This window comes from Oryzihumus sp. JJN4-3R, from assembly GCF_057747915.1.
Genome location: NZ_CM173229.1, coordinates 1,700,964 through 1,755,661 on the forward strand (window position 1 = coordinate 1,700,964; position 54,698 = coordinate 1,755,661).

Genomic DNA, 54,698 nt, shown 5'->3' on the forward strand with positions numbered 1-54,698 from the left:
CACGGCCTCCTGGAGCATCCGCTTCTCGTTGTTGACGATGATCTCCGGCGCACCGAGGTCGAGCAGACGCTTGAGCCGGTTGTTGCGGTTGATCACGCGGCGGTAGAGGTCGTTCAGGTCGGAGGTGGCGAAGCGGCCACCGTCGAGCTGGACCATCGGGCGCAGGTCCGGCGGGATGACCGGGACGCAGTCCAGCACCATGCCCATGGGCTTGTTGCTGGTGGTCTGGAACGCCGTGACGACCTTGAGGCGCTTGAGGGCGCGGGTCTTCTTCTGGCCCTTGCCGGTCGCGATGATCTCGCGCAGCAGCTCGGCCTCGGCCTCGAGGTCGAAGGTCTCCAGACGCTTCTGGATGGCCGCGGCACCCATGCCGCCCTCGAAGTACAGGCCGAAGCGGTCACGCATCTCGCGGTAGAGGACCTCATCGCCCTCGAGGTCCTGGACCTTGAGGTTCTTGAAGCGGTCCCAGACCTGCTCGAGGCGCTCGATCTGCTGGTCCGCGCGCTTGCGGATCTGCGTCATCTCGCGCTCGGCGCTCTCGCGCACCTTGCGGCGCACGTCGGCCTTGGCACCCTCGGCCTCGAGCTCGGCCAGGTCGGTCTCGAGCTTCTTGGCGCGGGCGTCGATGTCGGCGTCGCGACGGTTGACGTGCTCCTTCTTCTCGACCTCGATCTGCGCCTCGAGCGAGGGCAGGTCGCGGTGACGCGCCTCGGTGTCGACCGAGGTGATCATGTAGGCCGCGAAGTAGATGACCTTCTCGAGGTCCTTCGGGGCCAGGTCGAGCAGGTAGCCCAGGCGGCTGGGCACGCCCTTGAAGTACCAGATGTGGGTGACCGGGGCGGCGAGCTCGATGTGGCCCATCCGCTCACGGCGCACCTTGGCGCGGGTCACCTCGACGCCGCAGCGCTCACAGATGATGCCCTTGAAGCGGACCCGCTTGTACTTGCCGCAGTAGCACTCCCAGTCCCGGGTGGGACCGAAGATCTTCTCGCAGAAGAGACCGTCCTTCTCCGGCTTGAGCGTCCGGTAGTTGATGGTCTCGGGCTTCTTCACCTCGCCATGGCTCCACTGGCGGATGTCCTCCGCCGTGGCCAGGCCAATGCGCAACTCGTCGAAGAAGTTGACGTCGAGCACGTGTGTCCTTCTCTCGCTCTGAAACTTAAGCGGTCTGATCGGTTCTGATCGGAAAGTGATCTGGCTGGTGGCCGGCCGGTATGCCGCGTGCCTGCCTCCCGGGGGATGCCCCCGGGAGGCGACGACACGGCATACCGGTCAAACCGTCAGACCTCTTCGACGCTGCTCGGCTCGCGCCGGCTCAGGTCGATGCCGAGCTCCTCCGCCGCGCGGAAGACGTCCTCGTCGGCGTCCTTCATCTCGATCGAGGTGCCGTCGCTGCTGAGGACCTCGACGTTGAGGCACAGCGACTGCATCTCCTTGATGAGGACCTTGAAGGACTCGGGGATGCCGGGCTCGGGGATGTTCTCGCCCTTGACGATCGCCTCGTAGACCTTGACGCGACCGAGCACGTCGTCGGACTTGATCGTCAGGAGCTCCTGCAGGGCGTAGGCGGCGCCGTAGGCCTCGAGGGCCCACACCTCCATCTCACCGAAGCGCTGGCCACCGAACTGGGCCTTACCGCCGAGCGGCTGCTGGGTGATCATCGAGTACGGGCCGGTGGAGCGGGCGTGGATCTTGTCGTCCACCAGGTGGTGGAGCTTCAGGATGTACATGTAGCCCACGGACACCGGGTCCGGGAACGGCTCGCCGGAGCGGCCGTCGAACAGCCGCGCCTTGCCGGAGCCGCCGATGAGGCGCTGGCCGTCGCGCGTCGTGGAGGTCGAGTCGAGCAGACCCGTGATCTCCTCCTCGCGCGCACCGTCGAACACCGGGGAGGCGACGCGGGTGCCGGGCTCGGCCGACCGCGCGTCCTCGGGGATCATGCTGGCCCAGTCGGGCTGGCCCTCGATGTTCCAGCCGCGGGAGGCGGCCCAGCCGAGGTGGATCTCCAGGATCTGGCCGACGTTCATGCGGCCCGGGACACCGAGCGGGTTGAGCACGATGTCCACCGGCGTGCCGTCCTCGAGGAACGGCATGTCCTCGATCGGCAGGATCTTGGAGATGACGCCCTTGTTGCCGTGGCGGCCGGCAAGCTTGTCACCGTCGGTGATCTTGCGCTTGTTGGCCACGTAGACGCGGACGAGCTGGTTGACACCCGGGGGAAGGTCGTCGCCCTCCTCCTTGTCGAAGACCTTCACGCCGATGACCGTGCCGGTCTCGCCGTGGGGGACCTTCAGGGAGGTGTCGCGGACCTCGCGGGCCTTCTCGCCGAAGATGGCGCGCAGCAGGCGCTCCTCCGGGGTCAGCTCGGTCTCACCCTTGGGCGTGACCTTGCCGACCAGCAGGTCGCCGTCGCGGACCTCGGCACCGATGCGGATGATGCCGCGCTCGTCGAGGTCGGCGAGGACCTCCTCGGAGACGTTCGGGATGTCCCGGGTGATCTCCTCCGGGCCCAGCTTGGTGTCGCGGGCGTCGACCTCGTGCTCCTCGATGTGGATCGAGGAGAGGACGTCGTCCTGCACCAGACGCTGGGAGAGGATGATCGCGTCCTCGTAGTTGTGGCCCTCCCACGGCATGAACGCCACGAGGAGGTTCTTGCCCAGCGCCATCTCGCCACCGTCGGTCGCGGGACCGTCGGCGATGACGCCACCGGCCTCGAGGCGCGCACCCTCGTCGACCACGACACGCTGGTTGTAGCTCGTGCCCTGGTTGGAGCGGGTGAACTTGGCGACCCGGTAGGTCTGGTAGGTGCCGTCGTCGTTGGCCACGGTGACCGTGTCGGCGGAGACCTCCTGGACGACACCGGCCTTCTCGGCGCGGACGACGTCACCGGAGTCCAGCGCGGCGCGGAACTCCATGCCGGTGCCGACGAGCGGCGCCTCGGAGCGGACCAGCGGCACGGCCTGACGCATCATGTTGGAGCCCATGAGCGCGCGGTTGGCGTCGTCGTGCTCGAGGAACGGGATCAGCGCGGTCGCAGCCGACACCATCTGGCGGGCCGAGACGTCCATGTAGTCGACCTCGTCGCCGGGGACGAACTCGACCTCACCACCCTTGGTGCGGACCAGGACGCGGTCCTCGGAGAAGTGGCCGTCCGCCGTGATCGGCGCGTTGGCCTGGGCGATGACGTGCTCGTCCTCCTCGTCGGCGGTCAGGTAGTCGACGTCGTCGGTGACCTGGCCCTTGATGACCTTGCGGTAGGGGGTCTCGACGAAGCCGAACGCGTTGATCCGCCCGTAGGTGCCGAGCGAGCCGATCAGACCGATGTTCGGGCCTTCAGGGGTCTCGATCGGGCACATGCGGCCGTAGTGCGAGGAGTGGACGTCGCGGACCTCGAAGCCGGCGCGGTCACGGGACAGACCACCGGGGCCCAGCGCCGACAGGCGGCGCTTGTGGGTCAGGCCCGCGAGCGGGTTGTTCTGGTCCATGAACTGCGACAGCTGGCTGGTGCCGAAGAACTCCTTGATGGAGGCGACGACCGGCCGGATGTTGATCAGGGTCTGCGGCGTGATGGCCTCGACGTCCTGCGTGGTCATGCGCTCGCGGACGACGCGCTCCATGCGGGACAGGCCGGTGCGGACCTGGTTCTGGATGAGCTCGCCGACGTTGCGCAGGCGGCGGTTGCCGAAGTGGTCGATGTCGTCGACCTCGACGCGCAGGTCGACCTCCTTGCCGTCGCGGTGACCCTTCATGGTCGCGTTGCCGGCGTGGAGGGTGACGAGGAACTTGATCGTCGCGACGATGTCCTCGATGGACAGCACCGAGGCGTCGAGCGGCTCCTCGAGACCGAGCTTCTTGTTGATCTTGTAGCGACCGACCTTGGCCAGGTCGTAGCGCTTGGGGTTGAAGTAGAGGTTGTCCAGAAGCGTCTGGGCAGCCTCACGCGTCGGGGGCTCACCCGGGCGCAGCTTGCGGTAGATGTCGAGCAGCGCGTCGTCCTGGCCGGCCGTGTGGTCCTTCTCCAGGGTCTGGCGCATCGACTCGAAGTCGCCGAACTCCTCGAGGATCTGGGCCTCGGTCCAGCCAAGGGCCTTGAGCAGCACGGTCACGGACTGCTTGCGCTTGCGGTCGACGCGCACGCCCACCATGTCGCGCTTGTCGATCTCGAACTCCAGCCACGCACCCCGGCTGGGGATGACCTTGGCGGTGTAGACGTCCTTGTCGGAGGTCTTGTCGGGGGTGCGCTCGAAGTAGACGCCCGGGCTGCGGACCAGCTGGGAGACGACGACGCGCTCGGTGCCGTTGATGACGAACGTGCCGCGCTCGGTCATGAGCGGGAAGTCACCCATGAAGACCGTCTGGCTCTTGATCTCGCCAGTGGTGGTGTTCATGAACTCCGCGGTCACGAAGAGCGGCGCGGAGTAGGTCATGTCCCGCTCCTTGCACTCCTCGATGGAGTACTTCTGCTCCTCGAAGCGGTGGTCGCGGAAGCTCAACGACATGGAGCCGGAGAAGTCTTCGATGGGCGAGATCTCCTCGAAGATCTCTTCGAGCCCGGACTTGTCCGGGACGTCTCCCCTGCTGGAAGCCTTGGCCTGCGCCACCCGAGCCTGCCAGCGCTCGTTGCCGAGCAGCCAGTCGAAGCTCTCCGTCTGGAGGGCGAGTAGGTCAGGAACTTCCAGGGGTTCGCGGATCTTCGCGAAAGAGAGACGGCCGGAAGCCGTACGAGCAGTGGACACAGTCTGGGTCGCGTTGCGCGAGGCAGCCAAGGATGGTCCTTCCACGGGCCTTCTGATGTGAAGTCAGCGCACACCCTTGGCCCCGGATCCACTCAGCCGGTGTCACAGCGCAAGCTGCGGCGGAGGAGACGGGTCGAGACACAAGGCAGCGCAAAGCGACAGCATACCTGCAAGAAGGCGCAATGACCAACCCGCCACCGGAGCCCGACTCAACAGCGGCATGGCGTGCACCGAGAATGGCGGTCGGCGACCCCGGCGTCAAGATGAATGGGCGGGAATCTGCTCCCCTGCCCTCAGAAGGCCTCGACCTTGGAGACGAGCCAGCGGCCCTCCACCTTGGTCATCGTGAGGATCACGCGGTTCTGGTCGACCTGCGGCCGGTCCAGCTTGGCCGAGGTGGTCGACTGGTTGACGAAGGCCAGCACGCGCACCGTGTTGTCGCTCGCGCTCATCACGCCGACCTCGCCGGCCCGCGCCTGGACGACCGCCTGGTTCTGGACCGCGAGGGGCTTGACGCTCTCGGTGGTGCCCTTGTCGAACTCGGCCCGGAAGGAGCCGGTGAGCAGCGCGTCGACCGCCTTGGTGTGCTCGTCGAAGGTCTTGTAGTCGTAGCTGAGCATCGACTCGACCGCGGTGCGGGCGGCCGAGGTGGCCGCGCGGGTGCCGTTGCTGCGGTCGGCGGCGCGCCCGGCCTCCACCCACAGCAGCAGGGAGACGACCAGGGCGACGAGGGCCAGAGCCAGGGCACCCCAGGCGGCAGGACGGGCCCAGCCCGGCGCCGGCCGACGGTCCGTCTCCTTGACCGGGGCTGCGTCCCGGGGCGGGATCACCCGGGCGCGAGCCGGCGACGGGTCGGGGGCCGGCGTGGACGGCGAGGCGGCAGCGACGGGTGTGTCCGAGGAGGTCGTGGGGGTCGCGGCGGAGGTGGCAGGACTGGCCGGGGTGGCCGCCGTGCGCGCGGGAGCACCGGCCGGAAGGACGACCTCCTCGCGGGTGGGGGCGGTGCTGCGCTGCCGGCCCCGCTCGCCGGCGACCTTGCGCCGGGTCGGTCGGTTAGCCGACGAAGTCAAGGTTGATCACCTTCCAGGAGGAGCCGCTGCGCTCGAGGTCGAGCCGCAACCGGTAGGTCTTGTCCACGGGCTGGGGTGTCGAGGCGTTGCTCGTGGGGGCGACGACGCCGACGATGACCCGGGCCGAGTCCGAGTCGGCCGACACCACGGCGGCCTCGGCCTGCCGCACCGAGGAGACGGTCTTGTTGTCCACGACGACCTTGCGCAGGTCGTTCAGCCGGGCGGAGTAGTCGGACCGGAAGGAGCCCCCGGCCCCGGAGAGCACCTGCTTGCCGTAGTCGTCGAAGTGCCGGTAGTCCATCGTCACGAAGTTCACCGCGAGCTGCCGTCCCGCGGCAAGTGCCGCGGCGGAGGAGTCCTCCTGGGCCTGCTCGGTGAAGTAGCCCCGGCCCTCGAACCAGCCGACGGCCCCGGCGAGCAGCAGGATGACCGCCGCCACCGCCGCGAGCACGCGGGGCGACGCCGAGGAGACCCGCGCCACCCGGGCGCGGCCGGGAAGCGAGGGGGTCATCGCGCTGCGCTCTGCATCATCCACAGCCACGTGTCTACCCCACCGGCACCGGCCGGCGGCAAGGGGGAGGCCACGTTGGGAAGGTCACTCTGCTTCATCATCGAGGCGTTGCCGAGCGGCACCGGGAGCCCGTCGTAGGCCATCGGGTAGGAGGACCCGGAGGCGCTCGAGGGCGACGGTGCGTTCTGCGCGCCGCGGACCAGGGAGGCCGAGCCCCGCGGCAGGGTGCACCGTGCGCCGGTGTTCAGCGGGGGCAGGTTGGTCGTCTGGTCCGGGCCGATCCGGTGGGTGCCGCCATAGCCCTGGGTGCACCCCGGGGGGTTGTCCGCGTTGAGGACGAGGCCGAAGTGCGCGGTGCCGTCACCGGGGACGACGGTGTAGCCGCCGGCGACCACGTCCGGGTAGGTGACCAGCATCTGCTGGATGCCGTCGATCCGGGACGTCGTGACCTGGCCGATCGTGACGAAGTTGGACAGCAGCGTCGCCAGGGGCGTCTGGTTGTCCTTGATCAGGCCGTCGAGCTCCCTGGAGGCGACGACGCCGCGGTCCAGGACGAGGCGCAGGTCCGGGTCGCTGGTGCGCAGCGTGTCGGACAGGTCGGCGAAGTTGCCGATGAAGTCCTTGATGTCCCCGGAGCTGGCCTTCTGGGTGTCCAGCACGATCCGGCCGTCGTCGATCAGCTTCTTGGTCTCGGGCAGCGCGCGGGTGGCTGAGCGGGTGAGCGCGTCACCGGAGTCGAGCAGCCGCTGCAGGTCGGCCCCGCTGCCGCCGAACGCCGTGCCGAGCTCGTCGACGACGGTGGCGAGCTGCTTGCGGTCCACCGACTTCACCGTGTTGTCCAGGTGGAGCAGCAGGTTGTCGACCCGCAGCGGCGTGCGCGTGTCGGTGCGCGGGACCACGGCGCCGGCGTCGAGGTAGGGCCCACCGGTGTGGCGCGGCTGGAGGTCGAGGTACTGCTCACCGACGGCGGAGCGGTTCTCGACCACGGCCAGGGTGTCCTTGGGGACCTCCGTGCCACGGTCGAGGCGCATGTCGACCAGCACCCCGTCCTTGGTCAGGCGCAGCTTCTCGACCTTGCCGACGGTGACCCCGCGGTAGGTGACCTCCGCTCCGGTGAAGATGCCACCGGAGTCGGCGAAGTCGGCCGAGACGAGGTAGCTGCCGCCCATCAGCTTGTCGGTGAGCCCGACGAAGCGGGCCGACAGGATGGACACGGTCACCAGCGTGATGGCGGCGAAGACCGCCAGCTGGATCTTGGTCGAGCGCCGGATCACGCCGCACCTCCGGTCTGGAACAGCGTCAGCCACGAGGGCTCGTCCGAGGCCGTCGCGCCCTGGCCGGCCCCCAGGCAGAGCAGGAGCGAGCAGGACGAGGAGCTCGAGCTGGGCGACGGCGTCCCCGGGCTGGAGCCGGGCAACGGCAGGGACAGCGACGGGACCGGGACCTTCGGCACCGACGGCAGCGGCAGCTTCGGCACCGAGGGGCCTCCACCGGGCAGTGGCACCTTCGGCAGCCCGAGGTTGCCCGAGATGCCCTTGAGGTTGAGGTCAGCCGTCGCGTAGAGATTGGTGTAGTCGCCGCGCATGGTGTTGACCGCCTCGTCCGGGAACGGGTAGGTCAGCAGCAGCTGGAGCGACTTGGGCAGGTCGTCACCGGCCTTGTTGAGCTGGGACAGCACGGGGCTGAGCGCCTTGAGGTTGGCGACGGTGTCGTCCTGCGAGGCGTTGATGACCCTGGTGCCCACCGCGCCGAGGCGGCTCAGGGACTCCAGCATCGTGGTCAGCTGCTTGCGCTGGTCGGCCAGGACCTTCAGGCCCCGGGGCAGGGTCTCGACGGCCCTGGCGAGGTCGTCCTTGCGGGCCGCCAGCCGCGCCGAGAGCCGGTCGATCCCCTCGATCGCCCGGATGATCTCGGACTTCTGCTTGTCCAGGCCGCTGACGAAGGTGTCGAGCTGGGTGACGACGTCGCGGATCTGCCCCTCGTTGCCGTTCATCGCCTTGTTCAGCTCGGTCTCGATGATCTTCAGCTGGGCCACGCCGCCGCCGTTGAGCAGGAGGGACATGGCGCTGAGGACCTCCTCGACCTCGGGGTTGCGCCCCGTGCGGCCGAGGGGGATGTTGTCGCCGTCCGAGAGCGAACCCACCGGGGTGGTGTCCGACGGCGGGGCCAGCGAGACGTACTTCTCGCCCAGCAGCGAGGTCTGGTGCAGCTCGGCCACGGCGTTGTCGGGCAGCTTGACCGACCTCGGCAGGCGCAGCGTCACACGGGCGGTCCACCCGTTGAGCTCGACCTTCTCGACCGCGCCGACCGTCACCTCGTTGACCTTGACCGCGGACTGCGGGACCAGGTCGAGGACGTCGGCGAACTCGGCCGTGACGTGGTAGACGTCGCCGCCGCGGGCGGCGCCACCGGGCAGCGGCAGGTCGTAGGCGCCCTGACAGGCGGCCAGCGAGCCGACCGCGAGCAGGGCCACCCCGGTGCGGGCCAGGCGCGCAGCCGCGCGCCACGGCATACGGTCTCCTGCCCTGCCCACCAGACGGGTATCGCGCGTCATCGCGTGCCTCCCAGAAGTCCCCCGAGCGTCGGGTCGGCACCGCGGACGTCCGCCGCGGGCTGGCTCGCACCCCCGGCACCGGCTGCCCCACCGGAGGTGAGGGCCGGGTCGGTGGGCACCGCCGAGAGCAGGTTGAGCGGCAGCCCGGCACCACCGGGCAGGGACGGCACCTTGAGCAGCTTCTGGATCGTGCTGCACAGGTTCGTGTTGCCCGTCCCGGTCGGACCGGTCACCAAGGCGCACAGCAGGAGCGCCGGGTCCTTCAGCTGCTCGGCGTTGTTGCGCGTGTCCAGCGTGCCGGAGGCCGGGTTGTAGGCGTTCTGCAGGTTGCTGATCGCCACCGGGGCGTTGTCCAGTGTCTCGGCCAGGGCGTTGCGCTGCCTGGCCACCGTGCTCGACACCGAGGTGAGCTGGCCGACGTCCGCCTTGAGGATCGCCCGGTTGTCGTGGACGAAGGACGAGGTCTCGGACAGGGCCACCGCGAGGTTCTTCAGGGCTGCTGCCAGGTCACCCCGCTCCCCCGCCAGCTGGTCGGACACGTTGGCCAGGTCCGTGTTGAGCCGCCGGACCTGGGTGTCGTTGGTGGCCAGCATGCTGGTGAAGGACTGGAGGTTCTTCACCGTCGAGAACAGGTCGTCCCGGCCGCCGGAGAGGGAAGCCACCGCCAGGGACAGGTCGTGGTTGGTGTCGTGGATCTTGCCGCCCTCGCCCTTGAGGTTGCGGGCGCCGGTGTCGAGCAGGTTGGACAGCGCGCCGTTCTTGTTGGCCCCCTGCGGGCCGAGGGCCACCAGCAGGTCGTCCATGCTCTGCGAGATCCGGTCGAGCTCCACAGGGACGGCAGTGTGGTCAAGGCCGATCGTGGCGCCGCTCTTCATCACGGGGCCACCGGTGTAGGCCGGCAACAGCTGGACGTAGCGGTCGCTGACCAGCGACGGTGCCACGACGGCGGCCTTCGCGTCGGCCGGCACCTTGTACTTGGCGTCGTAGTCGAAGGTGACCTTGACGTGGTCGCCCTCGGGCTGGACCGAGCGCACGGTGCCGACGCGGACGCCGAGGATGCGCACGTCCGAGCCCGGGTAGAGGCCGACCGCGCGGGTGAAGTCACCGGTCACGGAGATGGTGTCGGCCTTGGGCCAGAGCACGATGGTGGCGGCGACGAGGGCCAGGACGGCGGCCACGGCGATGACCTTCGCGCCGCGACCGACCACGGGGGCCTGACGCCGAGGGCGCCGCGGTCGGGGTGCGGACGCTGCCGCCGCCTCCGGTGCGGGCTCGCTGGTGGAGCCGAAGACCCGCTCGTCGAGGTCGGGCATCACCTCGGTCTGCTCCGCGGCCTCGGTGCCCACCGCGGACTCGGGGCGCGTGGCTGCCCCGGGGTGGATGCCGGACCCGGCCGGCTCGAGGGGCTCGGGGTGGCCGGGGTGACCGGTGCGGATCGGGTCGCTCACGGCTTGACCACCCCCACCGGGACGGTCAGGTTGGCGACGTAGGTGTCGAACCACCGGCCGGTGCCCAGGGTGTTGGCGAACACCCGCGTGAACGGCGCCATCAGCTTGATGGTCCGGTCCAGGTCCTTCTCATGCTTCTGCAGCACGGCGAGGACCTGGTTGAGCTGGTCCAGGGCGGGCTTGAGCTGGGCCCGGTTCTCGCGGACGAGCAGCGTCAGCTGCTGGGCCAGGGACGAGGTGTTCGTGAACAGGGTGTGGATCGCCTCGCGGCGCGCGTTGAGCTCTGCCATCAGCAGGTCGGCGTCCTTGATCAGCTTGGCGGTGGACTGGTTTCGGGCCGCGACCGTGCCGCTGACCGAGTTGGCGTGCGCCAGCAGGGTCTTCAGCTCGGTGTCCCGCGAGGCCACGGTCCGCGAGAGCCGGCCGAGGCCGTCGAGCGCAGCCTTGACGCTCTCCGGGCTGTCCTTGAACGTGTCGGCCATGACGTTCAGCGACCGCGCGAGCTGGCCGGTGTCGATGCGCTCCGACGTCGTGGCCAGGTCGGTGAAGGCGTCGACCACGTCGTAGGAGGAGACAGTCCGGTCCAGCGGGATCTCCGAGTCGGCCTTCATCTGGCCCGGGCCCTTGGGGTCCAGGGCGAGGTACTTCTGGCCGAGCACGGTCTTCATCCGCACCGACGCCCCGGTCTGGGGGCCGAACGCGGCCGGCTCGGTGATCTTGAAGTCGACCCGGACGTGCGCCCCCTCGAGGTCCACACCGGTGACCTTGCCGACCTTCACGCCGGCGATCCGGACGTCGTCGTCCTTCTTGATGCCACCCGCCTCGGTGAAGGCGGCGTGGTAGGTGTCGCCCCCGCCGATGATCGGGAGGTTCTGGGCGTTGAAGGCGAGGACCAGCAGCACCGCGAAGAACGCGAGGCCGGCTGCGCCGATCGGGACGGGGTTGCGCTCCCGGAAGGGGATGCTCATGAGCACCTCGCGGCGGTGACGGCGTAGGACGGGCTGATGACGGCGCCGGTCGGCAACGCCACCTTGCCGTTGAACCGGCACAGGTAGAAGTTGAACCAGGATCCGTAGGTCGCGGTCCGGGTGATCGTCTCGAGCTTGCCTGGCGTCGTGGTCATGAACTTCTCGAAGGTGGCGGTGTTCGCGGGCTTGTTGAGCGTGGCCGCGAGCGAGTTGAGGTTCGCGATGTCGGAGCGGATCGGCTGACGGGCCACCTTCAGCAGGCCCGCGGTGGAGCCCGCCAGGTCGTTGATGTTCGTCAGCGACGCCCCGATGGCCGTGCGGTCGGCGGCGAGGCCGGAGACGAACCGCTGCAGCTGGTCGAGCAGCTCCCCGAGGGCCTTGTCGTGCTCGTCGACGGTGGACAGCACCGTGTTGAGGTTGGTGATCGTCCGGCCGATGACCTGGTCGCGGTCGGCGAGGGAGGAGGTCAGCGACGCGGTGTGCGCGAGCAGGGAGTTGATGCTGCCGCCCTCGCCCTGGAGGACCGAGATGATCTCGCCGGAGAGCTCGTTGACGTCCTTGGGCGAGAGCGCCGCGAACAACGGCTTGAACCCGTTGAACAGGACGGTCAGGTCCAGGGCCGACTGGGTGCGGCTGAGCGGGATCAGGTCACCGTCGGCCAGCGGGCTGGCTCCGCCAACGCCCTGGGTGAGGGCGAGGTAGCGCTCGCCCACCAGGTTGCGGTACTTGATCGTGGCCCGGGTGCCCTGGGTCAGGACGCTGGTCTTGTCGACCGTGAAGCTGACCAGGGCCGTGGTCCGGTTGCTGTTGACCTTGACGTCCTTGATCTCGCCGACGCGGACGCCGGCGATGCGCACGTCCTGCCCCGGCACGACCCCGGTCACGTCCTGGAAGACGGCCCGGTAGGTGGAGGTGCCGCCGAGCTGGAAGTTGGCGATCGTCGCGGCGAGGGTGCCGAAGGCGAGCAGCGTCACCGTGGCGAAGATGATGAGCTTCACCAGGCTCGAGGTGGTCTTCACTGCTGGCTCACCACCGTTCCACGCAGCAGGGGCCCCGCGAGCAGCGCGGTGATCGCCGACGGGCGACCCTGGTCCAGGGGCGTCAGCAGCCCCGCGATGACCTGCTGCTCCGCGGCCGTGCCGGCCAGGCCGGAGTCGGCGTTGGTGATGCCGACCCCGGAGGACCCGTCGAAGTAGGACGGCAGGGCGTCGGCGGCAGCGCCGGGGAAGGCGCTCTGGGCCGAGTTGCCCGGACCCGCGGTGCCGTCGTCGAACTTCGTCCCGGGCCGGGGGTTGGCCTGCGACTGGTGCGGGTCGGGCAGGCCGAGGCAGCCCGGTCCGCGGTTGTCCCGCCACGCCGGTTCCTCACCGGGTTGGTAGGCGTTGCGTGGCTTCACGACCTCGAGGGTGATGTGGAAGGAGTGGTTGCTGAATGCCTGGTTGATGTTGGGGACCCAGTGGGACAGGCCCTGCGCGAAGCAGGGGTAGATGGGCGAGTACCGGGCGAACGTGGCCAGGGTCGGGCGCTGGACGGTGCCGACCTGGATGATCCGGTCGCCGTTGGTCTCCAGGAAGCGGGTCGTCGTGTTGGCGAACCCTGCGGTCCCGGCCAGGAAGCCGGCGAGGGAGTCCTTCTTCTGCACGATCGTGGTGTTGGTCGTGATCAGGGACTTCAGCATGCGCAACAGGTCCGGCGCCGCGTCCGCGTAGGTCGAGGCCAGGTCGGCCAGCCCGCTGATGTCGGCCTGGATGGTCGGCATCTTGGGGTTGATCTGCTTGAAGTAGCTGTCGACCATGACGAGGTTCTCCCCGAGCCGCTGGCCACGGCCGTCGAGGGCCGTCGCGAGGGCGTTGAGCGTCGCCGACAGCTTCTCGGGCTTGACCGTGCGCAGCAGCGGCAGCAGGTTGTCGAAGACCTGCTCGAGCTCGATGGCCACCTTGGTCTTGTCCTGGCCGATCGTGTCGCCCGCCTGGATGTGCGAGGCGGACGCCTGCTCCGGCGGCACGAGGTCGACGTAGCGCTCGCCGAAGAGCGTCTTGGGCAGGAGCCGGGCGCCGACGTTGGCCGGGATCTGGTCCACCTGGTCCGGCTGGAGCGCCAGCTGGATGCGCGCTCCCCTGCCGGTCGTCGTGATGTCACGGACCTCGCCGACGATCAGGCCACGGATCTTGACGTCGGAGGACGCCTGGAGCTGGTTGCCGATGTGGTCGGTCAGCAGGTTGACCATGACCACGGGGGTGAACTTCTTCTGGAAGGAGGCCACGGACAGCCCCACCAGCAGCGCCAGCACGGCGAGGAACGCCGCGCCGTAGGCGTGGTTGCTGAGGCGGGACATGACCCCGGAACGCTGTTCGCTCAACGTCGTCAACCCGCTATCCGCACAGTCGTCGTGGCGCCCCAGACGGCCAGGCTGAAGAAGAAGTCGACGATGTTGATCGCCACGATCGAGGTCCTGACCGCCTTGCCGACGGCCACGCCGACGCCGGCCGGGCCGCCGGACGCGGTGTAGCCGTAGTAGCAGTGGATCAGGATGATCACGACCGCGAAGACCATCACCTTGACGAAGGACCAGAACACGTCCACCGGGGGCAGGAAGAGGTGGAAGTAGTGGTCGTAGGTGCCCTTGGACTGGCCGAAGTAGCTGGTGGTGATGAACCGGGTCGCCGCGTACGAGGACAGCAGCCCCAGCACGTAGAGCGGCAGGCAGGCCACGAAGCCCGCGATCATGCGGGTCGTCACCAGGAACGGCAGGCTGGGGATGCCCATCACCTCGAGGGCGTCGACCTCCTCGCTGATCCGCATGGCGCCGAGCTGGGCGGTGAAGCCACAGCCGACGGTGGCCGCCAGCGCGAGGCCGGCGACCAGCGGCGCGATCTCACGCGTGTTGAGGTAGGCCGAGATGAAGCCGGTGAACGCCCCGGTGCCGAGCTGGTTCAGGGACGAGTAGCCCTGCAGACCGACCTCGGTGCCGGTGAAGAAGGCCAGGAAGGCGATCACGCCGACGGTGCCGCCGATGACCGAGAGGGCGCCGGTGCCGAGGCTGACCTCGGCCAGGAGGCGCACGACCTCCTTCTTGTACCGCGTGAGCGTGCGACCGCTCCACGCCAGGGACCGCACGTAGAAGCGCAGCTGCCCGCCCAGGTCGTCCAGGGCCGCTGCCGGGCGGCCCGCGAGGTCTGCCAGCTTGCTCATCGACTCACCTCGCTCAGATCTTCTGGGGAACGACTTGGAAGTAGACCGCCGTCGCCACGAAGTTCACGACGAACAGCAACATGAAGGTGATGACGACGCTCTGGTTGACCGCGTCGCCCACGCCCTTGGGGCCACCGCCGGCGGTGAGTCCCTTGTAGGAGGCGACGATCGCGGCGATCGCGCCGAAGATCAGGGCCTTGATCTCACCGGTCCACAGGTCCGGCAGCTGGGCCAGCGCCGTGAACGAGGCGATGTAGGCACCGGGGGTGCCGCCCTGGATGATGACGTTGAAGAAGTAGCCGCCGCAGACGCCGACGACGGACACGAGCCCGTTGAGCAGCACGGAGACGAGCATCGCGGCGAGGACGCGGGGCACGACCAGCCGCTGGATGGGGCTGATGCCCAGCACCTCCATCGCGTCGATCTCCTCGCGGATCTTGCGCGAGCCCAGGTCGGCGCAGATCGCCGAGCCGCCGGCGCCGGCGATGAGCAGCGCGGTGACGATCGGGGAGGCCTCGCGGATGACGGCCAGGACGCTCGCGGCACCGGTGTAGGACTGCGCCCCGAGCTGGCGGGTGAGGGTGCCGAGCTGGAGGGCGATGACCGCACCGAACGGGATGGAGACGAGGGCCGTGGGCAGGATGGTCACGCTCGCGATGAACCAGGACTGCTGGATGAACTCCTTGCCCTGGAACGGCCTCCGCGGCAGCGCCCGCAGCACGTCGAGCGCGAGGGCGAACAGCGAGCCGCTCTGCCTGAGCGCGCCGGTGACCGGGTTGCTCACGAGACGGCCCGCTCGGGCTCTGCGGCCTCGGCGCGCTGGCTGACGCCGGGCACGCCGGCGTTCTTGGACATGAACGACCCCGGCGGTGGCACCACGCCGTTCTCGCGGCACCACTCGCCGGCGGGGCGCTCGGCGCGGCGGGGGGTGCCGTCGCTCGTCTGGAGCTGGAGGGCGATCGGCGGCAGCGGGGGCAGCTCCTGGCCCTGCTCCTGCGCCAGCTCGTCGGCGTCCTTCTCCTCGGACATGCCGATGGGGCCGATCGTCTGGGCGTTGAGGAACTGGCGGACTACCGGCTCCTCGCTGGAGAGGAGCATCTCGCGCGGGCCGAACATGGCGAGGTGCTTGTGGTAGAGCAGGCCGATGTTGTCGGGCACCGTCCGCGCCGTGTTGATGTCGTGGGTGACGATGAGGAACGTCGCGTCGATCTGGGCGTTGAGGTCGATGAAGAGCTGGTTGATGTAGGACGTGCGCACCGGGTCCAGTCCGGAGTCCGGCTCGTCGATGAGCAGGATCTCGGGGTCGAGCACCAGGGCTCGGGCCAGCCCGGCCCGCTTGCGCATCCCGCCCGAGATCTCGCCGGGGAGCTTGCCCTCGGCCCCGGAGAGACCGACGAGGTCCATCTTCTCCGTGACGATCCGCTTGATCTCGGACTCGCTCTTCTTGGTGTGCTCGCGCAGCGGGAAGGCGACGTTGTCGTAGAGGTTCATCGAGCCGAAGAGGGCGCCGTCCTGGAACAGGACGCCGAAGAGCTTGCGGACCTCGTAGAGGTCGTGCTCGCGCAGCCGGGTGAGGTCCTTGCCGTTGATCCAGATGGAGCCGGCGTCGGGCTTGAGCAGGCCCACCAGGGTCTTGAGGAACACGGACTTGCCGGTGCCGGAGGGGCCGAGCATCACCGAGATCTCGCCCGCCGGCAGCGTCAGCGTGACGTCGTTCCAGATCGTCTGCGAGCCGAACCTCTTGGTCAGCCCTTCGACCTTGATCTCAACGCCCACTGCCTCACCTCTTCCCGATCGGCACCCAGAGGCGTCGCCCTTTGTGAGCGGGTCGACACGTTAACGACACAGCGCGGTGCAGGTTACGCGCGGGTAGCGCGCGGCGACGGCCGCCGCGCCCCCTGGGTCAAGGCTGGAGTGTTCCGGAATTCCCGCAACATGGAAAGGGGCAAATCGTATGGCCGACGTCACCGTGTCCCACCCGTAACTCGGGCCTCACGGAGCTTGCCTGAACCGGGTCCGGACACGACAACGGCGGGACAGACCAGGTCTGTCCCGCCGTTGTGCAGCGAGGGCCCCGACGCCGTGGCGCCGGGATCAGCTCACTTGAGGGTGACGGTGGCGCCAGCGCCCTCGAGGGCAGCCTTGGCCTTGTCAGCGGCCTCCTTGTTGACCTTCTCCAGGATCGGCTTCGGGGCGCCGTCAACGAGGTCCTTGGCCTCCTTCAGGCCGAGGTTCGTGAGGGCGCGCACCTCCTTGATGACCTGGATCTTCTTGTCGCCGGCCGCGTCGAGGATGACGTCGAACTCGTCCTTCTCCTCAGCGGCGGCCTCGCCGCCGGCGCCGCCCGCAGCGGGGGCAGCCGCAACGGCGACCGGAGCAGCGGCGGTGACGCCGAAGGTGTCCTCGAACTGCTTCACGAACTCGGAGAGCTCGATCAGCGTCATCTCCTTGAAAGCCTCGAGCAGCTCGTCAGTGCTGAGCTTCGCCATGATGGCGTTCCTTCCTACTTATGCCGTGAGTGGCGTTGGTTGTGGATCGAGCTGATGCGCGGGGGTGAACCCGGCTCAGCTCTCGTCGCCACCCGCGGCGACGTCTTCGGTGCTGGCCTCGGCGGCCTCGTCCGCAGCAGCCTCGGCCGGAGCCTCGGTCGCCACGGGACCCTCCGCCTCGACCTTCGCGCGCAGGGCGTCGACCACGCGGGCCGTCTGCGACAAAGGAGCGGCGAAGAGGTAGACAGCCTTGCTGAGCGAGGCGTTCATGGCGCCCGCCAGCTTGGCCAGGAGAACCTCGCGGGACTCGAGGTCCGCGAGCTTCTTGATCTCGTCAGCGGTCAGCGACTTGCCGTCAAGCACGCCGCCCTTGATGACGAGGAGGGGGTTGGCCTTGGCGAAGTCACGCAGGCCCTTGGCCGCCTCCACCGGGTCACCGGTGATGAAGGCGATCGCCGAGGGGCCCGTGAGCTGGCCGTCGAAAGCCGTCACACCGGCTTCCTTGGCAGCGATCTGGGTCAGCGTGTTCTTCACCACGGCGTAGCTGGCGTGCTCACGCAGGGAGCTCCGCAGCTGGGTCAGCTGCGACACGGTCAGGCCGCGGTACTCCGTCAGCACGGCCGCACCCGAGCTGCGGAACTTGTCCGTCAGCTCGGCGATGGCTGCCGACTTCTCGGGCTTTGCCATGCGGGCCTCCTTCCGGGTGAATGCCGGCGAAGCCCCCACACACGAGAAAAGCCCCCAGCGCAGGACGCGGGGGCTCACTGCAGACAAGGGCGCGAAACCCGTGCATGCCGTTCACGTGCGTGGCCTGCGCTGGTCGCCCGCTGTGCTGCGGAACCTTCGGTCTTCACGCTGATGCGCGAGGACAACCGGCGGTCTTTGGTCGCGGCAAGAGTACGGGCCGATGGGCACCGAGGTCAAAACGGGGCGCTCCTGCGGCGGGCTCAGGCGCCGGCACCCCGGGTGAGGGTCACGGCCCCCGCTGGGGCGACGATCGTGACCGGCGCTCCCCACCGCGAGAGCTCGTAGCTGACCTGCACGGGGTGGCCGCTCACGGTCAGCGTGCTGGTCATGCGCCGCGGCACGAACCTGGCGTCGACCCACAGGTGCACCGCCACACCGGTGATCTCGCGGGTGCGCAGCTCGTTCGCCTGCTGCTTGGGCATGGTCTCCAGCACGTCCTGCACGCTGGGGTGGGCGACGTACTCGGTGAGGACGGTCCCGTCCGCCAGCCTCGCCTTCCGCCCCTTCGTCACGGGCCCGGCCAGCTGCCGGTGGACCGGACGGCCCGGCGCCAGGGCGGCGATCTGGTCGAACGCCGGCTGCATGGACCGGCTGATCGGGTCGGTCCCGCCCGAGCGCGCAGCCACCCACCGGCCCGCGGCCAGCCGTGGTGAGCGCAGCCAGGCCCGGCCCCCGATGAGGATGACCTCGACCGACGTCCCCCCGGTGGCGACCGTGAGGTGCCCGGAGATCCGGCTGCCCTCCGCGATGTCTCCCGAGGCGGACAGGCCACTGGCCCGGAACACCACGTGCACGGTGTGCTTGCCCCGCAACGCCGCGCTGACCCGGCGGTCCAGCTCGGCTGCGTCGAGCCCGGTCGCCCCCGACGCCTGCCGGACCGAGGCGGAGGAGGTCACCTGAGCCGGGGCGTGGCCGGCCATCCCGGCCACCGCCACGACGCCGCACCCGGACGTCATCAGGGTCGCCCCGAGGACGACCGCCACGCTGAACCGACGAACCATGACCACTCCCCCGACAGACGGACGTGCCTCCCGACCGCTCCAACGGTAGGAAGGCACGTCCGGTGCAGGCAGGCCGTCGCCGCAGGTCGGCCCGTTCGGCCGACCGGGGTCGGACCGAACGGGCGACCCTCAGGCCGCGCGCGTCGCGAGGGTCACTGCGGGGCCGTGGTCGTCTGTGCCGCCGGCGGTGCGGTGATGGTGACCGGCTCGCCGAACTTCGACAGCTCCAGGGTCGTCTCGATCGGCTGGCCCTTGAGCTTCATCGAGCTGACCACCTTGCGCGGGTGGTCCTGGGCGTCCACCCACAGGTCGACCTTGATGTCGGTCAGGTCCTTGCCGGACAGGGTTGCCGCCAGTGAGGGGCTGAGCGACTTGGTGATCGCCGCCGCCGAGGGAGAGGAGGTGTAGTGGGTCGTGGCGACGCCGTCCACGGTCTCCTGGCCGACGACCTTCTGGTCGGCCACCGCGTAGTTGGTCACCTGCTGGTCGGGCCGCATCTGCTTGATCTGCGCGAACATCGGCGCCATCTGCTTCGAGAGCGCGTCGGTGCCACCCTCGCGGGCCACGATCCACTTGCCGCCGACCGGCATGGCGCTGGACTTCAGGTAGATCGCCTGGTCCTTGAAGACGATCTCCATCGGCATCTGGCCGGCCTTCATGGTCAGGTGCTCCGAGACCCCGTCGACCATCGAGACGTCTCCCTCACCGGAGACCCCGGGGACGCTGCCCGTGGTGACGTTCATCGTCAGGTGCATCGTCCGGGCGTTCTTCATCGCCGCCTGCAGGCGCGGGGTGAACGAGGCGGCCTGGACCACCGTGCCCGCCTTCGGCGGGGCAGCCGAATGCGCGGCCGTCCCCTTGGAGTCGCTGGTGCCGCAGGCGCCGGTCGCGAGGACCGCGGCGCCGGCGAGGACCGTGAGCAGCTTCTTCATCTCATCCCCCTGATGAGGTCGGTGGGGCTTGGCGTCGTCGGTCGCCCGGCCCGGCAGTTCGGGCGGGGCCCGATCCTGCCGTCGAGCATAACCACGGGCGCGTGGGGCGACCGCGGGGCGCCTGACCGGCTACTGGCCCGAGGACGGGCTCGGCGCGGCGGGCAGGCGGGGCGGGTCGGCGACCTGTGACGCCGGCGGGCGGACGACGTCCACGTCCTGCCCCCACCCCTTGTAGGTGGTGACCGTGGCCTCCTCCCCCGGCTTGGCGGAGCGGATGCGGACCGGCAGGCCGTCGCCGTCGATCCACACCTCGATCGCGACGGTGCCGGTGAGACGGTCCTTGACCAGGGTCTGCACCTGCGGCGGGAGCAGCTGGAGCATGCTGGAGGCCTGGATGCTGCCCTTGTAGTGTGTAGTGTCCGTGTCGCCGATCCGCTCGCTGCCCACCGTGGTGAACGGCGGGGCGTCGGCGTAGAGCCGCACCTGGTTGGCCGGGTTGAGCGAGGCGGTGATCACGGCGACGACGGGAGCCATCATCGCCGAGAGCTGGTCGCCCCCCTTGGCCGACAGACGCAGCCAGGAGCGGCCCGGCTGGGAGTGGTCGGAGATGTAGACCGCGTCGCCGAAGACGCGCAGCTCGGTGCTCTCGCCGTTCTGGTCCCCGGAGAAGGACAGCCGGGAGTCCGAGCCCTGCAGGACGATGTCGCCCTGGCCGGTGCCGGTCGGCCCCTGGCTGCTGAAGTGCACCGTGCGCTGCGACTCGATCCGCTTGACCATGGCGCCGAACAGCGGGCCGGCCGCGACGGTCTGGCCGACGGAGGGTCGGGGCGCCGCCGCCTGGTCGTTGGTGCAGGCGCCGAGCCCGAGCGCGACCAGGGCGACAACGACCGAAGCCGCGCCGGGGAGCCCGGCGCGGCTTGGTCGTGTGCTGTGGGGAATCAGGCCTGCGCCTCTTCCTCAGCGAGCAGGTTGCGGGTGCGGTTGGGGTCCAGCGGGATGCCGGGGCCCATCGTCGTGGTCAGCGTCGCCTTCTGGATGTAGCGACCCTTCGCCGCGGACGGCTTGAGTCGGAGGATCTCCTCCAGCGCCGCACCGTAGTTCTCCACCAGCTTGGCCTCGTCGAAGGAGGACTTGCCGATGATGAAGTGCAGGTTGGCGTGCTTGTCGACGCGGAACTCGATCTTGCCGCCCTTGATGTCCGAGACGGCCTTGGCGACGTCCATGGTCACCGTGCCGGTCTTCGGGTTGGGCATGAGGCCACGGGGACCGAGGACCTTGCCCAGGCGACCCACCTTGCCCATGAGGTCGGGGGTGGCGACGACCGAGTCGAAGTCGAGCCAGCCGCCGGCGACCTTGTCGAGCAGCTCGTCGGAACCGACGTAGTCGGCCCCGGCCGCCGTCGCCTGCTCCGCACGCTCGCCGGTGGCGAAGACCAGGACCCGGGCCGTCTTGCCGGTGCCGTGCGGGAGGTTGACGGTGCCGCGGACCATCTGGTCGGCCTTGCGCGGGTCGACGCCCAGACGCATGGCAACCTCGACGGTCGCGTCGTACTTGGTGGTGGAGGTGTCCTTGGCCAGACGCACGGCCTCGAGCGGTGCGTAGAGCTTCGCGGCGTCGATCTTCTCGGCGGCCGCGCGGTAGGACTTGCTGCGCTTCACTTCTGCTCCTGAGTGGTTGGTGTTCGTGTGGAGTCGTGGTCCTCGGGCCAGCGCCTGGCCCTGCCACTGTCGGTATGCCGCCTGCTCACCTCAGGGAGGTGAGCTCACCGGCATACCGGGTTGGGGTGGTTCAGCCCTCGACCGTGATGCCCATGGAGCGGGCGGTGCCGGCGATGATCTTGCTCGCGGCGTCGAGGTCGTTGGCGTTGAGGTCTTCCATCTTCTGCGTGGCGATCTCGCGGACCTGGTCGGCGGTGAGCTTGGCGACCTTGGTCTTGTGCGGCTCGCCGGAGCCCTTGGCCACACCGGCGGCCTTCTTGATCAGCTCGGCGGCCGGCGGGGTCTTCGTGACGAAGGTGAAGGAGCGGTCCTCGTAGACCGTGATCTCGACCGGGATGACGTTGCCGCGCTGGGACTCCGTCGCAGCGTTGTACGCCTTGACGAACTCCATGATGTTGACACCGTGCTGACCGAGGGCCGGGCCCACGGGCGGCGCGGGCGTCGCGGCACCGGCCTGGATCTGCAGCTTGATGAAGCCGGTGACCTTCTTCTTCTTGGGAGGCATGTCTTTCGGGTCCTTTTCTTGTGGTGTGGGCCGACGCCGTGGGCGATGACCCGGTTGCAGTCACCCGGAGGAGTCCGGGGACGTCGTCCGAATCAGATCTTGGCGACCTGGTTGAACGACAGCTCGACCGGCGTCTCGCGGCCGAAGATCGAGACCAGCACCTTCAGCTTCTGGGTGTCGGCGTTGATCTCGGAGATCGTGGCAGGCAGGGTCTCGAACGGACCCTCCATGACGGTGACGGACTCGCCGACCTCGAAGTCGACGACCTTGACGTCGGCGGTCTTCTTCGCGGCGGCCTTGCCCGGGGCGGCCTCGCCCTTGGGCTCGAGGTTGGGGGCCAGCATGGTGAAGACCTCGTCGAGGCTCAGCGGCACCGGCTGGTGGGTGTGGCCGACGAACCCGGTGACGCCCGGGGTGTGGCGCACGGCGCCCCAGCTCTCGTCGGTGAGGTCCATGCGCACCAGGACGTATCCGGGCATCCGGACCCGGCGGACCAGCTTGCGCTGGCCGTTCTTGATCTCGGTGACCTCCTCCATGGGGACCTCCACCTGGAAGATGTAGGGCTCCATGTTGAGGCTGGTCACGCGGGTCTCGAGGTTGGCCTTCACACGGTTCTCGTAGCCGGCGTAGGAGTGGATGACGTACCAGTCACCCTCCTGGCGGCGCAGGCCGGCCTTGAACTCCTCGACCGGGTCGCCGGACTCGGCGGGGGCGGCCTCGCCGGCCTCCGCGGTCTCGGTGTCTGTGTCGGTGGTCCCGGCGTCCGCGGTCACCTCGGCACCGGCGGCGTCGCCGGTCTCCTCGGTGGCGGTCTCCTCGAGGGAGGTCGTCTCGACGACGTCGACGTCAGCGCCGCTCTCGTGCGGGGCCTCGGAGCTCCACTGCTCGGACACGCTGTTGACCTACTTCCGTAACTCTCTGGGTCGGCCGCGGTGGGCGGCCGCGGGGCCGGCTGCTGCCGACCGGGGACGTGCTAGCTGCCGAACACCCACAGGATCAGCTTGCCGAACCCGAAGTCGAGCACGGACACGTAGAGCATGACCGCGACGACGAACACGATGACGACGCTGGTGTAGGTGAGCAGCTCGTGGCGCGTGGGCCGGACGACCTTGCGCAGCTCATCGAGGATCTGGCTGATGAAGAGCGCGACCGCGCGGAACATGCGCGTGACGAAGTTGCCGCGCTTGGGGGCAGACCCACGCCGGCGGCCGGAGCCGCGGGTGTCGGCCGTGCTCACGTTCGTCACTGGTCCTCTTCTCGGTTGCTGACCTGTGACCTTCGGCGCCGACACTCCTGGCTGGGATGCCGACGCCGAACGTCATCGGCATCTACGACGCAGGGCAGGAGGGACTCGAACCCCCAACCGCCGGTTTTGGAGACCGGTGCTCTACCAATTGAGCCACTGCCCTACGGGTGGTGTCGGGCATGCCTGAGCATGGTTGTCGTCAACCACCCAAGGGGCGAGCATACGCGAGGGACGACGCCCAACGCGAACTCGCGGTGATGCCCGACCATTGTGCCCGATCCCCAACGGTGCTCGTGACCGGGGGCGCCCGGACCGCGGACGCGACTGCACGGCATCCGGCCGGTCTGGGACGATGGCCGGGTGACCGAGTCTGCAGCCACCCCTGCCCCTGCCCGTCGCATCTCCCGGCGCATCGGCTCCATCGCCGAGTCCGCCACGCTCGCGGTCGACGCCAAGGCCAAGGCGCTCAAGGCCGAGGGCCGGCCGGTCATCGGCTTCGGTGCCGGTGAGCCGGACTTCCCGACGCCGGACTACATCGTCGAGGCGGCCGTCGCCGCGTCCCACGACCCGGCGAACCACCGCTACACCCCCGCCGGTGGCCTGCCCGAGCTGAAGAAGGCCATCGTCGCCAAGACCCAGCGCGACAGCGGGTATGCCGTGGCCCCCGAGCAGGTGCTCGTCACCAACGGCGGCAAGCAGGCCGTCTACAACACCTTCGCCACGCTGCTCGACCCGGGCGACGAGGTGCTGCTGCCGGCGCCGTACTGGACCACCTACCCCGAGGCGATCAAGCTCGCCGGGGGCACGCCGGTGGAGGTCTTCGCCGGCGAGGACCAGGGCTACCTGGTCACCGTCGAGCAGCTCGAGGCCGCGCGCACGCCGCAGACCAAGGTGCTGCTGTTCTGCTCCCCCTCCAACCCCACCGGCGCCGTCTACTCCCCCGAGCAGGTCCGCGCGATCGGCGAGTGGGCCCTGGCGCACGGGATCTGGGTCGTCACCGACGAGATCTACGAGCACCTCACCTACGACGGGGTGCGCTCGGCGTCGATGCCGGTCGAGGTGCCCGCGCTCGCCGACACCTGTGTCGTGCTCAACGGGGTGGCCAAGACCTACGCGATGACCGGCTGGCGGGTGGGCTGGATGATCGGCCCCAGGGACGTCATCAAGGCCGCGACCAACCTGCAGTCCCACGCCACCTCCAACGTCGCCAACGTCTCCCAGCGCGCCGCGATCGCGGCCCTCAACGGCTCGCTGGACGCCGTCGAGGAGATGAAGGTCGCCTTCGACCGGCGCCGGCGCACCATCGTCTCGATGCTCAACGAGATCCCCGGCGTGGAGTGCCCGACGCCGCAGGGCGCGTTCTACGTCTACCCCTCCGTCAAGGGCCTGCTCGGCAAGACCATCCGCGGCAAGGTGCCGACCACGTCGGTCGAGCTCGCCGAGCTGATCCTCGAGGAGGTCGAGGTGGCGGTCGTGCCGGGTGAGGCGTTCGGCCCCAGCGGCTACCTGCGCCTGTCCTACGCGCTCGGCGACGCCGACCTCACTGAGGGTGTCGGCCGGATCCAGAAGCTGCTCGCCGAGGCCCACTGACCTCGCGCTGCCCGTTGCGGCCCGCCCCGGACGTGCCGGGGCGGGCCGCGCTGCGTGCGGGTGCCGTCAGTGGCCGGAGCGGGCAAGGGTGACCAGGTCGCGCACCCCGGCGTCGGGCAGGTAGGCCCGCGACAGGGCCAGGCCGATCCGGGGCAGGGCCGCCTCGTCGGGGAAGACCAGGTAGAGGGGCTCGAAGCGGGGCTGGAACTTGGTCTTGAAGGCCTGCAGCGAGCGGAACCCGTAGTAGGGCTCGAGGGTGGAGCCGAGCCGGTCCAGGAAGCCGTCGAGGGCATTGCGGTCCGGTCCCGGCGCGGTGTCCTCGACCCCGGGGCCCTTGCCCGCGGCGGGCGCGGCCGCGCGAGCCAGCGGGGCCCCCGACAGCGACACGATCCCGGCCCCCTCCTCGCGGAAGGTCATGCACGCCGAGGCGATGAGGAACTCCATCGCGTAGCGGAAGCCGCCCGGGAGCCGGCGCATCACGTCCAGCGTCCAGCCGACGGGTGGCCCGCCGCCCGGGGCGTGGATCGGCATCCACGAGGTGAGGCCGTGCACCGTCGCGTCCGCGTCCACGGCCAGCCCGACGCGCACCTGCGGGTCGAGCGCCTCGTCCACGCCACCGAGGGTGAACCCCATCTCCGGCAGCCCCTTGTCCTCGACCCACTCGCTGGAGATGGCCTTGACCTGGAGCTGCAGCCCGCGGGGCTGCTCCGACAGCGGACCGATGCGGAACGCGATACCGAGCTTGGCGGCCTGGTTGAGCGCGGTGCGCACGTCCTGCCACGCCTTGCCGGTGAACTCCAGCCGGGTCAGGTCGATGACCGCCTCCTCGGCGACCTGGAGGGCGTGCCAGCCGTGGGCGGTGGCGTGGCGGGCGGTCTCCGCCGTCACGGTGAACAGGCACGGCACGAGTCCTGCCGCGTGGGCGGTGTCGGCGAAGGCCCCCAGCAGTTCCTCCCGGTCGGCCTCCCGGGCCGCGACCGGGTCGCACAGGCCCAGCGCGACACCGGCGTGCACGCGGTAGGCGACGTAGCCGGCGCTGCGCTGGTCGGTGAACCAGCGGTTCTCCGGCCAGGTGGTCATCCAGGCCAGCCGGTTGACCGTGCCCTCCTGCTGGAGCAGGGCGGTCGCGGCGGCGCGCTGGTCCTCGTGCGCCGGTGAGAGCAGGCTGCCGGTGGTGCGCCGGGCCCGGCGGCGCGAGGGGTTGCGGAAGGCCCGCCGGCCGACGATGAGCGCGGCCATGCCGATGCCGTTGCCGAGCAGCTCGTAGAGGCCGGCCGGCCACCCCGGCAGGTGCCTGACGGCGAGGTACACCAGCCCGACCACCTGGGCCAGCATCGCCAGGCCGACCAGCCCCACCGCCCAGCGCCAGGCGAGCCGGCGGCCCTTATAGAGGCTGCGGGCGAGCCAGAGCCAGATCACCGCCTGGATCCCGGCGCCGAGGAGGGTGTCGGAGTTGGCGAGCTCCTCCTGCTTCTGCTCCACCGACAGGGTGGCGAACAGCGGGCCGCCGCCGGGGGCGAGAGCGGTGACCAGACCCTCGACCGCGGCCAGGACGAACAGCCCCGACGCCAGCAGCCGGTAGTCGCGACGGGTCAGCTGGCGCCAGGTCAGGCGCGGGTGCCGGCCCAGCAGCAGCGGGCCGAGGGCCAGGCCGTAGCCGACGGCCAGCAGGTGCTCCAGGTCGAAGACCGCCCCGACGTGCGCCAGGGAGATCACCACGTATGCCGTGAGCAGGAACCGCAGGCGGGCTCGCCAAGGTGGGTGGAGGGTCACGGTCGCCGCGGCCGCGGCACCGAGGAAACCGGCCGACATACCGGCGTCCAGGTGGCGCGCCAGGGCGTCGGCGTAGCCAAAGCCATGACCACGGACGAGGGCCAGCAGGCCGGCGGCGCCGAGCACCCCCACGACGTGGCTGGAGACCAGCGCCACCGCGGCGCGCCGGGTGCCCAGGCGGACCTCGGCGAACCCGGCGAGCAGGAGCAGGCCGGCCAGGATGGGGACGTACTCCAGCGGCCGCAGCGCCAGGAAGGCGCCGGTGGCCACGGTCCACCACCGGCCGTGCTCGAGCGCGGGCAGGCCGTAGGCGAGGTCCGCCTCCGCGGGCCGGCCGGCCAGCGGGTCCCACAGGCTGCGGCTGACCACGGCGGCGAGCAGCACCAGGACGGCGAGCAGGACGGTCAGCGGCGCCTGGCGCACGAGGGCGCGGGCACGGGCCATCCGCCCATCCTTGGCGCCGGCCGGGGCGGCCTCCACCGCCAGAAGGACGAGGGGCCGTCGGTCCCTCGCGGGCCGCGCACCGGCATGGCAGGCTCGGTGCATGAGCGACAACGAGTCCTACGACGAGTACAGCGTCGACGACGAGACCCAGCTCCAGCCGGGAGACACGCTCGATGACCGGTACCGCGGCGTGGAGGACATCCTCGACGAGGGCTGGTCGCCGCCGGAGCGCCCCCGCGGGGTGAACGCCTACGGCACCACCGCCTCGGAGCAGCACCAGGGGGAGAGCCTGGAGCAGCGGCTGCGCCAGGAGGAGCCAGACCCCTCCGCCGCCTTCGACGACCCGCTCGAGGACGGCGAGGAGGACCCCGACGCGCCCCGCGAGGAGGACGAGTTCCTCGACGACGGCGAGGTGGGCGACCGCCGGGCCGGGCGGCTGGTCGACCCCGACGAGGGGACGCACGAGGACGAGGAGTCCGAGCTCTGGGGCGGCGACGTGGGCATCGACGGTGCCGGCGCGTCGGCCGAGGAGGCCGCGATGCACGTCGTCGAGGAGTCCTGACCCCGTTCGGGCCCGGACCGGCGTCGCAGCAAGGTTGATGACGCCGAAGTGAGTGGTCCCACGGCGGCCGTCGCCGCGGGCTGTCACACTGACGCGCATGCTTCGACCGGTCGAGCGGCTGCCCAAGGCGCACCTGCACCTGCACTTCACCGGGTCGATGCGCCTGGCCACCCTGCTGGAGCTGTCGGAGAAGCACCGGATCACCCTCCCGGAGGCGCTGACCTCGTCCTGGCCGCCCCGGCTGCGGGCCACCGACGAGCGCGGCTGGTTCCGCTTCCAGCGCCTCTACGACATGGCTCGTGCCTGCGTCCGGGACGAGGCCGACATGCGTCGGATCGTGCGCGAGGCGGGTGAGGACGACGCAGCCGAGGGGTCCCGCTGGCTGGAGATCCAGGTGGACCCGACCTCGTACGCCCCGCACCTGGGCGGGATCACGCCCACGCTGGAGATCGTGCTCGACGAGGCCGCCAAGACCTCGGCCGAGACCGGGACCGCGGTGGCCGTGGTGGTCGCGGCGAGCCGCATCCGGCACCCCCTCGACGCGCGCACGCTGGCCCGGCTGGCCGCCCGGCACGCCGGTGACGGTCCGGGCACGGTGGTGGGCTTCGGCCTGAGCAACGACGAACGCCGGGGCATCACCGCCGACTTCGCCCCGGCCTTCGCGATCGCCCGGCGAGCCGGTCTCGCCTCGGTCCCGCACGGGGGCGAGCTGCTCGGTGCCGACGCGGTCGCCGAGACCATCGAGGCCCTGCTCCCGGACCGGATCGGCCACGGCGTGCAGAGCGCCGGGGACCCCGCCGTGCTGGAGCGGATCGCCGCCTCGGGCACCACGCTGGAGGTGTGCCCCGGCAGCAACGTGGCCCTCGGCGTCTATGACGATGACACCCAGGTGCCGTTGCGCACGCTGGTGGGCGCCGGCGTGCAGGTGGCGCTGGGCGCCGACGACCCGCTGCTGTTCGGCTCACGGCTGGCGGCGCAGTACGAGAGCGCCCGGACCGTGCACGGCTTCTCCGACGAGGAGCTGGCCGACCTGGCCCGCGGCTCGATCAGGGGCTCCCGCGCCCCCGAGGCCGTGAAGGCCGGACTGCTGGCCGAGGTCGAGGACTGGCTGGCCTCCGACCCCTCGTGACGGACACCTTGACGTCAAGGGCGCTTGACCTCGGACCATGAGGGCATGACGTTCACCGACGAGGAGCTGGCATACCTGAGGTCGCAGCGGCTCGGGCGGCTCGCCACATTGGCACCCGGCGGGGACCTCCAGAACAACCCGGTCTCCTTCCGGGTCAACGCCGACGGGACGATCGACATCCCCGGTCGGCGGATGGGTGCGAGCCGCAAGTTCCGCAACGTGCAGACCCACCCCGAGGTCGCGTTCGTCGTGGACGACATCGCGTCGGTGACGCCCTGGGTGGTGCGCTGCCTGGAGATCCGCGGGACGGCTCAGGCGCTGACGGACGTGGACCCGCCCGCGCCGTACTTCTCGCGCGAGGTGATTCGGGTCCGACCGCGCCGCATCATCAGCATCGGGATCGGGGACGGCACCCGGCCGGCCGCGCGCAGCGTCGGCTGACCGCAGGACCGCCCGGTCAGCGAGTCAGAGGGTGAGGCCGACCAGCACCGGCTCGTTGACGAGGGTGACGCCGAACGCGTCCCGGACGCCGTCGCGGACCTCGCGGGCCAGGTCCAGGACGTCCGCGGCCTTGGCCCCTCCGCGGTTGGTCAGCGCCAGGGTGTGCTTGGTCGACAGGGCCGCCGGACCAGGCAGGCCGTGGCCCTTGGTGAACCCGGCCTTGTCGATCAGCCAGGCGGCACTGGTCTTGACCTGGCCGTCCGGGGCGGGGAACTCCGGCGGAACCGCGTCGGCACCCAGCCTGGCCTGCGCGCGCTCCGTCAGCGCGGCATACCGCTCGGCGGAGAGCACGGGGTTGGTGAAGAACGACCCGCAGCTCCACGTGTCGTGGTCGGCGGCGTCGAGCACCATCCCCCGCTGGCGGCGCTGGTCGAGCACGGCGTCGCGGGCGTCGGCGAGCGGGACCCGCTCCCCCTCGGCCACCCCGAGGCCGCGGGCGAGGGCCGCGTAGCCGACCGGCTCGGACATGGAGCCGACCCGCAGCTGGAAGACGACGTCGAGCACCACGTAGCGGGAGGTCGCCTTGAACAGGCTGTGCCGGTAGGTGAAGGCGCAGTCGGCGTTGGCGAAGGTGCGCACCTGCTGCTCCCGGCGGTCCCAGACCCGCACCTGGGCGATGGTCTGGGAGACCTCCTGGCCGTAGGCGCCGACGTTCTGGATGGGCGTGGCGCCGGCGCAGCCCGGGATGCCCGACAGCGCCTCGACGCCGGCCCAGCCCTCCGCGACCGCCCGGACCACGACGTCGTCCCAGACCTCGCCGGCGGCCACGCGCACGGTCGCCCCGCCGCACTGGTCGGCCGACTCGACGGTGATGCCGGAGGTCGCTACCCGCACGACCGTGCCCGTGAAGCCCTCGTCCGCGATGAGCAGGTTGGAGCCGCCGGAGACCACCAGCAGCGGCTCGTCGGCGTCGTCGACCTCGCGGACCGCGTCGACGAGCTCGTCGATGGTGGTGGCCGTCACGAGCCGGGCGGCGGGGCCGCCGACCCGCATGGTGGTCAGGTCGGCCAGGGGGACGTCGTGGTGCTCGAGCATGCGGGCGTCAGTCCAGGGCCACGACGGCCAGGGCCCGGCCGAGGACCTTGTCGCCCTCGCACGTCGCGGTCAGCTCGACGGTGGCCCGCTTGGCCTCCTCGTCGACGCTCTTGACCACGCCACTGACCTCGAGGTCCGCGCCGGTGTCGTGCGGCACGACCACGGGCCTGGTGAAGCGCACGCCGTAGTCGACGACGCGGCCCGCGTCGCCGACCCAGTCACTGACGACGTTGACGGCGGCGGCCATGGTGAACATGCCGTGGGCGATCACGTCGGGCAGGCCGACGGAGGTCGCGAAGCGCTCGTCCCAGTGGATCGGGTTGCGGTCCAGCGAGGCCCCGGCGTACTGCACGAGGGTCGCCCGGGTGATGTGGATGGTGCGGGCCGGAAGCTCCTGGCCGGCCTGGACCTCGGCGACGGACAGGGCCATCACTCGCCTCCCCGGATCACGATGGTCGAGGTGGCGGTGCAGACCCGCTCCCCCTCGGTGGTGGACAGCTCCGTGCGGGTGGTGACCATGGCGTGGCCGCCGGCCTCGCGGACGGTGTCGACGTGCAGCTCGCCCACGATCTCGTCGCCGGCAGTGATCGGCCGGTGGTGGGCGAACTTCTGCTCGCCGTGCACGACCCGGCTGAAGTCGATGCCCGCCTCGGGGTCGACGATGAGCTGCTTGTCGCACTGCTGGGCGATGAGCACGGCGAACGTCGGCGGGGCGATGACGTCGCGGTAGCCGCGCGCCCGCGCCTCCTCGCCGTCGGTGTGCACGGGGTCGACCGCACCCACCGCCTCGGCGAACTCCCGGATCTTCTCCCGGCCCACGGCATACGGGGCGGTGGCCGGGTAGGTGCGCCCGGCGAAACTCGCGTTCACGGCCATGGCGACCACCCTAGGGGAGCCTGCGCAGGCACGAAAAACGGCCGCCCCCGCAGTGACTGCGGGGGCGGCCGGAATGCCGTGGGGCGTGACCTCAGCGGGTCTCGCGGTGCTGCGTGTGCTTGCCGCAGCGGGGGCAGAACTTCGCCAGCTCCAGACGGTCAGGGTCGTTGCGGCGGTTCTTCTTGGTGATGTAGTTGCGCTCCTTGCAGTCCACGCACGCCATCGTGATCTTGGGGCGGACGTCGGTGCTCTTGCTGGCCACGGGGCAACCTGCTCTCGAAACTCACGGAAGAACTACGGGTAGGGCGTGTGCGCAGCGAGCGCGCAACGACGCACCAGACTACGCGATCCCGAGGCTGATCCCGAAATCGCGTTGGTAGCGGGGGCGGGACTTGAACCCGCGACACCACGATTATGAGCCGTGTGCTCTGACCACCTGAGCTACCCCGCCAGGGGTTCCGGGGTCCCGGTGGCCGCCCACGAGGGACGACCACCAGACCCGGACTGAGCCCCAATAGGGAATCGAACCCTAGACCTTTTCCTTACCATGGAAACGCTCTGCCGACTGAGCTATTGGGGCAAGTCGGGCGACCAGGCCGCCCGGCTTTGCGTCGCCGAGAGTACACGTTCCTGACCCAGGATCTGAAATCGGCGCCCCGCGGCGCGGTCACCCCTTCGGACGGTCGAGGCGTAGCGGGGCGCTGCCCCCTTTGGTGGAGCAGCCCCCGGGGCCGCAGGCATAGACCGGAAGCGGCCACTCGGCCACACCTCGACTCCATCGTGAAGGGGGAGCCATGCGCCATCGCCTTCGCGTGACCCTGGTCGCAGGGATCACAGCCACCGCCTCCGCGCTGCTCGCCGTGCCCGCCCGGGCCGGCGGGAGCGACCACCACACATGGACCGTCCGCCCCGGAACCGGCACCATCGCCGCCGCCGTGGCCAAGGCCCACGACGGGGACACCCTGCTGCTCACGGCGGGGACCTTCCGCGACAGCGTCACCATCACCAAGTCCCTGACGATCCGCGGCGCAGGCTGGGACAAGACCACCGTCCGGCCGCCGTCGAGCAACCCTGGCTGCACCGTCATGGGCGGAGTCCACGGGCTCTGCCTGTTCGGCGCCACGGACTCCAAGTTCAACCCGATCTTCTCCGACCGGCTCAAGGACGCTTCGGTCTCCCGCATGCGCTTCACCGGGTTCACCGGGGTCGGCGTGGTCGGCTTCAACACCGACAACCTGTCCGTCACGCACGTGCGCGCGGACCACAACGGCCAGTACGGCATTGCCCGGTTCGCCTCGACCCACTCCCTGTTCGCCGATGACTCGACGTCATGGAACGGCGAGGCCGGCCTCTACATGGGTGACTCGCCCAACGCCCACAGCGTGGTGCGCGACAGCTGGAGCGACCACAACGGCTTCGGCATCTTCCTGCGGGACAGCACCGGCCTGTCCGCCCTCGACAACCACGTCTGGGGCAACTGCGTCGGCGTCATGGCCCTCAACACCGGCGGCGAGGCGCCGTACGACATCCCGGCCGGTGACTACCGCATCGCCGGCAACACCGCCTGGGCCAACGACAAGGAGTGCCCGGCCGGCCCGGACGGCCCGGCCCTGTCCGGCCTCGGCATCCTGCTGGCGGGGGTGCACGACAGCGTGGTCCGCGACAACACCGTCAACAACAACAAGCCCGGAGGCGCGACCTTGGGGTCTGGCGGGATCGCGATCATCTCGACGAAGTCGATGGGCGGTGCGGACCCGACGAACAACACGGTCGCCGTCAACGATGCCCACGGCAACGTCCCCGCGGACATCGTCTGGGACAAGACAGGGTCGGGCAACGTCGTTCGTGGCAATGACTGCGCCAAGGCCCTCCCCGACAACCTGGGCTGGTGCCACCGGTGACGGCACGGGCCTGACCATCTCGCCCGCTGACCTCGCCGGGGCTGACCGGCGGGGTCAGCCTGCCGGGATGTCCCCCGGCTCCATCTCGTCGGCGTAGCGCACCTCCGCGACGTCCCATTCCTGCTGCAGGGCGGAGATGTCGGCGCGCGTGGTGATGTCGCGGACGGCCTTGGTCGGGTCGGATGCCTCGGCCGGGGGCACGAGCGCGGCCTGCCAGTGGCCGGCCTCGGGGACGGGGCTCACCGCGATGTAGAGATCCATGCCCCGACGGTAGCCTTCGCCCCGACGCCACAGCCGGGCACCGCGCCGGTACACGCCGTCGCACGGAAACGGTTGACCTTCAAGCAACCTGAAGGCCCACGATGTCGCCGTGCCCACACCAGAACTGAGCATCGGCGCCTTCGCCCGCCTTGTCGGCCTCACCCCGAGCGCCCTGCGCTTCTATGACGACTGCGACCTGCTTCGGCCGGCCCGCGTCGACCCCGCGAGTGGATACCGCTGGTATGCCGTGTCCCAGGAGCCGCGCGCGCGGCTCCTGGCCGCGCTGCGGGTGGTGGACCTGCCCCTTGCCACGGCCAAGGCGGTGCTCGACGGGCCGAGGCAGGAGTCGGTCCGGCTCCTGGAGGAGCACCTGGACACCCTCGAGAGCAAGGCGCGGCTGGCCCGGCAGGCCGTGACCGACGCCCTGACCGACCTGCGCGGCGATCCCCCGCCGTGCCGGGTCACCCTCGCCGGACCGGAGCTCGCGAGCGCGGTGCGCCAGGTCGTGCCGGCCGCCGCGACCGCCGACCGCGCGACGCTGCCCGGCGAGGACCCGGCACTGGATGAGGTGCTGCGCTGCGTGCTGGTGGACGTCGGCTCCGACGAGGTGCGGCTGGTCGCCAGCGACCGCTACCGGCTCTCGGCGCGGGCGCTGCACCCCCGCCACGGCAACGAGGTCGACGCGCACGCCCTCGTCCCCGTCGCCGAGCTGGTCGACCTCGCCACGTGGGCCCAGCCGCAGGCCGAGGTGACCCTGACGCTGACGGAGGGGCGGATGGACGTCGACGGCCCCCACGGGTCGCGGACCGTCCCGACCCGGGAGGGCGACTTCCCGGCATACCGCAGGATCCTCGACGGGCTGGAGCCGGCGACGACGCGGGCGATCGTCGGCCGCGAGCGCCTGCGCGCGGCCCTGGAGGTCGGGGACCTGCCCGAGGCGGTCGCCCTGGACCTGCGCGACGGCACCCTCACCGTGGACCCGCCCGGCCTCCGGCTGGACGCGGTGGTCTCCGGCGCGGCGATCCGCATCGGCTTCGCGCCGGGCCTGCTGCGCGCGGCGCTGGAGGCGAGCGTGGGCCCGGAGGTGATGCTCGAGCTCACAGAGCCGGCCCGCCCGGTCGTGGTCAGGTCCGCCGACCAGGGGACGTTCACCACGCTGGTCATGCCCTTCCGCCTGGACACGCAGGGGTGAGCGCGGCCGGCCGGGGGGCTGTTGCTGCGCCGCCGGACCCTTGCGACGTGACAGGACCGCGGGAGGTCAGTGCCCGTGCGGGTCGGCCCAGGCGTGCTTGGTGACGATGTAGACGCGGCCGTCGGCCATCTCCAGGGCCACCGCCCGAAGCCAGGGCCTGGGCTGGGGCCAGTGACCGGCGGCGCGCAGGTCACGCTCGAGCGCGGTCTCGATCTCCAGCATCGGATGGTGCAGCTGCGTTGCTGCGACGTGGTTGATCACCGACTGGATCTCGAGCTGGACCCGGTCGTGGACCTCCTGGTCGACCTCCATGACCTCTCCTCGGGGCGGGGAGGCGACGGGGGGTCGCCCCCGTTGGACCAAACGTGCCCCTGGCGGGGCGCCGGCGGCAAGTCCCGGAAGGCCCTGTGCCGTCAACGGTTCGGGGCTGCGGCGAGGAGAGTCGCGCAGAGTATGCCGCGAAGGATGGCGCGGAGGCTCAGGCGGGGGTCTTTACGCGGCGCACGCGGCCCGCCGTGGGCGTGGAGAGCCGGCTGAGCGCCGTGACCAGCGGCGCGAGCTCGGGCGTCTGGCCGGCCTCGTCGAGGGCCCGGCCGAGGGCCTCGTCGTGGGTGGGGCGGGCGGCCTCGAGCAGCTCGCGGCCGGCGTAGGTGAGCTCGGTGTAGATGCCGCGGCGGTCCTCCTGGCACAGGATCCGGGTCAGCAGGCCGCGGTCCTCGAGCCGGTTGACCAGGCGGGTGGCGGCACTGCCGCTCAGGGCCGCCGCCCGGGCGAGCTGCTGCATCCGCATGTGCCAGCCGTCCTGGCGGGACAAGGCGTCGAGCACCGTGAACTCCACGACCGACAGGTCGTGGCCGGACTGCAGCGCCTTCTCCAGCGACGTCTCGATCAGCCCGTGCAGCGCCGCCAGCGTGCGCCACCCCTGGGCGCGGATCTGGACGGCGTCGTCGGCGATGCCCATGTGCGGCTCCTTCCCGGCGAGCGGTCGTGTGGTCCGCCGCCATGTTAGCCCGTTTTGAAATAACGCGCGTGTGCAACTAGATTGCTGACAACGCCGTTAGTTGCACGCGCGTCATATTGCAGATTGGGAGGATGTTGTGAGCACCCAGCTCGCCGAGCCCGCCACCCGGGCCACAGAGACCAACCGGAGCACCTCGTCACGCCGACCGCCGGCCGCCCTCGTGGCGCTGATGATCGGGGCGTTCGGCATCGGCATGACCGAGTTCATCGTGGCCGGGCTGCTGCCGGACATCTCCAGCGACCTGCACGTGTCCCTGTCGGCTGCCGGGCTGCTCGTCAGCGGCTACGCGGCCGGGGTCGCCGTCGGCGCTCCCCTGCTGACCGCCCTCACCGGCCGGGCGGACCGCAAGCACCTGCTGGTCGTCCTGATGGTCATCTTCATCGTCGGCAACCTCGTCGGCGCGATCGCCCCGAGCTACGGGGTGCTCATGACCGCCCGGGTCATCGCCGCCTTCGCGCACGGCACCTTCTTCGCCGTCGGCGCCATCGTCGCCACGCAGGTGGTCGCCCCCGGCAAGGGCGCCGCGGCCATCGCCACGATGTTCACCGGCCTGACGTTCGCCAACGTCATCGGCGTCCCCGCCGGCACGGTCATCGGCCACCAGCTCGGCTGGCGCGCCACCTTCTGGGTCATCACCGCCCTGGGCGTCCTCGGCGCCGCCCTCATCGCCGTCCTCGTGCCGTCCCTGAAGGTCCAGGACCCGCCGAGCCTGCGCCAGGAGGTCGGAGTGCTGCGTCGCCCGCAGGTGCTCCTGGCTCTGGCCATGACGCTCTTCGGTTACGGCGGCATCTTCGTCGCCTTCACCTACATCGCGCCGATCCTCGAGCAGATCACCGGCTTCTCGCAGTCGATGGTGACGATGCTGCTCGTCCTCTTCGGCCTGGGCCTGTTCGTCGGCAACACCCTCGGGGGCAAGCTGGCCGACCGCCACGTCATGCGCGCCCTGATGGGCATCCTCACCGCCCTCGCCGCCGTGCTCGCCCTGCTGTCGGTGACCGCCCACAACCAGGTCGCCGCCGCGGTCACGGTCTTCCTCCTCGGCGCCGCCGGCTTCGGCACCGTCCCGGGCCTGCAGCTGCGGGTCATGGACAAGGCCGAGGGGGCACCCAACGTCGCCTCGGCCCTGAACATCGGCGCCTTCAACCTCGGCATCGCCGGCGGCGCGCTCCTCGGCGGGGTCGTCGTGGACAGCCCGCTCGGCCTCGGCGCCACCCCGTGGGTCGGCTCCCTGGTCACGCTGGTCGGCCTGGCCCTGGCCGCGGTCTCGGCCCGGATGGACCGGAGCCGGCACGCCTGAGCCACCACCGCACCACCACCGTCGGTATGCCGGGTGGCTCAGCCAGCCACCCGGCATACCGACGCAGGACTGTGAAGGGCCCCGCCCGGCTGATGCCGGGCAGGGCCCTTCTCCGTGGCCCTGCCGGGCTGCTCGCTCAGGCCAGCGACGCGCCCTCGAGCTGGCGCAGGACCGCCGCGAGCGGAGGCCAGCCCGCGCGTCCCCGCCGGGTCACGGCATAGGCACGCAGGACCGCCTCCGGCTCGCGCAACGGCAGCAGCGCCACCTCGGCGCGCGTCGGCTGGTCCGCGGGCAACAGGCCCACCCCGAGGCCGGCCACGATCATGTCCTGGACCAGGTCGAGACTGTCGGCGCGGTGCGCGACATGCGGCTGGAAGCCCGCCAGGGAGGCGAGCGTCCGGACCACGTCCTCGTCAGCGGTGTTGCGGGAGTTCACGATCCAGTCCGCGTCGCGAAAGCGGTCGAAGACCTCCAGTGCGGCGCCTGCTCGCCCCTTCCGGGCAGCCGGCACCCCCAGGGCCCAGGCGGCAGTCCCCAAAGGGGCCGTGTCCAGGCCGGCGTCGAACGACGCGGGCGCGAGGTTGTAGTCGTAGGTCAGGGCCAGGTCCACGTCGTCGTCGGCCAGCAGCTGCAACGCTTCGGCCGGCTCGTGCTCGTGGATGCGCAGGCGCACCTCGGGGTGCCGCTCGGCCAGGGCCCCGACCGCCGGGAGCACGACCCGGCGGACCGCGGTGGCGAAGGCGGCCACCCGCACCGTGCCGGCCGGCTCTGCAGAGGGGTCCAGGTCGGCCCGCGCCGCCTCCAGCGCGGCCAGGACCACCACCGCGTGGTCGGCCAGCCTGCGGCCCGCCGGCGTCAGCCGCACCCGCCGGCCCACGGGCTCGATGAGCGGGGTGCCGGCGTCCCTGGCCAGCGCCGCGATCTGCTGCGAGACCGTCGAGGTGGTCGTCCCGGTCGTCTCCGCGACCTCGCGCATGGAGCCGAGACGGGAGAGCTGGAGCAACAGCTCCAGGCGGCGGGGGTCCATGGACAGATCATCCATGATTACTGAACGATGTGTCCATCTTTCTCACGTGGACGCGGACGGTTCTGGCGGCGTCTACTGGAGCCATGCCCAGCACCACGACCCTCTCCCACGCCCGCACCGGCACCCTGATGGCTGTCGCGTCGATGACCTGCGTCCAGCTCGGCCTGGCCGTCTCGGTCGGCCTGTTCGACCGGGTGGGGCCGATGGGGGCGGCGTGGCTGCGCCTCGCGTGGGCCGGCATCGTGCTGCTCGTCGTGGTGCGGCCCCGCCCGTCGCGGTTCGGGCGGCGCGGGCTGCTCACCGCCGTCGTCCTCGGCGTGGTGACCGCCGGGTTGACCATGCTGTTCATGGGCGCGGTGGCCCGGCTGTCACTGGGCACCGCGAGCGCGATCGAGTTCATGGGCCCGCTCGGGGTGGCGGCCGCCCGCAGCCGGCGGGCGCGCCTCATGGTGTGGCCCGCCCTGGCGGCCGTGGGCGTCCTGCTGCTGACCCAGCCCTGGCAGGGCACCGCGGACCCTGTCGGGATCGCCTTCGCGCTGGGGGCGGCGGCCTGCTGGGCCGGCTACATCCTGCTCACCCAGGCCGTCGGCGACGAGCTGTCGGGGCTCCAGGGCCTGGCCGTGTCCCTGCCGGTCGCGGGTCTGGTCGCGACCGCCGTCGCCGGCCCCACGGTGCTCCCCCACCTGACCCCGCAGCTGGCCCTGGTCGGGCTCGGCCTGGCCCTGCTGCTCCCGGTCGTGCCGTTCAGCCTGGAGCTGCTGGCGCTGCGCCGCCTCACGACCGCGGCCTTCGGCACGTTGATGAGCCTCGAGCCGGCCATCGCCCTCACGGTGGGCCTGGTCCTGCTGCACCAGGTGCCCGACGCGGTGGCGCTGGCGGGCATGGCCTTCGTCGTGGCGGCCGGTATCGGCGCCGAGCGGACCGGCGCACGGCACGAGGAGGCCACTGCGCCGCAGGCACCGGCGACGGAACCGGCGGTGGCGACCTGCTGACCGACGTCCTCAGGGGGACCCGCGCCGCGAGGTGACGGGTGTCCGCGGACGCGGACACCCGGCATACCGGCCAGACACCCGACGGGACCCGCCCGGGTCCTGCTGGTGCTCGTGAGGCAATGACGCCACGCGCCGTGCCGTTCAGGGACCGGTCAGGGTCTGCCGGCGGGGCGCGGCGATGATGAGACGGTGAAGGTTGAGCTGGCCATCGTGCGCGACTGCGCTCACGCCGAAGCGGCCGGCGTGGTCCTGGCGCACGCGCTGGCCGCCGAGGGACTGCCTCCGCACTTCGATGTCGTGCTGGTCGACACTCCCGAGGACGCCCGCGCCCTGGGCTTCCTGGGGTCACCGGCCTTTCTGGTCGACGGGCGAGATGTGTTCGCCCCGGAGGGTGCGGTCCCGGGGTTGGCGTGCCGGATCTACCCCACGGCCCGCGGCTCGGCGGGCCTGCCGGACGAGTCGGACCTGCGGCGCGTGCTGCGGTCCTTGTCGCGGTAGCCGGCGCACCCGGTCGTCCGGCCACGGCGGACTGTTCCGTCGTCGCCGGTACCGGCCCGGCGTGCCAGGACCTCGGGCGTCACAACCGGCGGCGCGTTTCCACCCGTCCGGGGCGCGTTCCGTGCCAGCATCGGGGGAAGCGTGCCGACGCGGCGCGCATCCGGAGGGCGGTGGGGCATGGTCAAGGGATTCCGCGACTTCATCCTGAGGGGCAACGTCGTCGACCTGGCGGTCGGCATCGTCATCGGCGCCGCGTTCGGCGCTCTCGTCACGGCCCTCGTCAAGGACTTCATCACCCCGGTCATCGGGGCGCTCGGCGGCAAGCCGGACTTCTCCTCGCTGTACTTCACGGTCAACGGGAGCAAGTTCCTCTACGGGGAGTTCATCAACGCCCTGCTGGCGTTCCTGCTCATCGCGGCGGCCGTCTACTTCTTTGTCGTCATCCCCGTGAACAAGCTCATGGCGCGCTACAAGCCGTCCGCGGAGGAGCCGACGCCGACCACCACATGCCCGCGGTGCCTGTCCTCCATCCCGATCGGCGCCACCCGGTGCGCGTTCTGCGCCGCAGACCTGCCGGCGGCGGCAGGTGCTGCAAACCCGGCGCTCGACTGAGAGGTCGCCAGGGGCCTCCTGACCGATCGAGGGCGGGGGCGTCCCCGAGGTCACACGTGGTGACGGCGCCCTTGGTGCGTGTGCGGGTCGGCGTGGATGACGGCGCCGCCCAGGCGCGGGAGGGCGGCGGTCAGCTGACGCTCGGCATCGACCGTGAGCGCGTGCGCCTGGGCCAGGGTCAGGTCGTGGTCGAGCACCACGTCGGCATCGGCGTGGAGCTCATGCCCGATCCAGCGCAGGCGTAGCTGACCGACGTCGAGCACCCCGGGAACGGCCTGCAGGACCTGCTCGGCACTGACCACCAGCTTGGGGTCGACGGCATCCATCAGCCTCCGGTAGACCTCCCGGGCGGCGTCGCGGAGGACGAGGGCGATGGCCACCGTGATGAGCAGGCCGATGATCGGGTCTGCCAGCTGCCACCCCACGGCCACGCCGGCCGCTCCGAGCACGACCGCCAGCGAGGTGAAGCCGTCGGTCCGGGCATGGAGGCCGTCGGCCACCAGTGCCGCGGACCCGATCCTGCGTCCGACGCGGATGCGGTGCCGGGCCACGAGCTCGTTGCCGAGGAAGCCGATGACCCCGGCCGCACCGACCGCCCACAGGTGGCTGACCGGCTGCGGGTGCGCGAGCCGGCGGATCGCCTCGTAGCCGGCGAAGACCGAGGACAGCGCGATGAGGGCGACGATGACGATGCCGGCCAGGTCCTCGGCACGGCCGTAGCCGTAGGTGTAGCGCCGGGTCGCGGCGCGCCGGCCGATGGTGAAGGCGATGCCGAGCGGCACGGCAGTCAAGGCGTCGACGCCGTTGTGCAGGGTGTCCCCGAGCAGGGCGATGCTGCCCGAGGCAGCGACGACGATGGCCTGGAGCGCGGCCGTCAGCCCCAGGACACCCAGCGAGATCCAGATGACGCGCATGCCCTCCCGGGAGGTCTCCATCGCCGCGTCGGTGCGCTCCAGCCCCTCGTGGGAGTGCGGCCTCACCAGGTCCTCCACGGCGTGGAGGACGGCACGCCACCCGGTCGCCGGGTGGTCGTGGTCGTGATCGTGGTCGTGGCCGTGGTCGTGGCCGTGAGGAGGCATGATCGTCAGCCTACCTTCGCATGCGTGCAGGTAGACAACTACGTAGCATGGCAGTCATGCACCAGGACCTGCCCGACCTGTCGATCCCCAGCGAGGAGCAGGCTCACCTCGCAGCCGAGGGCTTCCGCATGCTGGCCGACCCGACGCGCATCAAGATCCTCTGGGCGTTGCTCCAGGGCGAGTCCAACGTCAGCTGCCTGGCCGACCTGGTGGGGGCCACCCCGACTGCGGTGAGCCAGCACCTGGCCAAGCTGCGTCTGGCCCAGCTGGTCCGCGGACGCCGCGAGGGCAACTTCATCTACTACTCGGCCGCCGACGAGCACGTCCGCGCCCTGCTGGAAGAGGCCCTCTTCCACGCCGAGCACACCGAGGGTGACGTGGACGAGGCTCCCGACCACCGGCACTCGCGCCCCGCCTCAGCCTGACCGGCGCGTGGGCGACCTGCCCGAGGACCCGGGCAGCCGGGCATACCGCTGACCCGCGAACGGCCCCGCCCGGCTGGTGCCGGACGGGGCCTTGGTCGTGCACTTGTGGCAGACGAAGGATTCGTGGAGGTCGCCGATCTCACACCTCAACCCTGCGGGTGGGGGCTCTCCAGGGCAGGCCCGCGATACACGTAGGAGATCGCGTTGGTGGCCGCGAAGATCGGGGGCCATCCTTCGTCGGTCGTGCTGACCGGCATGGGGCCGCCAGCTCCCGCCCCGAAGCGGTCCAGGCCGCCTGGACGCACCTCGGCCGTGGTCGCGGCGGGCATGTCCCCTGCTGGCGCAAAGGAGCCCACGGCGTGGTCGCCCGCTGGTGCGATGGGGCCGGCGGGTTGCGGCGCGGAGGCCGTTGCGGCCGTTGCTGTCGACCTGACGGCTCCGGCTTCACCCTGGGCCATCGCGGCGAGCTGGTCCAGCTCGTCGTTGAGGACGTCGAGCACGGACTTGAGCTGGGCGTGAGCCACCCGAGCGTAGGTGCGCACGTACATGAGCTTCTCGGAGTCGAGGGTTCCCCTCTCCTCCGCAGCGGCCGGGTGAGCGACGCCGCCGAACTCCCTGGCCGAGGAGTAGTCCTGCGCCGCGGACTGGGCTCGCTGCAGGATCTGCCGGTACTGCTCTCGTGCCGACTCCTCCAGGTCCCGCGCGTAGGACTGCGCCTCGGCGACGGCCTCGTCAGCAGCACGCTGCGCCTTGGCCAGCAGCTCGACCGCTCGCAGGCTCACGTCCTGGAAGTTCTCCCCCCGTCCGTTGACGGCGTCTTGCTCGACTGCATTCACAACTGCCCTCCGATGCTGTGGGCCAGGGCGGTGGGAGCCGCTCCGGCCGGCGGTTCTGAGGTGATGCCGAATTCCTCGAAGGCGATGGACTGCGGTGGCCGCGGGCCACCGGCCAGCGCCGACGCCGTGTGCAGGACCATGGACGGCGACCCGCAGACGAGCGCGCTGTAGGGGCCGGGCATGGTCACCGACGACGCCACATCGCCGACCAGACCGCGCCGACCCGGGTACGTCGGGTCATCGGACGCGACTTGCGTGTGGGTGAACCCCGGGTAGGCCGCGAGCTGTTGCAGGCGCGCCCCGGCGTAGAGGTTCCACGGATATCGCGCCCCGTGCACCAGGTGCACCCGGCGGTGGGTCTGACCGTTCTGCCATCCCTGCTCGACCTCGTCGAGCAACGACAGGAACGGCGCGATGCCGGTGCCCCCGGCGACCATCAGGAGGTCCTCATCCGCCACGGGGTCGACGGCGAGGGCGGTCCCGACGGGTGCACCGATCCGCATGACGTCGCCGCGCCTGGCCTTCTTGACGAAGGGGGTGCTGACCAGGCCGCCCGCGACCAGGCCGACGTGGAACTCGATCCCGCCGTCGGGGCGTGGGGCGTTCGCGGGGGTGAAGTACCGCCACACCCTCGGGGCGTGCGGGATCGTGACGGCCATCGACTGCCCCGGTCGGTACGGCAGCGGGCTGTCCGGGAGCACCCTGACGATGGCGATCTCCCGGCTCACCCGGGCGACCTCGGTGATCTCCGCGTCCCACCAGGCCGGCTGGGTGTCCTCGGACTCCTCGGCGGCCGCCACCATGGCCGCCGCGACCACGCCGTAGGCGTCGGCCCAGTCTCGAGCCACGTCCGCGGTCCACTCCTCGCCCAGGAAGTGCTTCAGGGTCCACAGCAGGGACCCGCCGACCGCGTCGTAGTGCTCGGCGATGACCCCGAACCTGCGGTGGTCGCGGCCGAGGTGCTCGACGTAGGGGACGATCTCGCCGAGCTCGTCGACGCTGCTGACCACGCGGCCGAGGGCGCCGACGAGGCGGTCCCGTTGGGCCTCCATGGCCAGGGGGAACATCTCCCGCAGCTCGGGGTGGCTGACGAACAGGTGGGCGTAGAAGTACAGGGCGACGTCGTCACCGTGCTGCGTGACGGCCTTCCAGGTGGACTTGAGCCTTTGTGTGTCCATCGGTCAGGACTGCAGGGTGACGATCGAACCACGCGCCCGCCCCAGCGCCGTTCCCACCCGGTCCCGGATGTCCCGTGGCACCCCGGCGTCCTGCAGGCAGGCCATGAGGAGGCTGCCGACGCGGTCATAGTCGGCGTGGGTGATGTTCAGCGGAGCGTGGGCCTGGTCGAGCGGGCGGCCGTCGTAGCGGTCCGGGCCACCCAGCAGGCTGGTGATCATGAGCGCCTGGTGCCGCTTCAGCACGGGCAGCGACACCTCCTTGAAGAAGTGGCTGACCTGATCGTCGTCGGTCAGTCGCCGGTAGAACTCCTCGACAACAGCACCTACGGCAGCCCCGCCGCCGATCCGGTCGTAGTCAGTGGTCATCCGAGCCTCCAGTTCTGGTGCCGGAAACGGACAATCCCGGCAATGGCGGAGGACTGTAACGAATGGGGCCAAAGTGAAAGTGATCAGGGTCACCTCACTGACGGCGTAACCCCTCAGGCGGCCCTCTCGTTCACCACTCTTCGCTTGCGCGGCGGCCGCCGGCTGGCGCCGGCGGCGTGGAGGACTAGCATCGCGTTTCGCCCGAGGAGCTCGACCCGGCCTGCTTCGCGCCCCGGCCGCCAGAACGCAAGGTTTGCAAGGGAGTTCATGCTCGGCAATCGGTTTGAGCAGGTCCTGAGCCACGCCCAGGGGGGCGACGCGATGGCCTTCGCCGAGCTGTGGCGCGATGCCCACCCGATGCTGTTGCGCTACCTGCGGGTGACTGCCGGTGACCTGGCGGAGGACATCGCCTCACATGCCTGGCTCAAGGTGATCGAGGCCCTCGCGTCCTTCACCGGTGACGAACCGGGCTTTCGGCGATGGCTGGTCACCATCGCGCGAAACCACCACCTCGACCAGGTGCGTCGCGCCGGGCGGCGCCCGGAGCGGCTCCTCGCCGACATGGCCGACCTCGACGACCACGCGGGCCGGCTCGCGCCTGACGCCGCGACCGAGGCGGAGGAGGCGATGTCGACCCGGGCCGCTCTCGACCTGATCGCCAGGCTGCCGCCGGACCAGGCCGAGATGATCATGCTGCGGGTCGTCATCGGCCTGGACGTCGCCGACGTCGCCGCGGCCGTGGGCCGCAGCAACGGAGCCGTGCGGGTCGCGGTCCACCGAGCCCTGCGCAGGTTGGGCGAGCTCCTGGAGGGCCAGGGCGCGCGCCTGTAACGGGATCCGGACCGATGACGTTCCGTGACCGAGATGCCTGACAACCCCCACCCCCTGCGCGACGAGCAGCCCGACGACCTCTGGCTGCTCGACCGACTGCTGGCCGGCGAAGCCCACACCGGGTCCTCGGCCTTGACCGGCCTGCTGGCGAGTGCCGCCTCCCCCGCCTCCGCCCAGGAGCTCGTGGGCGAGGCGGCCGCGGTAGCCGCCTTCATCGAGGTGGGGTCCGGCGTCCCGAGTTCCCGTAGTCATCCTCGCGCCAGGAGAGTGCCCATGTTGACCAGCCTGCTGGCCAGCAAGATCGCTGCGGCGGCCGCCGCAGGAGGCTTGCTCCTCGCCGGGACCGCAGCCGCCGCCCAGACGGGCGCCCTTCCCACCGGGCTTCAGGACCTGGCCCACCACGCCTTCGGTGCCCCGGCCCCCTCGTCCACGGCTGAGACCCCGGTGACTCGCCCCTCCCCCACACCGTCCAGTCGCCCCACCCCGACCGTCACGGCCACAGGCCCTGACGCCGCCGGTGCGGCTGCGTTCGGCCTGTGCACAGCCCACGAGCACGGGGGTCTGGCGTCCACCTCCGTCGCCTACCGGTCGCTGGCCAAGGCTGCTGGCGGGACGGCCGGGATCGACGCCTACTGCGCATCCGTCACCCACCCCGGCAACGGGAGAACCGGTCACCCGACCGGTGGGGCCAGGAGCCACCGCGTCGGCGCGCCCACCGGCCACCCGACCCAGGTGCCAGCCTCCCACCGGACCGGCGCGCCCACCGGTCACCCCACCGGGGCGCGGACCAGCCACCCGGCGTACTCCACCGACCAGAAGTGACCCTCGCATCCACAGCTGTCGTCCGGCCTGAGGCGACGACGTCGCCGGTGACGTCGACGCGCGTCGTGACGCCGGTTCGCCCCTTCCGGCGCGGGGACCCACAATCGTCGGACGCCGTTCGCGGCGGTGAGCCGTTTCCTCGATCATCCGAGGAGGTGCGTTCGGCGTCGCGCGTCACCTGGTCGGCGGACGTCGTGCGGGGCGCCACCAGCGTCCCGCCCCCATGGCGTTGCCTTGGCAGGCGCCGTCCCCGGCTCTGGGGCGTCGGCCCGACGCTGACGCTCGTCGCCCTGGAGCTCGGGGTGTTCGTGCTGTTCGGCTGGCTCGCCGGGCCGTTGACCATGATCGGGATCGACGGCCTGGGAACGAACGGGGCCGAGGCCCTGCCCCAGCCGAGGGCCGTGGCTCCCACCAGGACGCCGTCAGGGAACCCGCCGCCTCGCATGGCGCACCTGGACCGATCGACCAGCCTGCCCCTCGAGGATGTCGGGCTCGTGGTCCGCCTGAGCGATGCGTCCCTCCCCACACGGGCAGACCATGCTCAGGCGGTGCGGCAGGAGGTGCTTCGGACACCCATGCCGACTCACGCAAGCACCCGCCAAGCGGTCGTCCACTCCCCCAACTACCGAACCGCGGCAAGCCCGGCGTCGTCGCAACTCACATCCGGCCCGCCAGCCCACGCACGCGTGCAGGCTCACGGGCCTGCACCCGTGCGCCAAGCGAGCCGGGCAATGGCTGGCCCGCCCCCTGGAGCGAAGCGTGGACACCCCCGTCGGCCTCCCCGCGGGACCATCGTGGAGGCGATGGCCCGTGGTTACGTCCAACCCGCCCGGTCATAGGGACCGGTTCCTCGCCGGCGGCCAGGCCTTCGAGGCCGCGCACAGGCCGCGGACAGCCATCGGCGGAGGCGGGCACCCGGCATACGGCTGTCACACGTCTGGCCGGAAGGCCGGACGCCGAACCAAGCGGCTCAGCCTGCCGGTCGCCCATCTCCGGTTCCAGGCCGGTCCAGGCCGACCAACGTGGCCTGGGGCGCGGGGCCGTCCTCCTCAGAGTTCTCCAGGAGGACCATTGCCAGGTCATCCGTGAGGTGGCCGCCCTGAACGTGCTGCCGCAACCGCCGCAGGACGTCGTCGAGCGCGACGGAGTGAGGAGCCCTCCGGATCAACTCCCCAAGGGACTCGACCGGAAGGAACTCGCCGTTGGCGTTGCGGGCCTCGCTGAGCCCGTCGGTGTAGAGAAGGAACCGGTCGCCGGGCGACCAAGGGACCGTCACCGCCTCGTATCGTTCGCCCAGGCCCAGAGGAAGTCCCGGCTGGAGCGCTATCAAGCTGACTCCGTCGTGGCTGGCAACCCGCAGGGGAGGCGGGTGTCCACAACTGACGAGCGTGACCCGGCCGCCTCCTACCGCTTGCAGGATCAGCGCGGTCACGAACTCCTCCTCGTCGAGGAACGGCGCGAGGTAACGACCCATGGCCACCGCCATCTTGGCGGGGTCGGGGATGCTGGCTGCCGACTGGCGGAAAGCCCGGATGACGCGGGCTGCCTGCTCGACCGCACCGAGCCCTTTGCCCCGGACGTCGGCCACGATGAAGCAGACACGTCGCTCGGACTGAAACCAGTCGTACAGATCTCCACCGATGAGGGAGTTCTCTCCGGCGGACACGTATCGAGCGCTGGCCAGGACACGTCCGATACGGCGGGGAACCACCGGCAGGATGGCCCGCTGGGCGACCTCAGCGATGCGCACCATTCGTGCGAATTGCCCCTCGCGGCGTACCCGAGTGGCAGAGAGCAGAACCGCAACCGTGCTCACGAGCACGGTGTCGCCCATCGGAACCCAGGCTTCGGCCGTTCCCCAGTCGCCGGCCTTTGCCGCCGAGGCTGTGGTCAGGAGGAGAGCGACTGCTCCGAACCCCGCCGTGGCCGCGGGGCCCAGCAGGGCGGCGGACATGAGCGGCGCGATGCCATAGAGCACCGCCGGCATGAACGTTGACCCCGCGCTCAGATCGAGGGCCAGGACGAAGAGGAGCCACGCACCGGGAGCGCTGACCCGCGAGCCGCGCGCCCGGAGTCTGGTCAACCTCGCCATTGCCATATCTTTCCCGTTCGGCGTCACGGGAGCCTCGTGCATACAGCCCACCACAGGCACGGAAATGGTCGGTAGGGGCGACCAGGTCCACCCTCATTCGCTGGCGGGGCGGGCGGCCGGTCCGGGCTTACGCCAAATACGACCCTGCGAGGGCGTAGCCTTCCTGATGGGGCAGGGGCCTGGGTGGAGAGCTGGGGGCGGTATGGACGAGTGGCCGTTCCACGGGCCCGGAGCACCCCCCGACAGCGAGCTGTCCCCCGTGCTGCGGCTGGTGCTACCGGCGACCGTGGTGGCAGTCCGGGAGGCGCGTCGGCGGGTGACGGAAGCCTGCGCGGGGCTGACGGCAGAGGTGGTGGACACGGCCGTGCTGATCACCAGTGAGCTGTTCACCAATGCGGTGGTGCACCCACACCACACGGAACACGTCGAACCGGTGGTGGGGCTGGAGTGTCACCGGAGCCCGGACAGGGTCCGGGTCGGTGTCAGTGACCATGACCCGCGCCTGCCCACGCTGAGGCCGCCAGGTGGCCTGGCGGAAGATGGCTGGGGGCTGCGTCTGCTGAGCCAGCTCGCCCACCGGTGTGGGGTGGCGGCGCTGCCGGGCGGACGCGGCAAGACCGTGTGGTTCGAGCTGTCTGTCGGGCCGGATCAGGGCTCGGGCGGGAGCTACCCCGCCGTCGACGCACCCGGGTAGGGGCGTGGCCGAGGTCGCGCGCCCGGGAGGTGGCTGGTTCCGCTACTCCAACTCAGCGGCACGTCGCAGCAGCTCAGCCGCCACGATGCGATGACGGATCGCCCCGGGCGACTCCGGCGGCACCACACCGGTGGCCAGGAACACGTCGACATCGTCAACCTGGGCCTCCCACGCGGCCAGAGTGCGCAAGAGCTCCAGACGCAGCTCATCCGCGGTCATCCACTGAACCGGGCTTTCCACGACGCACACCATAGGACCGCGCACGGGGCGGCATCCCCACGATCAGTCCCTTTCCCAGCAAGTTCACAACTTGTCCTGGCGAAGCGCAGGACCAGGAGACTCCACGCGGCCCGGCCTTCGGGTCTACGACGCGGCGGGCAACCCGGCAACGTTGGCCGAGGACCGGGCCCGACGAGCGAGCAGCCGGCGATCCATCTCGGCCTCCAGGGCATTCAGCCAGTGCATCCGATCGCCTCCCGGGCCGGCAGCCTCGATCGCTTCCCGGGCGCGGACCAACGCGCGGAGCAGGTCAGCGTCACTGACGAGGTGTTCTAGCGAGACGGTCATCCCATGCCCCCTGAGATCGTGATGGTTCATCAGAAGGTATTGACGAATGCGCACCAGGTCCGAGCGTTTTCCGCCACCTTGCGCCTTTCTTGAGGGGTCGACCCGAGGTTGTCCCACGCCCGCCGGCCGGAGGGCCCCACCGTGGGGGGGTGCACACCCGGGTATGGGCTCGGCCGAAGACCGAGGCTTACCGACGATGGCGTCCGACGGGGACGACCTAGACGCCCAGGAGCCGGTCGACCTCAGCCTGGGTGAGACTGGACCCAACTGATCCGGCTCCGAGAATGACCTCGGCCAGCAGGGCGATCTCGGCGGCCAGGTCGTCGTCATGCAGGGGCTGCTGGGGCACGGGCCGAGTCTCGTGGCGAGTCCGCTCCGGTCGCTATCGCCCAATCGAGCCCCCCGGCCTCTGACCCATCCGGGCCAGAGAGGGAGGCCCGGGGGTAGTCCGGTTGACTCACTCGACCTGGTCCTCCGCGCGGTCCGGCGACCTGCCCCGGCCCGGTTGGGCCTCCCCGCCGATGCCCGGACCGGTGATTCTTCTCAGGGGCAGGCGGTCGGCACGTCTCCGGGCCACGTTTAGGCCTCGGACAGCCATCGACAGCCGGATTCCACCGGGCACGCCCGGACAGAAGGGCCGGAGGTTCGCGACGCGGCGGCGCCGGTGGCTCCCCTTCAGGTGGTCCATCTCCTGGCTCCCCCGGGGCCTGCGCTCTCGGGAGCACGTCTGCCCATCCGGCTACTAGGGCACTCGCCCCCAATCCATGACGCAGGACGTGCACCTAGTACGCAAGACCCCCATGTCCGCTTTGTCGAGGCGACATAAGCAGCGTGGGTGCAGCGCTGCGACGCGGCTGCGGGGGCCCAAGTTGGAAGGTGTTTTCATGCCGAGGGGGCCCGCGGTGGTGCGCAAGATTCGTCCGCCTTGTGATGCCCCTTTTGACCGTGAGTGACCGCGGGGTGAGGCCCGAAAGTGGAGTTTCCGTTGGGATTGCGCCGCCCGCCCCTCGTTGCGAACTCTTGGGATGGATTGGGCATGGCTGAGCAGCGACCCGCGCTTGACGGCACCCACGATCGGCGGCGGCTGGCGGCGTTGCTGAACCAGCTTGCTATTGGTGTTGGCGGCTTGGGCTGCCACCCCGTTAGTCACCAAGCAGGCGGTAGCGCCTTGCGTTCTTAGTCGCAACACTGCTGGGTAGACGCGTTAACTCGATCGTTGGTTGTTTCGACCCCGATGGGCGACCCTGCTCCAGACCCGCACCCGGGAGACACCCTCGTCCTCCTGCGTCCGACCGGAGACGAAACAGCGCGGTGAACCACATCGGCGTTCATCCACCTTGGGTGATGCGACGACCGCGTCGCGGGCGCAACGCTGAACACCGTCGTCGCGGCCGCGCGTCGTTTACCGCATTCAACCCCTCGGGGCGTAGCTGAGGGTGGTCCTGCTCAGAGCTCAAGCCGGAGGGAGTGGCCATGACTGTGAAGACTGAGCCGAGGGGGCGTAAGAGGGCTGCCGCGCGGGCGGACCGGGGAGTACCGAAGCGGCGGGGGGTGCCAGAGGCGGGGCAGCTGAGCCGGGCGGACCGGGTGGCCCGCGGCGAGGATGCCAGAGCGCAGACGCCGCTCGAGTCGCACGCGGACTTCGCGCCGGCGGCGTCCCGGGATCCGATCGGGCTGTTGCTGGATCAGGAAAAGACGCGGGTGCAGGAGCTGCTGCCGGTGCGGCACGGGCGGATGCTGGTGTCGCCGTTCTCGTTCTACCGGGGTGCGGCGCTGCCGATGGCGGCCGACCTGGCCGGTACCCCCACCTCGGGGTTGTGGGCACAGTTGTGTGGGGACGCGCACCTGTCCAACTTCGGAGGGTTCGCGTCGCCGGCGCGCAGGCTGGTGTTCGACGTGAATGACTTCGACGAGACCTTGCCCGGTCCGTTCGAGTGGGATGTCAAGCGGCTGGCCGCGAGTCTGGCGGTGGCCGGGCGCGACAACGGGTTCAGCAAGAAGAAGCGCCGCAAGATCGTGCTCGCGGGCGTCGAGGGCTACCGCGAGGCGATGCGTGCGTTCGCCGATCAGCACTTCATGAACGTGTGGTATGCGCACCTGGACGTGGAGGATGCGCTCGCCCAGTACCGCTCTCAACTGAAGAAGAAGCGGTTCAAGGCCACCGAGAAGCTGGTGGCCAAGGCGCACACCAAGGACAGCATGAAGGCCCAGAGCAAGCTGACCACCGTGGCCGACGGGCGCCGGCGGATCGTCAGTGACCCGCCGCTGATCGAGCCGATCGAAGAGGTCTTCCGCGACGAGCAGGCAGCCGCGATCTATCACCAGATCGAGAAGCTGCTGGGCGAGTACCGGCGCACCCTGCAGTCCGACCGCAAGCACCTGCTCGAGTACTTCACGATGCTCCAGGTGGCCCGCAAGGTAGTCGGGGTCGGCAGCGTCGGCACCCGCTGCTGGATCATCTTGATGGAAGGCGCGGACGGCAACGAGCCGCTGTTCTTGCAGGTCAAGGAGGCCCAGACCTCGGTGCTGGCTGACTACCTCGAGCAAAGCCAGTACGCCGACCAGGGTGAGCGGGTCATCGCCGGGCAGCACCTGATGCAGGCCGAGAGCGACATCTTCCTCGGCTGGGCCCGCGCCAAGGAACCCGACGGGACGGACCGGGACTACTACTTCCGGCAGCTGAAGGACTGGAAGATGTCCGCGCCGATCGAGCGGATGGTCCCGGGCGGGATGGCCGTCTACGCACGGATGTGCGCGTGGACCCTTGCTCGCGCACACGCCTGCTCCGGCGACCGCATCGCACTGGCCGCCTACCTCGGAGACTCCGACACGTTCGACCACGCGATCGCTGACTTCGCCGAAACCTACGCCGACCAGAACGAGCTCGACTACGACGCGCTCCAGGCCGCCGTCAAAGACGGTCGAGCGGAGGCGACCACTGACTTCTGAGCGCAGGTCGGGGTCCGGCTCATCGAACCGGTGGCTCCGGCGGCCGGCCACCCTACGACTGTCATGAGGCCGCCCACGCCGGGGCCGACTCGGCATCGATGGCAGCGCGTCGCCCCGCCACTGCATCCGGTGTTGTTCGTGAACCCACGATCTGGCAACGGTGCGGCGGTTCGCGCCGGGGTCGCGGACCGCGCGCGCAGCCGCGGGATCAACGTCGTCATACTCGCTCCTGGCCAGTCCTTGACGCTGCTGGTCGACGCGGCAGTGACAAGTGGTGCGGATGCGTTGGGCATGGCGGGAGGCGACGGGTCCCTTGCGGTGGTTGCCGCCGCGGCTGCGGCCCACGGGCTGCCCTTCATCTGCGTACCGGCCGGAACTCGCAACCACTTTGCGGCGGACCTGGGAGTGGATCGAAAGGACTTGCCCGGTGCGCTGGATGCGTTCATCGAGGGAGTAGAACGCCGAATCGACGTGGGCGAGGTGAACGGTCGAACGTTCCTCAACAACGTCTCGCTCGGCATCTACGGTGAGGCCGTGCGGCAGTCGGCTTATCGCGACGCCAAAGTGCGAACGCTCCTCGAGACGGCGGAGAGGGTGCTCGGCCCGAGCCGGCGGGTGCCTGAGCTGCACCTCGTAGACGATGCGGGGCGTGAGCATGCCCGACTGGCTCTCGTCCTCGTTTCGAACAACCCATATACGCTCGAACGCCCTCCCGCTCGGGGCACCCGCGCCGCACTCGACGGCGGCCAGCTGGGCGTGGTCATCATCGACACACCGGACGACGGCCCACATCCACCGGGGCGGGCCTGGAGCACGACCCACTTGGACGTCAGTGCCCCGAACCCGGTCCCCGCCGGCATAGACGGCGAGGCGGTGGACCTGAAGCCGCCGCTGCATTTTGGCATTCGGCCCATGTCGCTGCGCATACGAATCCCGGCCCGGCGCGCTCGCCCCCGGATGGGCTCGTCCGCGCCGACCACCTGACCCCGGCATCGCCTGCGACCGGGGCGTGGCGGCGCCCTTCCGAGGTGCCGTGCCCCGGTATCGCGTGGCCCGTGTATTGGGCGCAGTCGGACTCAGGTTGTCAGTCCGGCTGGCCGTCCGCGCCTTCTGAGATGGTCATCTGCTCCTCAAAGTCAGTGAACAGCTCAGGATCTGAGTACGGCATGACCGCCCAGGGCAGATCCTCGGCCGAGTCGATAAGACTGAGGTCGGGGCTGTCCTGCTGTCGCGTGTGGTCCTCAATGAGGTGCATCTGAATGACTTTGGCTGCCTGCCGGATTTCGTCGACCGCCCCGTCGCCAGGCACCTGCAAGGGCGACGTGATCGTCTCGCCCGCTCGGTCGACGTGGAGGCCTGCCTGCTTGTTCAGATTGCGCTGCTTCGCTGTCGCCTCGAATGCCATCAAGTCGGGAAGTTCGTAGTACTCCCTCCTGCGGCGCGGATCCCAGGGGCCTACCCGCCTCCGCTCCGAAGGAGACCTGCCCGTGCCCCGGCACGCATCGATCTCGAACCGCACTCACCTCACCCTGGCCGACGTTTGTCACGAGCTCGGCATCAGCCGATCGACCTTCTACGACTGGCGCGCGAAGCATCTTGCGCCAAGGTGCATCAAGCTCCCGAACGGCGAGATCCGCGTGCGACGCGCCGACCTCGATCTGTGGCTCACGAGCCTCGAGGACGGTGCGGCGTGATCTCGACGACCTACGCCGTGCGCCTGTGGGGTGTCCGCACCGTCAACGGCAAGAAGGGCAAGGCCTTCCGAGTTCGTTGGACCCTGGAAGGCCGTGACCGGAGCAAGTCGTTCGCGACGGCCAAGCTTGCGGAGTCCTTCCGCGCCAAGCTGGTCACCGCCACGCGGGAGGGGATCCCGTTTGACCTCGCCTCCGGCCTGCCGGTGACCATGGCGCCCCGGCCCGCGGCGGCGGGTCCGACGTGGCTGGAGCACGCTCAGGACTTCATCGACGCCCGATGGTCGGAGTCCTCCCCCAGGCATCGCAAGAGCACCGCCGAAGGGCTGGTCACGATCACGGCCGCTCTGACCACAGACGGACGTCAGCCCCCAGCCCCCCAGACGATGCGTCGAGCCCTTATGCACTGGGCATTCAACTCAGGAGCTCGTCAGCGCGCTTCTGCAGTACCACACGAGTACAGCGACGCCATGGCATGGATCGCAGCCAACTCGCGCCCGTTGCGTGACTTGGCAGAGCCGGCCGTCGTCAGGGAGGTTCTTGCTGCCATCTCGGTCAACCTGTCGGGTAGGCCGGCGGCGGCGAGCACAGCGAACCGGAAACGTGCAGCGCTGTCGGCGGCCCTGGGCTACGCCGTGGAGCTCGGGCACTTTGACGTCAATCCGCTCACCCGGGTGAAGATCAGGCGACGCCAGGTGACCGAGGCCGTTGACGGCCGGGTGGTGGTCAACCCCGAGCAGGCGCGAGCCCTGTTGGCGACGATCGGTCGACGGTGGCCGGCGCTGCACGCCTACTTCGCCTGCCTCTACTACGCCGCGCTAAGACCGTCCGAGGCTCGAAACCTACGAGCAGTCGACCTCCGTCTACCAGCCGACGGTTGGGGCGAGATCCTTCTGTCTGGCTCTTATCAAGACTCGGGCGCCCGGTGGACCGACGATGGATCCCCTGCCGAGAAACGTCAGCTTAAGCATCGCGCCGAGCGCGCAACTCGGCGCGTGCCCGCGCCCCGGCCGCTCGTCTCCGCGCTGAGGGGCCACCTGGATGAGTTCGGCACGGGCGCCGAAGGCAGGCTCTTCGTGACGCGCACAGGCAAGCTCGGCCGCCCCGTCGCGCAGCCCTTCGTGCGCCCAATCGGGTCAAGCTCAACGGCACGTGTGCTGCACCTCGCGCGGGCCGAGGTGTTCAGCGAGGCGCAGCAAGCCACACCTCTGGCTCAGCGGCCATACGACCTTCGCCACGCCTGCGTATCCACCTGGCTCTCCGCCGGCGTGCCCCCGACCCAGGTCGCTGCGTGGGCGGGGCACAGCGTGGCCGTGCTGCTGCGGGTCTATGCCCACGCG

Annotated in this window: 57 protein-coding genes and 3 tRNA genes (2 of these 60 cut by a window edge); 18 read left to right on the plus strand and 42 right to left on the minus strand. The window is 70.5% G+C overall.

The window, feature by feature from the left end:
• From AC3ANM_RS07800 to AC3ANM_RS07910, 23 genes are all read right to left on the minus strand, one after another.
• Window positions 1-1,134: the 5' portion of a DNA-directed RNA polymerase subunit beta' gene (locus AC3ANM_RS07800; RefSeq protein ID WP_488287567.1), read on the minus strand. It extends 2,754 nt beyond the left edge of the window; 1,134 of the gene's 3,888 nt are visible here — the first part of the coding sequence; the start codon lies at window positions 1,132-1,134; the stop codon falls past the left edge of the window.
• A 146-nt stretch (window positions 1,135-1,280) separates the two neighbouring features.
• Window positions 1,281-4,766: a DNA-directed RNA polymerase subunit beta gene (rpoB, locus tag AC3ANM_RS07805; protein ID WP_488287568.1), complete on the minus strand. Its 3,486-nt coding sequence runs from the start codon at window positions 4,764-4,766 to the stop codon at window positions 1,281-1,283.
• A gap of 263 nt (window positions 4,767-5,029) precedes the next feature.
• Complete coding sequence (locus AC3ANM_RS07810) at window positions 5,030-5,806, minus strand: hypothetical protein (protein ID WP_488287569.1); 777 nt, start codon at window positions 5,804-5,806, stop codon at window positions 5,030-5,032.
• Window positions 5,790-6,341, minus strand: coding sequence for a hypothetical protein (locus AC3ANM_RS07815; protein ID WP_488287570.1), 552 nt, complete (start codon window positions 6,339-6,341; stop codon window positions 5,790-5,792). The genes AC3ANM_RS07810 and AC3ANM_RS07815 overlap by 17 nt, the downstream gene beginning before the upstream one ends.
• Window positions 6,314-7,591 (minus strand): MCE family protein, encoded by a 1,278-nt coding sequence (locus AC3ANM_RS07820; RefSeq protein ID WP_488287571.1) that lies wholly within the window; start codon window positions 7,589-7,591, stop codon window positions 6,314-6,316. Before AC3ANM_RS07820 ends, AC3ANM_RS07815 begins: the two co-directional genes overlap by 28 nt.
• A complete protein-coding gene (locus AC3ANM_RS07825; protein WP_488287572.1) occupies window positions 7,588-8,829 on the minus strand; it encodes an MCE family protein in 1,242 nt (413 codons plus the stop codon). Before AC3ANM_RS07825 ends, AC3ANM_RS07820 begins: the two co-directional genes overlap by 4 nt.
• Before the next feature lie 38 nt (window positions 8,830-8,867).
• A complete protein-coding gene (locus AC3ANM_RS07830) occupies window positions 8,868-10,319 on the minus strand; it encodes an MCE family protein (protein WP_488287573.1) in 1,452 nt (483 codons plus the stop codon).
• The gene (locus AC3ANM_RS07835; RefSeq protein WP_488287574.1) at window positions 10,316-11,287 is read right to left on the minus strand and encodes an MCE family protein; all 972 of its coding nucleotides are present in this window, start codon (window positions 11,285-11,287) and stop codon (window positions 10,316-10,318) included. The genes AC3ANM_RS07830 and AC3ANM_RS07835 overlap by 4 nt, the downstream gene beginning before the upstream one ends.
• Entirely contained in the window at window positions 11,284-12,306 is a 1,023-nt protein-coding gene (locus AC3ANM_RS07840) for an MCE family protein (RefSeq protein WP_488287575.1), read from the minus strand. The genes AC3ANM_RS07835 and AC3ANM_RS07840 overlap by 4 nt, the downstream gene beginning before the upstream one ends.
• Window positions 12,303-13,622: an MCE family protein gene (locus AC3ANM_RS07845; RefSeq protein ID WP_488287576.1), complete on the minus strand. Its 1,320-nt coding sequence runs from the start codon at window positions 13,620-13,622 to the stop codon at window positions 12,303-12,305. The genes AC3ANM_RS07840 and AC3ANM_RS07845 overlap by 4 nt, the downstream gene beginning before the upstream one ends.
• Window positions 13,623-13,651: 29 nt before the next feature.
• Entirely contained in the window at window positions 13,652-14,479 is an 828-nt protein-coding gene (locus AC3ANM_RS07850; protein WP_488287577.1) for an MlaE family ABC transporter permease, read from the minus strand.
• 13 nt (window positions 14,480-14,492) lie between these two features.
• A complete protein-coding gene (locus AC3ANM_RS07855) occupies window positions 14,493-15,263 on the minus strand; it encodes an MlaE family ABC transporter permease (RefSeq protein ID WP_488287578.1) in 771 nt (256 codons plus the stop codon).
• Complete coding sequence (locus tag AC3ANM_RS07860; protein WP_488287579.1) at window positions 15,260-16,255, minus strand: ABC transporter ATP-binding protein; 996 nt, start codon at window positions 16,253-16,255, stop codon at window positions 15,260-15,262. Before AC3ANM_RS07860 ends, AC3ANM_RS07855 begins: the two co-directional genes overlap by 4 nt.
• 323 nt (window positions 16,256-16,578) lie before the next feature.
• Window positions 16,579-16,968, minus strand: a complete 390-nt coding sequence (gene rplL, locus AC3ANM_RS07865; RefSeq protein WP_141789371.1) for a 50S ribosomal protein L7/L12 — start codon at window positions 16,966-16,968, stop codon at window positions 16,579-16,581.
• Between the two features lie 75 nt (window positions 16,969-17,043).
• Complete coding sequence (rplJ, locus tag AC3ANM_RS07870; protein ID WP_488287580.1) at window positions 17,044-17,655, minus strand: 50S ribosomal protein L10; 612 nt, start codon at window positions 17,653-17,655, stop codon at window positions 17,044-17,046.
• 260 nt (window positions 17,656-17,915) lie between these two features.
• On the minus strand, window positions 17,916-18,716 hold the full coding sequence (locus tag AC3ANM_RS07875) for a LolA-like protein (protein WP_488287581.1): 801 nt from the start codon (window positions 18,714-18,716) through the stop codon (window positions 17,916-17,918).
• A 152-nt stretch (window positions 18,717-18,868) separates the two neighbouring features.
• Window positions 18,869-19,648, minus strand: a complete 780-nt coding sequence (locus AC3ANM_RS07880; RefSeq protein ID WP_488287582.1) for an SCO4651 family lipoprotein — start codon at window positions 19,646-19,648, stop codon at window positions 18,869-18,871.
• 129 nt (window positions 19,649-19,777) lie between these two features.
• Entirely contained in the window at window positions 19,778-20,590 is an 813-nt protein-coding gene (locus AC3ANM_RS07885; RefSeq protein ID WP_488287924.1) for an SCO4651 family lipoprotein, read from the minus strand.
• Complete coding sequence (rplA, locus tag AC3ANM_RS07890) at window positions 20,587-21,306, minus strand: 50S ribosomal protein L1 (protein ID WP_488287583.1); 720 nt, start codon at window positions 21,304-21,306, stop codon at window positions 20,587-20,589. Before rplA ends, AC3ANM_RS07885 begins: the two co-directional genes overlap by 4 nt.
• Window positions 21,307-21,436: 130 nt before the next feature.
• A complete protein-coding gene (gene rplK / locus AC3ANM_RS07895) occupies window positions 21,437-21,871 on the minus strand; it encodes a 50S ribosomal protein L11 (protein ID WP_488287584.1) in 435 nt (144 codons plus the stop codon).
• A 92-nt stretch (window positions 21,872-21,963) separates the two neighbouring features.
• The gene (gene nusG, locus AC3ANM_RS07900) at window positions 21,964-22,764 is read right to left on the minus strand and encodes a transcription termination/antitermination protein NusG (RefSeq protein WP_488287585.1); all 801 of its coding nucleotides are present in this window, start codon (window positions 22,762-22,764) and stop codon (window positions 21,964-21,966) included.
• 80 nt (window positions 22,765-22,844) lie between these two features.
• On the minus strand, window positions 22,845-23,108 hold the full coding sequence (secE, locus tag AC3ANM_RS07905; RefSeq protein WP_488287586.1) for a preprotein translocase subunit SecE: 264 nt from the start codon (window positions 23,106-23,108) through the stop codon (window positions 22,845-22,847).
• A gap of 99 nt (window positions 23,109-23,207) precedes the next feature.
• Window positions 23,208-23,280, minus strand: a tRNA-Trp gene (locus tag AC3ANM_RS07910).
• A gap of 197 nt (window positions 23,281-23,477) precedes the next feature.
• On the opposite strand from AC3ANM_RS07910, the gene AC3ANM_RS07915 reads away from it, so the two are divergent.
• A complete protein-coding gene (locus AC3ANM_RS07915) occupies window positions 23,478-24,707 on the plus strand; it encodes a pyridoxal phosphate-dependent aminotransferase (protein ID WP_488287587.1) in 1,230 nt (409 codons plus the stop codon).
• A 66-nt stretch (window positions 24,708-24,773) separates the two neighbouring features.
• Here AC3ANM_RS07915 and AC3ANM_RS07920 read toward each other — a convergent pair whose 3' ends face one another.
• Window positions 24,774-26,924, minus strand: coding sequence for a bifunctional lysylphosphatidylglycerol flippase/synthetase MprF (locus AC3ANM_RS07920; protein ID WP_488287588.1), 2,151 nt, complete (start codon window positions 26,922-26,924; stop codon window positions 24,774-24,776).
• A gap of 100 nt (window positions 26,925-27,024) precedes the next feature.
• Here AC3ANM_RS07920 and AC3ANM_RS07925 point away from each other — a divergent pair, with 100 nt between their 5' ends.
• The 3 genes from AC3ANM_RS07925 (at window position 27,025) to AC3ANM_RS07935 (ending at window position 29,056) form a co-directional block, all read left to right on the plus strand.
• Complete coding sequence (locus tag AC3ANM_RS07925; protein ID WP_488287589.1) at window positions 27,025-27,486, plus strand: DUF5709 domain-containing protein; 462 nt, start codon at window positions 27,025-27,027, stop codon at window positions 27,484-27,486.
• Between the two features lie 97 nt (window positions 27,487-27,583).
• Window positions 27,584-28,615 (plus strand): adenosine deaminase, encoded by a 1,032-nt coding sequence (locus AC3ANM_RS07930; RefSeq protein ID WP_488287590.1) that lies wholly within the window; start codon window positions 27,584-27,586, stop codon window positions 28,613-28,615.
• A gap of 45 nt (window positions 28,616-28,660) precedes the next feature.
• Entirely contained in the window at window positions 28,661-29,056 is a 396-nt protein-coding gene (locus tag AC3ANM_RS07935; RefSeq protein WP_488287591.1) for a PPOX class F420-dependent oxidoreductase, read from the plus strand.
• Between the two features lie 24 nt (window positions 29,057-29,080).
• On the opposite strand, the gene AC3ANM_RS07940 is transcribed toward AC3ANM_RS07935, so the two are convergent.
• The 6 genes from AC3ANM_RS07940 to AC3ANM_RS07965 all read right to left on the minus strand — a co-directional run bounded on the left by AC3ANM_RS07940 (window position 29,081) and on the right by AC3ANM_RS07965 (window position 31,607).
• A complete protein-coding gene (locus AC3ANM_RS07940; RefSeq protein WP_488287592.1) occupies window positions 29,081-30,151 on the minus strand; it encodes a UDP-N-acetylmuramate dehydrogenase in 1,071 nt (356 codons plus the stop codon).
• Between the two features lie 7 nt (window positions 30,152-30,158).
• Window positions 30,159-30,581, minus strand: a complete 423-nt coding sequence (locus AC3ANM_RS07945; protein WP_488287593.1) for a MaoC/PaaZ C-terminal domain-containing protein — start codon at window positions 30,579-30,581, stop codon at window positions 30,159-30,161.
• Window positions 30,581-31,027, minus strand: a complete 447-nt coding sequence (locus AC3ANM_RS07950; RefSeq protein ID WP_488287594.1) for an FAS1-like dehydratase domain-containing protein — start codon at window positions 31,025-31,027, stop codon at window positions 30,581-30,583. The genes AC3ANM_RS07945 and AC3ANM_RS07950 overlap by 1 nt, the downstream gene beginning before the upstream one ends.
• Window positions 31,028-31,118: 91 nt before the next feature.
• Window positions 31,119-31,289, minus strand: a complete 171-nt coding sequence (gene rpmG, locus AC3ANM_RS07955) for a 50S ribosomal protein L33 (RefSeq protein WP_141789386.1) — start codon at window positions 31,287-31,289, stop codon at window positions 31,119-31,121.
• A gap of 112 nt (window positions 31,290-31,401) precedes the next feature.
• A tRNA-Met gene (locus tag AC3ANM_RS07960) sits at window positions 31,402-31,478 on the minus strand.
• A gap of 56 nt (window positions 31,479-31,534) precedes the next feature.
• A tRNA-Thr gene (locus AC3ANM_RS07965) sits at window positions 31,535-31,607 on the minus strand.
• A gap of 214 nt (window positions 31,608-31,821) precedes the next feature.
• On the opposite strand from AC3ANM_RS07965, the gene AC3ANM_RS07970 reads away from it, so the two are divergent.
• Window positions 31,822-32,928, plus strand: a complete 1,107-nt coding sequence (locus AC3ANM_RS07970) for a right-handed parallel beta-helix repeat-containing protein (protein WP_488287595.1) — start codon at window positions 31,822-31,824, stop codon at window positions 32,926-32,928.
• Between the two features lie 54 nt (window positions 32,929-32,982).
• On the opposite strand, the gene AC3ANM_RS07975 is transcribed toward AC3ANM_RS07970, so the two are convergent.
• Window positions 32,983-33,189 (minus strand): hypothetical protein, encoded by a 207-nt coding sequence (locus AC3ANM_RS07975; protein ID WP_488287596.1) that lies wholly within the window; start codon window positions 33,187-33,189, stop codon window positions 32,983-32,985.
• Window positions 33,190-33,298: 109 nt separating this feature from the next.
• Here AC3ANM_RS07975 and AC3ANM_RS07980 point away from each other — a divergent pair, with 109 nt between their 5' ends.
• Window positions 33,299-34,381 carry a DNA polymerase III subunit beta family protein gene (locus AC3ANM_RS07980; protein ID WP_488287597.1) on the plus strand — a complete coding sequence of 361 codons (1,083 nt, stop codon included), beginning with the start codon at window positions 33,299-33,301 and terminating at the stop codon, window positions 34,379-34,381.
• A gap of 66 nt (window positions 34,382-34,447) precedes the next feature.
• Here AC3ANM_RS07980 and AC3ANM_RS07985 read toward each other — a convergent pair whose 3' ends face one another.
• On the minus strand, window positions 34,448-34,693 hold the full coding sequence (locus AC3ANM_RS07985; protein WP_488287598.1) for a hypothetical protein: 246 nt from the start codon (window positions 34,691-34,693) through the stop codon (window positions 34,448-34,450).
• Between the two features lie 166 nt (window positions 34,694-34,859).
• A complete protein-coding gene (locus AC3ANM_RS07990) occupies window positions 34,860-35,342 on the minus strand; it encodes a MarR family winged helix-turn-helix transcriptional regulator (protein WP_488287599.1) in 483 nt (160 codons plus the stop codon).
• 136 nt (window positions 35,343-35,478) lie between these two features.
• Here AC3ANM_RS07990 and AC3ANM_RS07995 point away from each other — a divergent pair, with 136 nt between their 5' ends.
• Entirely contained in the window at window positions 35,479-36,699 is a 1,221-nt protein-coding gene (locus AC3ANM_RS07995; RefSeq protein ID WP_488287600.1) for an MFS transporter, read from the plus strand.
• A gap of 136 nt (window positions 36,700-36,835) precedes the next feature.
• Here the strand turns inward: AC3ANM_RS07995 and AC3ANM_RS08000 are convergent, their stop codons facing one another.
• Entirely contained in the window at window positions 36,836-37,726 is an 891-nt protein-coding gene (locus tag AC3ANM_RS08000) for a LysR family transcriptional regulator (protein ID WP_488287601.1), read from the minus strand.
• An 83-nt stretch (window positions 37,727-37,809) separates the two neighbouring features.
• On the opposite strand from AC3ANM_RS08000, the gene AC3ANM_RS08005 reads away from it, so the two are divergent.
• The 3 genes from AC3ANM_RS08005 (at window position 37,810) to mscL (ending at window position 39,828) form a co-directional block, all read left to right on the plus strand.
• On the plus strand, window positions 37,810-38,718 hold the full coding sequence (locus AC3ANM_RS08005; RefSeq protein WP_488287602.1) for an EamA family transporter: 909 nt from the start codon (window positions 37,810-37,812) through the stop codon (window positions 38,716-38,718).
• 189 nt (window positions 38,719-38,907) lie between these two features.
• Window positions 38,908-39,216 carry a hypothetical protein gene (locus tag AC3ANM_RS08010; protein ID WP_488287603.1) on the plus strand — a complete coding sequence of 103 codons (309 nt, stop codon included), beginning with the start codon at window positions 38,908-38,910 and terminating at the stop codon, window positions 39,214-39,216.
• Window positions 39,217-39,393: 177 nt separating this feature from the next.
• Window positions 39,394-39,828 (plus strand): large conductance mechanosensitive channel protein MscL, encoded by a 435-nt coding sequence (mscL, locus tag AC3ANM_RS08015; RefSeq protein ID WP_488287604.1) that lies wholly within the window; start codon window positions 39,394-39,396, stop codon window positions 39,826-39,828.
• 50 nt (window positions 39,829-39,878) lie between these two features.
• On the opposite strand, the gene AC3ANM_RS08020 is transcribed toward mscL, so the two are convergent.
• Window positions 39,879-40,907: a cation diffusion facilitator family transporter gene (locus tag AC3ANM_RS08020; protein WP_488287605.1), complete on the minus strand. Its 1,029-nt coding sequence runs from the start codon at window positions 40,905-40,907 to the stop codon at window positions 39,879-39,881.
• A 56-nt stretch (window positions 40,908-40,963) separates the two neighbouring features.
• Here AC3ANM_RS08020 and AC3ANM_RS08025 point away from each other — a divergent pair, with 56 nt between their 5' ends.
• On the plus strand, window positions 40,964-41,332 hold the full coding sequence (locus AC3ANM_RS08025; RefSeq protein ID WP_488287606.1) for an ArsR/SmtB family transcription factor: 369 nt from the start codon (window positions 40,964-40,966) through the stop codon (window positions 41,330-41,332).
• A gap of 146 nt (window positions 41,333-41,478) precedes the next feature.
• On the opposite strand, the gene AC3ANM_RS08030 is transcribed toward AC3ANM_RS08025, so the two are convergent.
• The 3 genes from AC3ANM_RS08030 to AC3ANM_RS08040 are packed head-to-tail and all read right to left on the minus strand — an operon-like array spanning window position 41,479 to window position 43,712.
• Window positions 41,479-42,114 carry a hypothetical protein gene (locus AC3ANM_RS08030; RefSeq protein WP_488287607.1) on the minus strand — a complete coding sequence of 212 codons (636 nt, stop codon included), beginning with the start codon at window positions 42,112-42,114 and terminating at the stop codon, window positions 41,479-41,481.
• A gap of 50 nt (window positions 42,115-42,164) precedes the next feature.
• On the minus strand, window positions 42,165-43,346 hold the full coding sequence (locus AC3ANM_RS08035) for a globin domain-containing protein (protein ID WP_488287608.1): 1,182 nt from the start codon (window positions 43,344-43,346) through the stop codon (window positions 42,165-42,167).
• 3 nt (window positions 43,347-43,349) lie between these two features.
• Window positions 43,350-43,712, minus strand: coding sequence for a group I truncated hemoglobin (locus AC3ANM_RS08040; protein ID WP_488287609.1), 363 nt, complete (start codon window positions 43,710-43,712; stop codon window positions 43,350-43,352).
• Window positions 43,713-43,979: 267 nt separating this feature from the next.
• Here AC3ANM_RS08040 and AC3ANM_RS08045 point away from each other — a divergent pair, with 267 nt between their 5' ends.
• Together AC3ANM_RS08045 and AC3ANM_RS08050 are read left to right on the plus strand one after the other, a co-directional pair.
• Complete coding sequence (locus AC3ANM_RS08045) at window positions 43,980-44,543, plus strand: RNA polymerase sigma factor (RefSeq protein ID WP_488287610.1); 564 nt, start codon at window positions 43,980-43,982, stop codon at window positions 44,541-44,543.
• 33 nt (window positions 44,544-44,576) lie between these two features.
• Window positions 44,577-45,365 carry a hypothetical protein gene (locus tag AC3ANM_RS08050; protein WP_488287611.1) on the plus strand — a complete coding sequence of 263 codons (789 nt, stop codon included), beginning with the start codon at window positions 44,577-44,579 and terminating at the stop codon, window positions 45,363-45,365.
• 970 nt (window positions 45,366-46,335) lie between these two features.
• On the opposite strand, the gene AC3ANM_RS08055 is transcribed toward AC3ANM_RS08050, so the two are convergent.
• The gene (locus AC3ANM_RS08055) at window positions 46,336-47,499 is read right to left on the minus strand and encodes a PP2C family protein-serine/threonine phosphatase (protein ID WP_488287612.1); all 1,164 of its coding nucleotides are present in this window, start codon (window positions 47,497-47,499) and stop codon (window positions 46,336-46,338) included.
• A 217-nt stretch (window positions 47,500-47,716) separates the two neighbouring features.
• Here AC3ANM_RS08055 and AC3ANM_RS08060 point away from each other — a divergent pair, with 217 nt between their 5' ends.
• On the plus strand, window positions 47,717-48,151 hold the full coding sequence (locus tag AC3ANM_RS08060) for an ATP-binding protein (RefSeq protein WP_488287613.1): 435 nt from the start codon (window positions 47,717-47,719) through the stop codon (window positions 48,149-48,151).
• A 42-nt stretch (window positions 48,152-48,193) separates the two neighbouring features.
• On the opposite strand, the gene AC3ANM_RS08065 is transcribed toward AC3ANM_RS08060, so the two are convergent.
• Together AC3ANM_RS08065 and AC3ANM_RS08070 are read right to left on the minus strand one after the other, a co-directional pair.
• Window positions 48,194-48,391 (minus strand): hypothetical protein, encoded by a 198-nt coding sequence (locus AC3ANM_RS08065; protein WP_488287614.1) that lies wholly within the window; start codon window positions 48,389-48,391, stop codon window positions 48,194-48,196.
• 544 nt (window positions 48,392-48,935) lie between these two features.
• A complete protein-coding gene (locus tag AC3ANM_RS08070) occupies window positions 48,936-49,067 on the minus strand; it encodes a hypothetical protein (RefSeq protein WP_488287615.1) in 132 nt (43 codons plus the stop codon).
• A 1,124-nt stretch (window positions 49,068-50,191) separates the two neighbouring features.
• Here AC3ANM_RS08070 and AC3ANM_RS08075 point away from each other — a divergent pair.
• Window positions 50,192-51,667 carry a DUF2252 domain-containing protein gene (locus AC3ANM_RS08075; RefSeq protein ID WP_488287616.1) on the plus strand — a complete coding sequence of 492 codons (1,476 nt, stop codon included), beginning with the start codon at window positions 50,192-50,194 and terminating at the stop codon, window positions 51,665-51,667.
• Window positions 51,668-51,796: 129 nt separating this feature from the next.
• The gene (locus AC3ANM_RS08080) at window positions 51,797-52,651 is read left to right on the plus strand and encodes a diacylglycerol/lipid kinase family protein (RefSeq protein ID WP_488287617.1); all 855 of its coding nucleotides are present in this window, start codon (window positions 51,797-51,799) and stop codon (window positions 52,649-52,651) included.
• A 100-nt stretch (window positions 52,652-52,751) separates the two neighbouring features.
• Here the strand turns inward: AC3ANM_RS08080 and AC3ANM_RS08085 are convergent, their stop codons facing one another.
• Window positions 52,752-53,186, minus strand: a complete 435-nt coding sequence (locus AC3ANM_RS08085; protein WP_488287618.1) for a hypothetical protein — start codon at window positions 53,184-53,186, stop codon at window positions 52,752-52,754.
• Here AC3ANM_RS08085 and AC3ANM_RS08090 point away from each other — a divergent pair.
• Together AC3ANM_RS08090 and AC3ANM_RS08095 are read left to right on the plus strand one after the other, a co-directional pair.
• Window positions 53,155-53,361 carry a helix-turn-helix transcriptional regulator gene (locus tag AC3ANM_RS08090; protein WP_488287619.1) on the plus strand — a complete coding sequence of 69 codons (207 nt, stop codon included), beginning with the start codon at window positions 53,155-53,157 and terminating at the stop codon, window positions 53,359-53,361. The genes AC3ANM_RS08085 and AC3ANM_RS08090 overlap by 32 nt on opposite strands.
• Window positions 53,358-54,698 carry the 5' portion of a tyrosine-type recombinase/integrase gene (locus tag AC3ANM_RS08095; protein WP_488287620.1) on the plus strand. 132 nt of this gene lie beyond the right edge of the window, so 1,341 of the gene's 1,473 nt are visible here — the first part of the coding sequence; its start codon is at window positions 53,358-53,360; its stop codon lies off the right edge, out of view. The genes AC3ANM_RS08090 and AC3ANM_RS08095 overlap by 4 nt, the downstream gene beginning before the upstream one ends.

What these genes read in the sequence shown, in the direction of transcription:
- AC3ANM_RS07825 (WP_488287572.1), bottom strand. Translation starts at nt 8,829, where the DNA reads ATGCCGTGGCGCGCGGCTGCGCGCCTGGCCCGCACCGGGGTGGCCCTG.
- AC3ANM_RS07835 (WP_488287574.1), bottom strand. Translation starts at nt 11,287, where the DNA reads ATGAGCATCCCCTTCCGGGAGCGCAACCCCGTCCCGATCGGCGCAGCC.
- AC3ANM_RS07845 (WP_488287576.1), bottom strand. Translation starts at nt 13,622, where the DNA reads ATGTCCCGCCTCAGCAACCACGCCTACGGCGCGGCGTTCCTCGCCGTG.
- AC3ANM_RS07850 (WP_488287577.1), bottom strand. Translation starts at nt 14,479, where the DNA reads ATGAGCAAGCTGGCAGACCTCGCGGGCCGCCCGGCAGCGGCCCTGGAC.
- rplL (WP_141789371.1), bottom strand. Translation starts at nt 16,968, where the DNA reads ATGGCGAAGCTCAGCACTGACGAGCTGCTCGAGGCTTTCAAGGAGATG.
- rplJ (WP_488287580.1), bottom strand. Translation starts at nt 17,655, where the DNA reads ATGGCAAAGCCCGAGAAGTCGGCAGCCATCGCCGAGCTGACGGACAAG.
- AC3ANM_RS07875 (WP_488287581.1), bottom strand. Translation starts at nt 18,716, where the DNA reads ATGGTTCGTCGGTTCAGCGTGGCGGTCGTCCTCGGGGCGACCCTGATG.
- AC3ANM_RS07880 (WP_488287582.1), bottom strand. Translation starts at nt 19,648, where the DNA reads ATGAAGAAGCTGCTCACGGTCCTCGCCGGCGCCGCGGTCCTCGCGACC.
- rplK (WP_488287584.1), bottom strand. Translation starts at nt 21,871, where the DNA reads ATGCCTCCCAAGAAGAAGAAGGTCACCGGCTTCATCAAGCTGCAGATC.
- AC3ANM_RS07920 (WP_488287588.1), bottom strand. Translation starts at nt 26,924, where the DNA reads ATGGCCCGTGCCCGCGCCCTCGTGCGCCAGGCGCCGCTGACCGTCCTG.
- AC3ANM_RS07925 (WP_488287589.1), top strand. Translation starts at nt 27,025, where the DNA reads ATGAGCGACAACGAGTCCTACGACGAGTACAGCGTCGACGACGAGACC.
- AC3ANM_RS07930 (WP_488287590.1), top strand. Translation starts at nt 27,584, where the DNA reads ATGCTTCGACCGGTCGAGCGGCTGCCCAAGGCGCACCTGCACCTGCAC.
- AC3ANM_RS07935 (WP_488287591.1), top strand. Translation starts at nt 28,661, where the DNA reads ATGACGTTCACCGACGAGGAGCTGGCATACCTGAGGTCGCAGCGGCTC.
- AC3ANM_RS07940 (WP_488287592.1), bottom strand. Translation starts at nt 30,151, where the DNA reads ATGCTCGAGCACCACGACGTCCCCCTGGCCGACCTGACCACCATGCGG.
- AC3ANM_RS07945 (WP_488287593.1), bottom strand. Translation starts at nt 30,581, where the DNA reads ATGGCCCTGTCCGTCGCCGAGGTCCAGGCCGGCCAGGAGCTTCCGGCC.
- AC3ANM_RS07950 (WP_488287594.1), bottom strand. Translation starts at nt 31,027, where the DNA reads ATGGCCGTGAACGCGAGTTTCGCCGGGCGCACCTACCCGGCCACCGCC.
- AC3ANM_RS07970 (WP_488287595.1), top strand. Translation starts at nt 31,822, where the DNA reads ATGCGCCATCGCCTTCGCGTGACCCTGGTCGCAGGGATCACAGCCACC.
- AC3ANM_RS07975 (WP_488287596.1), bottom strand. Translation starts at nt 33,189, where the DNA reads ATGGATCTCTACATCGCGGTGAGCCCCGTCCCCGAGGCCGGCCACTGG.
- AC3ANM_RS07985 (WP_488287598.1), bottom strand. Translation starts at nt 34,693, where the DNA reads ATGGAGGTCGACCAGGAGGTCCACGACCGGGTCCAGCTCGAGATCCAG.
- AC3ANM_RS07990 (WP_488287599.1), bottom strand. Translation starts at nt 35,342, where the DNA reads ATGGGCATCGCCGACGACGCCGTCCAGATCCGCGCCCAGGGGTGGCGC.
- AC3ANM_RS08000 (WP_488287601.1), bottom strand. Translation starts at nt 37,726, where the DNA reads ATGGACCCCCGCCGCCTGGAGCTGTTGCTCCAGCTCTCCCGTCTCGGC.
- AC3ANM_RS08005 (WP_488287602.1), top strand. Translation starts at nt 37,810, where the DNA reads ATGCCCAGCACCACGACCCTCTCCCACGCCCGCACCGGCACCCTGATG.
- mscL (WP_488287604.1), top strand. Translation starts at nt 39,394, where the DNA reads ATGGTCAAGGGATTCCGCGACTTCATCCTGAGGGGCAACGTCGTCGAC.
- AC3ANM_RS08020 (WP_488287605.1), bottom strand. Translation starts at nt 40,907, where the DNA reads ATGCCTCCTCACGGCCACGACCACGGCCACGACCACGATCACGACCAC.
- AC3ANM_RS08025 (WP_488287606.1), top strand. Translation starts at nt 40,964, where the DNA reads ATGCACCAGGACCTGCCCGACCTGTCGATCCCCAGCGAGGAGCAGGCT.
- AC3ANM_RS08035 (WP_488287608.1), bottom strand. Translation starts at nt 43,346, where the DNA reads ATGGACACACAAAGGCTCAAGTCCACCTGGAAGGCCGTCACGCAGCAC.
- AC3ANM_RS08040 (WP_488287609.1), bottom strand. Translation starts at nt 43,712, where the DNA reads ATGACCACTGACTACGACCGGATCGGCGGCGGGGCTGCCGTAGGTGCT.
- AC3ANM_RS08045 (WP_488287610.1), top strand. Translation starts at nt 43,980, where the DNA reads ATGCTCGGCAATCGGTTTGAGCAGGTCCTGAGCCACGCCCAGGGGGGC.
- AC3ANM_RS08050 (WP_488287611.1), top strand. Translation starts at nt 44,577, where the DNA reads ATGCCTGACAACCCCCACCCCCTGCGCGACGAGCAGCCCGACGACCTC.
- AC3ANM_RS08055 (WP_488287612.1), bottom strand. Translation starts at nt 47,499, where the DNA reads ATGCACGAGGCTCCCGTGACGCCGAACGGGAAAGATATGGCAATGGCG.
- AC3ANM_RS08075 (WP_488287616.1), top strand. Translation starts at nt 50,192, where the DNA reads ATGACTGTGAAGACTGAGCCGAGGGGGCGTAAGAGGGCTGCCGCGCGG.